Origin of the sequence: Rhodanobacter sp. C05, assembly GCF_002001165.1 — a bacterium.
Classification (GTDB): Bacteria; Pseudomonadota; Gammaproteobacteria; order Xanthomonadales; family Rhodanobacteraceae; genus Rhodanobacter.
Window position 1 is genome coordinate 169072 of the sequence record NZ_MUNQ01000010.1, and the last position, 54440, is coordinate 223511.

57 protein-coding genes and 1 pseudogene (2 of these 58 only partly in view) are annotated in these 54440 nt (G+C 63.1%); 26 read left to right on the top strand and 32 right to left on the bottom strand.

Going from position 1 to position 54440, the window contains the following annotated elements; all coding sequences use genetic code 11:
• From ctaD to B0E51_RS10640, 3 genes are all read left to right on the top strand, one after another.
• A protein-coding gene (gene ctaD / locus B0E51_RS10635; protein WP_077444876.1) for a cytochrome c oxidase subunit I crosses the window boundary here: on the top strand, positions 1–1191 show its 3' portion. It extends 426 nt beyond the left edge of the window; 1191 of the gene's 1617 nt are visible here — the last part of the coding sequence; its start codon lies off the left edge, out of view; it ends in the stop codon at positions 1189–1191.
• 57 nt (positions 1192–1248) lie between these two features.
• Positions 1249–1395 carry a hypothetical protein gene (locus B0E51_RS19500; RefSeq protein ID WP_168172619.1) on the top strand — a complete coding sequence of 49 codons (147 nt, stop codon included), beginning with the start codon at positions 1249–1251 and terminating at the stop codon, positions 1393–1395.
• Between the two features lie 115 nt (positions 1396–1510).
• On the top strand, positions 1511–2398 hold the full coding sequence (locus B0E51_RS10640) for a cytochrome c oxidase subunit 3 (protein WP_077444877.1): 888 nt from the start codon (positions 1511–1513) through the stop codon (positions 2396–2398).
• Between the two features lie 144 nt (positions 2399–2542).
• Here the strand turns inward: B0E51_RS10640 and B0E51_RS10645 are convergent, their stop codons facing one another.
• Entirely contained in the window at positions 2543–2758 is a 216-nt protein-coding gene (locus tag B0E51_RS10645; RefSeq protein ID WP_077445008.1) for a twin transmembrane helix small protein, read from the bottom strand.
• Positions 2759–2817: 59 nt separating this feature from the next.
• On the opposite strand from B0E51_RS10645, the gene B0E51_RS10650 reads away from it, so the two are divergent.
• The 4 genes from B0E51_RS10650 to B0E51_RS10665 are packed head-to-tail and all read left to right on the top strand — an operon-like array spanning position 2818 to position 6233.
• On the top strand, positions 2818–3576 hold the full coding sequence (locus tag B0E51_RS10650) for an SURF1 family protein (protein WP_077444878.1): 759 nt from the start codon (positions 2818–2820) through the stop codon (positions 3574–3576).
• Positions 3573–4142, top strand: a complete 570-nt coding sequence (locus B0E51_RS10655; RefSeq protein ID WP_077444879.1) for an SCO family protein — start codon at positions 3573–3575, stop codon at positions 4140–4142. Before B0E51_RS10650 ends, B0E51_RS10655 begins: the two co-directional genes overlap by 4 nt.
• Entirely contained in the window at positions 4142–5317 is a 1176-nt protein-coding gene (locus tag B0E51_RS10660; RefSeq protein WP_077444880.1) for a COX15/CtaA family protein, read from the top strand. The genes B0E51_RS10655 and B0E51_RS10660 overlap by 1 nt, the downstream gene beginning before the upstream one ends.
• A 1-nt stretch (position 5318) precedes the next feature.
• Complete coding sequence (locus B0E51_RS10665) at positions 5319–6233, top strand: heme o synthase (RefSeq protein ID WP_077444881.1); 915 nt, start codon at positions 5319–5321, stop codon at positions 6231–6233.
• A gap of 10 nt (positions 6234–6243) precedes the next feature.
• Here B0E51_RS10665 and B0E51_RS10670 read toward each other — a convergent pair whose 3' ends face one another.
• Positions 6244–7821 (bottom strand): tetratricopeptide repeat-containing sulfotransferase family protein, encoded by a 1578-nt coding sequence (locus tag B0E51_RS10670; protein ID WP_077445009.1) that lies wholly within the window; start codon positions 7819–7821, stop codon positions 6244–6246.
• Between the two features lie 376 nt (positions 7822–8197).
• On the opposite strand from B0E51_RS10670, the gene B0E51_RS10675 reads away from it, so the two are divergent.
• The 5 genes from B0E51_RS10675 (at position 8198) to B0E51_RS10695 (ending at position 17324) form a co-directional block, all read left to right on the top strand.
• Positions 8198–8437, top strand: a complete 240-nt coding sequence (locus tag B0E51_RS10675) for a hypothetical protein (RefSeq protein ID WP_077444882.1) — start codon at positions 8198–8200, stop codon at positions 8435–8437.
• 156 nt (positions 8438–8593) lie between these two features.
• The gene (gene mgtA, locus B0E51_RS10680; RefSeq protein ID WP_077444883.1) at positions 8594–11239 is read left to right on the top strand and encodes a magnesium-translocating P-type ATPase; all 2646 of its coding nucleotides are present in this window, start codon (positions 8594–8596) and stop codon (positions 11237–11239) included.
• A gap of 367 nt (positions 11240–11606) precedes the next feature.
• Entirely contained in the window at positions 11607–12731 is a 1125-nt protein-coding gene (locus tag B0E51_RS10685; protein ID WP_077444884.1) for an efflux RND transporter periplasmic adaptor subunit, read from the top strand.
• Positions 12724–15819, top strand: coding sequence for a CusA/CzcA family heavy metal efflux RND transporter (locus tag B0E51_RS10690; protein WP_077444885.1), 3096 nt, complete (start codon positions 12724–12726; stop codon positions 15817–15819). Before B0E51_RS10685 ends, B0E51_RS10690 begins: the two co-directional genes overlap by 8 nt.
• Before the next feature lie 2 nt (positions 15820–15821).
• The gene (locus tag B0E51_RS10695; protein ID WP_077444886.1) at positions 15822–17324 is read left to right on the top strand and encodes an efflux transporter outer membrane subunit; all 1503 of its coding nucleotides are present in this window, start codon (positions 15822–15824) and stop codon (positions 17322–17324) included.
• Between the two features lie 21 nt (positions 17325–17345).
• Here B0E51_RS10695 and B0E51_RS10700 read toward each other — a convergent pair whose 3' ends face one another.
• Both B0E51_RS10700 and dnaG read right to left on the bottom strand, forming a co-directional pair.
• On the bottom strand, positions 17346–17963 hold the full coding sequence (locus B0E51_RS10700; protein ID WP_077444887.1) for a DedA family protein: 618 nt from the start codon (positions 17961–17963) through the stop codon (positions 17346–17348).
• A 69-nt stretch (positions 17964–18032) separates the two neighbouring features.
• Complete coding sequence (dnaG, locus tag B0E51_RS10705; RefSeq protein WP_077444888.1) at positions 18033–19766, bottom strand: DNA primase; 1734 nt, start codon at positions 19764–19766, stop codon at positions 18033–18035.
• A gap of 177 nt (positions 19767–19943) precedes the next feature.
• On the opposite strand from dnaG, the gene B0E51_RS10710 reads away from it, so the two are divergent.
• Positions 19944–20564: an N-acetyltransferase gene (locus B0E51_RS10710; RefSeq protein WP_254424498.1), complete on the top strand. Its 621-nt coding sequence runs from the start codon at positions 19944–19946 to the stop codon at positions 20562–20564.
• Positions 20565–20577: 13 nt separating this feature from the next.
• On the opposite strand, the gene B0E51_RS10715 is transcribed toward B0E51_RS10710, so the two are convergent.
• A complete protein-coding gene (locus tag B0E51_RS10715) occupies positions 20578–20748 on the bottom strand; it encodes a DUF1328 domain-containing protein (protein ID WP_077444890.1) in 171 nt (56 codons plus the stop codon).
• Positions 20749–20907: 159 nt separating this feature from the next.
• On the opposite strand from B0E51_RS10715, the gene B0E51_RS10720 reads away from it, so the two are divergent.
• Positions 20908–21210 carry a hypothetical protein gene (locus B0E51_RS10720; protein WP_077444891.1) on the top strand — a complete coding sequence of 101 codons (303 nt, stop codon included), beginning with the start codon at positions 20908–20910 and terminating at the stop codon, positions 21208–21210.
• 4 nt (positions 21211–21214) lie between these two features.
• On the opposite strand, the gene B0E51_RS10725 is transcribed toward B0E51_RS10720, so the two are convergent.
• Positions 21215–21661, bottom strand: a complete 447-nt coding sequence (locus B0E51_RS10725; RefSeq protein ID WP_077444892.1) for a GatB/YqeY domain-containing protein — start codon at positions 21659–21661, stop codon at positions 21215–21217.
• A gap of 212 nt (positions 21662–21873) precedes the next feature.
• Complete coding sequence (rpsU, locus tag B0E51_RS10730) at positions 21874–22089, bottom strand: 30S ribosomal protein S21 (protein ID WP_007081639.1); 216 nt, start codon at positions 22087–22089, stop codon at positions 21874–21876.
• Positions 22090–22157: 68 nt separating this feature from the next.
• Between rpsU and tsaD the strand changes: the two genes are divergently transcribed.
• Complete coding sequence (gene tsaD / locus B0E51_RS10735) at positions 22158–23222, top strand: tRNA (adenosine(37)-N6)-threonylcarbamoyltransferase complex transferase subunit TsaD (protein ID WP_254424499.1); 1065 nt, start codon at positions 22158–22160, stop codon at positions 23220–23222.
• A 236-nt stretch (positions 23223–23458) separates the two neighbouring features.
• Here the strand turns inward: tsaD and B0E51_RS10740 are convergent, their stop codons facing one another.
• The 3 genes from B0E51_RS10740 to B0E51_RS10750 all read right to left on the bottom strand — a co-directional run bounded on the left by B0E51_RS10740 (position 23459) and on the right by B0E51_RS10750 (position 26046).
• Positions 23459–24178, bottom strand: a complete 720-nt coding sequence (locus tag B0E51_RS10740) for a pseudouridine synthase (RefSeq protein ID WP_077444893.1) — start codon at positions 24176–24178, stop codon at positions 23459–23461.
• A 147-nt stretch (positions 24179–24325) separates the two neighbouring features.
• Positions 24326–25105, bottom strand: a complete 780-nt coding sequence (locus B0E51_RS10745; RefSeq protein ID WP_077444894.1) for an ABC transporter permease — start codon at positions 25103–25105, stop codon at positions 24326–24328.
• A complete protein-coding gene (locus B0E51_RS10750) occupies positions 25102–26046 on the bottom strand; it encodes an ABC transporter ATP-binding protein (RefSeq protein ID WP_077444895.1) in 945 nt (314 codons plus the stop codon). Before B0E51_RS10750 ends, B0E51_RS10745 begins: the two co-directional genes overlap by 4 nt.
• 183 nt (positions 26047–26229) lie before the next feature.
• Between B0E51_RS10750 and B0E51_RS10755 the strand changes: the two genes are divergently transcribed.
• Positions 26230–26976, top strand: coding sequence for an FAD-binding oxidoreductase (locus tag B0E51_RS10755; protein WP_077444896.1), 747 nt, complete (start codon positions 26230–26232; stop codon positions 26974–26976).
• A 41-nt stretch (positions 26977–27017) separates the two neighbouring features.
• On the opposite strand, the gene B0E51_RS10760 is transcribed toward B0E51_RS10755, so the two are convergent.
• The 4 genes from B0E51_RS10760 to B0E51_RS10775 all read right to left on the bottom strand — a co-directional run bounded on the left by B0E51_RS10760 (position 27018) and on the right by B0E51_RS10775 (position 31176).
• Complete coding sequence (locus B0E51_RS10760) at positions 27018–27527, bottom strand: spore coat protein U domain-containing protein (RefSeq protein WP_077444897.1); 510 nt, start codon at positions 27525–27527, stop codon at positions 27018–27020.
• Positions 27524–29821: a fimbria/pilus outer membrane usher protein gene (locus B0E51_RS10765; RefSeq protein WP_077444898.1), complete on the bottom strand. Its 2298-nt coding sequence runs from the start codon at positions 29819–29821 to the stop codon at positions 27524–27526. Before B0E51_RS10765 ends, B0E51_RS10760 begins: the two co-directional genes overlap by 4 nt.
• Positions 29797–30579 (bottom strand): fimbria/pilus periplasmic chaperone, encoded by a 783-nt coding sequence (locus B0E51_RS10770; RefSeq protein ID WP_077444899.1) that lies wholly within the window; start codon positions 30577–30579, stop codon positions 29797–29799. Before B0E51_RS10770 ends, B0E51_RS10765 begins: the two co-directional genes overlap by 25 nt.
• A gap of 69 nt (positions 30580–30648) precedes the next feature.
• Positions 30649–31176 carry a spore coat U domain-containing protein gene (locus tag B0E51_RS10775; RefSeq protein WP_077444900.1) on the bottom strand — a complete coding sequence of 176 codons (528 nt, stop codon included), beginning with the start codon at positions 31174–31176 and terminating at the stop codon, positions 30649–30651.
• Between the two features lie 557 nt (positions 31177–31733).
• On the opposite strand from B0E51_RS10775, the pseudogene B0E51_RS19755 reads away from it, so the two are divergent.
• Positions 31734–31856 (top strand): annotated as a pseudogene (locus B0E51_RS19755) (ferredoxin--NADP reductase); the annotation flags it as partial.
• Positions 31857–32100: 244 nt separating this feature from the next.
• Here the strand turns inward: B0E51_RS19755 and B0E51_RS10780 are convergent.
• The 4 genes from B0E51_RS10780 to B0E51_RS10795 form a co-directional block, all read right to left on the bottom strand.
• Positions 32101–33192 carry a fimbrial protein gene (locus B0E51_RS10780; RefSeq protein ID WP_077444901.1) on the bottom strand — a complete coding sequence of 364 codons (1092 nt, stop codon included), beginning with the start codon at positions 33190–33192 and terminating at the stop codon, positions 32101–32103.
• Positions 33189–35963 carry a fimbria/pilus outer membrane usher protein gene (locus B0E51_RS10785; RefSeq protein ID WP_077444902.1) on the bottom strand — a complete coding sequence of 925 codons (2775 nt, stop codon included), beginning with the start codon at positions 35961–35963 and terminating at the stop codon, positions 33189–33191. The genes B0E51_RS10780 and B0E51_RS10785 overlap by 4 nt, the downstream gene beginning before the upstream one ends.
• On the bottom strand, positions 35963–36709 hold the full coding sequence (locus B0E51_RS10790) for a fimbria/pilus periplasmic chaperone (RefSeq protein ID WP_077444903.1): 747 nt from the start codon (positions 36707–36709) through the stop codon (positions 35963–35965). The genes B0E51_RS10785 and B0E51_RS10790 overlap by 1 nt, the downstream gene beginning before the upstream one ends.
• A 77-nt stretch (positions 36710–36786) precedes the next feature.
• Positions 36787–37353, bottom strand: coding sequence for a fimbrial protein (locus B0E51_RS10795; protein WP_077444904.1), 567 nt, complete (start codon positions 37351–37353; stop codon positions 36787–36789).
• 420 nt (positions 37354–37773) lie between these two features.
• Here B0E51_RS10795 and B0E51_RS10800 point away from each other — a divergent pair, with 420 nt between their 5' ends.
• The 6 genes from B0E51_RS10800 to B0E51_RS10825 are packed head-to-tail and all read left to right on the top strand — an operon-like array spanning position 37774 to position 42323.
• Positions 37774–38391: a hypothetical protein gene (locus B0E51_RS10800; protein WP_077444905.1), complete on the top strand. Its 618-nt coding sequence runs from the start codon at positions 37774–37776 to the stop codon at positions 38389–38391.
• A 33-nt stretch (positions 38392–38424) separates the two neighbouring features.
• Positions 38425–38622: a helix-turn-helix transcriptional regulator gene (locus B0E51_RS10805; protein WP_174570641.1), complete on the top strand. Its 198-nt coding sequence runs from the start codon at positions 38425–38427 to the stop codon at positions 38620–38622.
• Positions 38623–38625: 3 nt separating this feature from the next.
• Positions 38626–40206, top strand: a complete 1581-nt coding sequence (locus B0E51_RS10810) for an alpha/beta hydrolase (protein ID WP_077444906.1) — start codon at positions 38626–38628, stop codon at positions 40204–40206.
• Positions 40203–40394, top strand: coding sequence for a hypothetical protein (locus B0E51_RS10815; protein ID WP_077444907.1), 192 nt, complete (start codon positions 40203–40205; stop codon positions 40392–40394). Before B0E51_RS10810 ends, B0E51_RS10815 begins: the two co-directional genes overlap by 4 nt.
• Complete coding sequence (locus tag B0E51_RS10820) at positions 40387–41121, top strand: ATP-binding cassette domain-containing protein (RefSeq protein WP_077444908.1); 735 nt, start codon at positions 40387–40389, stop codon at positions 41119–41121. Before B0E51_RS10815 ends, B0E51_RS10820 begins: the two co-directional genes overlap by 8 nt.
• A complete protein-coding gene (locus B0E51_RS10825; RefSeq protein ID WP_077444909.1) occupies positions 41118–42323 on the top strand; it encodes an ABC transporter permease in 1206 nt (401 codons plus the stop codon). Before B0E51_RS10820 ends, B0E51_RS10825 begins: the two co-directional genes overlap by 4 nt.
• A 48-nt stretch (positions 42324–42371) precedes the next feature.
• On the opposite strand, the gene B0E51_RS10830 is transcribed toward B0E51_RS10825, so the two are convergent.
• The 11 genes from B0E51_RS10830 to B0E51_RS10880 form a co-directional block, all read right to left on the bottom strand.
• Positions 42372–42701 (bottom strand): EF-hand domain-containing protein, encoded by a 330-nt coding sequence (locus B0E51_RS10830; protein ID WP_077444910.1) that lies wholly within the window; start codon positions 42699–42701, stop codon positions 42372–42374.
• Entirely contained in the window at positions 42701–43294 is a 594-nt protein-coding gene (folE, locus tag B0E51_RS10835) for a GTP cyclohydrolase I FolE (protein ID WP_077444911.1), read from the bottom strand. The genes B0E51_RS10830 and folE overlap by 1 nt, the downstream gene beginning before the upstream one ends.
• A 101-nt stretch (positions 43295–43395) precedes the next feature.
• Positions 43396–44250 (bottom strand): hypothetical protein, encoded by an 855-nt coding sequence (locus tag B0E51_RS10840; protein WP_077444912.1) that lies wholly within the window; start codon positions 44248–44250, stop codon positions 43396–43398.
• A gap of 115 nt (positions 44251–44365) precedes the next feature.
• Entirely contained in the window at positions 44366–44944 is a 579-nt protein-coding gene (locus B0E51_RS10845; protein WP_077444913.1) for an FUSC family protein, read from the bottom strand.
• A complete protein-coding gene (gene rmuC / locus B0E51_RS10850) occupies positions 44941–46503 on the bottom strand; it encodes a DNA recombination protein RmuC (RefSeq protein WP_077444914.1) in 1563 nt (520 codons plus the stop codon). The genes B0E51_RS10845 and rmuC overlap by 4 nt, the downstream gene beginning before the upstream one ends.
• A 66-nt stretch (positions 46504–46569) precedes the next feature.
• Positions 46570–47760: a class I SAM-dependent rRNA methyltransferase gene (locus tag B0E51_RS10855; RefSeq protein ID WP_077444915.1), complete on the bottom strand. Its 1191-nt coding sequence runs from the start codon at positions 47758–47760 to the stop codon at positions 46570–46572.
• Between the two features lie 37 nt (positions 47761–47797).
• A complete protein-coding gene (locus tag B0E51_RS10860; protein WP_077444916.1) occupies positions 47798–48133 on the bottom strand; it encodes a VOC family protein in 336 nt (111 codons plus the stop codon).
• A gap of 40 nt (positions 48134–48173) precedes the next feature.
• Entirely contained in the window at positions 48174–48611 is a 438-nt protein-coding gene (locus B0E51_RS10865) for a hypothetical protein (protein ID WP_077444917.1), read from the bottom strand.
• 129 nt (positions 48612–48740) lie between these two features.
• Entirely contained in the window at positions 48741–49235 is a 495-nt protein-coding gene (locus B0E51_RS10870) for a hypothetical protein (RefSeq protein ID WP_077444918.1), read from the bottom strand.
• A gap of 27 nt (positions 49236–49262) precedes the next feature.
• Complete coding sequence (locus B0E51_RS10875; RefSeq protein WP_254424502.1) at positions 49263–50210, bottom strand: serine/threonine protein kinase; 948 nt, start codon at positions 50208–50210, stop codon at positions 49263–49265.
• On the bottom strand, positions 50207–50647 hold the full coding sequence (locus B0E51_RS10880) for a hotdog fold thioesterase (protein WP_077444920.1): 441 nt from the start codon (positions 50645–50647) through the stop codon (positions 50207–50209). The genes B0E51_RS10875 and B0E51_RS10880 overlap by 4 nt, the downstream gene beginning before the upstream one ends.
• Positions 50648–50701: 54 nt before the next feature.
• Between B0E51_RS10880 and B0E51_RS10885 the strand changes: the two genes are divergently transcribed.
• The gene (locus B0E51_RS10885; protein WP_077444921.1) at positions 50702–51769 is read left to right on the top strand and encodes a 2Fe-2S iron-sulfur cluster-binding protein; all 1068 of its coding nucleotides are present in this window, start codon (positions 50702–50704) and stop codon (positions 51767–51769) included.
• A 67-nt stretch (positions 51770–51836) separates the two neighbouring features.
• Here the strand turns inward: B0E51_RS10885 and B0E51_RS10890 are convergent, their stop codons facing one another.
• The 3 genes from B0E51_RS10890 to B0E51_RS10900 all read right to left on the bottom strand — a co-directional run bounded on the left by B0E51_RS10890 (position 51837) and on the right by B0E51_RS10900 (position 53339).
• Positions 51837–52283 (bottom strand): rhodanese-like domain-containing protein, encoded by a 447-nt coding sequence (locus B0E51_RS10890; protein WP_077444922.1) that lies wholly within the window; start codon positions 52281–52283, stop codon positions 51837–51839.
• Positions 52284–52387: 104 nt separating this feature from the next.
• Positions 52388–52801, bottom strand: a complete 414-nt coding sequence (locus tag B0E51_RS10895; RefSeq protein ID WP_077445012.1) for a hypothetical protein — start codon at positions 52799–52801, stop codon at positions 52388–52390.
• A 64-nt stretch (positions 52802–52865) separates the two neighbouring features.
• Complete coding sequence (locus tag B0E51_RS10900; protein WP_077444923.1) at positions 52866–53339, bottom strand: YiiD C-terminal domain-containing protein; 474 nt, start codon at positions 53337–53339, stop codon at positions 52866–52868.
• Between the two features lie 92 nt (positions 53340–53431).
• Between B0E51_RS10900 and B0E51_RS10905 the strand changes: the two genes are divergently transcribed.
• Together B0E51_RS10905 and B0E51_RS10910 are read left to right on the top strand one after the other, a co-directional pair.
• Positions 53432–54202 carry a uroporphyrinogen-III synthase gene (locus B0E51_RS10905; RefSeq protein ID WP_077444924.1) on the top strand — a complete coding sequence of 257 codons (771 nt, stop codon included), beginning with the start codon at positions 53432–53434 and terminating at the stop codon, positions 54200–54202.
• Between the two features lie 54 nt (positions 54203–54256).
• Positions 54257–54440: the 5' portion of a uroporphyrinogen-III C-methyltransferase gene (locus tag B0E51_RS10910; protein WP_077444925.1), read on the top strand. The gene runs 965 nt beyond the window's last position; only the first 184 of its 1149 coding nucleotides appear in the window; it begins with the start codon at positions 54257–54259; the stop codon falls past the right edge of the window.

Here is a 54440-nt window from a genome sequence, read left to right on the forward strand (position 1 = left end):
GGCTGGACGATGTATCCGCCGCTGTCGCTGCAGAGCGATTCGCTGGCTTACGTGGTGTTCGCGGTCCACCTGATGGGTATCAGCTCGATCATGGGCGCGATCAACATCATCGCGACCATCCTCAACATGCGCGCGCCCGGCATGGAGCTGCTGAAGATGCCGGTGTTCGTGTGGAGCTGGCTGATCACGGCGTTCCTGCTGATCGCGGTGATGCCGGTGCTGGCCGGTGCGGTGACGATGCTGCTCACCGACAAGTACTTCGGTACCAACTTCTTCAACCCGGGCGGCGGTGGTGACCCGGTGCTGTACCAGCACATTTTCTGGTTCTTCGGGCATCCCGAGGTGTACATCATGATCCTGCCGGCGTTCGGGATCATCTCGGAGATCATCCCGACCTTCGCGCGCAAGCCGATCTTCGGCTACAAGGCGATGGTGTTCGCGATCGCCTCGATCGCCTTCCTCTCGTTCATCGTGTGGGCGCACCACATGTTCGCGGTCGGCCTGCCGATGGGCGCCGAGATCTTCTTCATGTACGCGACGATGCTGATCGCGGTGCCGACCGGCGTGAAGGTGTTCAACTGGGTCAGCACCATGTGGGGCGGCTCGATGACGTTCGAGACGCCGATGCTGTTCGCGATCGCGTTCGTCATCCTGTTCACCATCGGCGGCTTCTCCGGCCTGATGCTGGCGCTGGTGCCGGCCGACTTCCAGTACCACGACACCTACTTCGTGGTGGCGCACTTCCATTATGTGCTGGTGACCGGTGCGCTGTTCGCGATCATCGCCGCCACCTATTACTGGCTGCCGAAGTGGAGCGGCCGGATGTACAGCGAGTTCTGGGCCAAGATGCACTTCTGGAATTCGGTGATCTGGGTCAACGTGCTGTTCTTCCCGCAGCACTTCCTGGGCCTGGCCGGCATGCCGCGCCGCATCCCGGACTACAACGTGGCCTTCGCCAACTTCAACATGGTCAGCTCGATCGGCGGCTTCCTGTTCGGCGCCTCGCAGCTGATCTTCCTCGGCGTGCTGATCCATGGCGTGTGGTTCTCCAAGAAGAAGGCCACCGACCGTGTGTGGGAAGGTGCCAAGGGTCTGGAATGGACGGTGCCGTCGCCGGCGCCGCACCACACCTTCGAGGTGCCACCGGTGATCCACGACGACGAGCTGGCGCACGGTCACGTCAACGATTGACCATCCATCAGGGCGCCCGTGTCGGAAACGGCGGGGTGCCTGGAGAAACCGATCCACATGACGCAACCGAAAATGCAGCAGCCAGCCATTGATCAGCCCGATGCGGACCGCCGCAAGGGTGTACGGCGTACCGTGACGATCCTGGTGGCGATCGTGGCCGCGTTCTTCCTGGTGTCGTTCGTGCAGATCGTGCTGATGAAATAGCGGTACCGCAGTCGCTACATGTGTTCTTCAACCGGTCGGGTTTGACGACCGGCATGCAGTTCCCCGGTCGGCCTGACGGGGTTAAGTCATCAAGAGAAATCCACGGGGTCTCACCATGGGTCAGCAGCACGACGCTTACTTTGTTCCGGCCAAGAGCTACTGGCCGTTCGTGGCCGCAGTGGTCATGTTCACCACCGTATTCGGTGCCGCGCACTGGCTGAATGCGGAGCCCGGCGACGCCGGCTTCGGCAAGACCGTGTTGCTCATCGGTGTGATCGGCGTGCTGGGCATGTTCTTCGGCTGGTTCCGCTCGGTGATCAACGAATCGCTCTCCGGCAGCTACAACCACCAGGTGGACGTCTCGTTCCGCATGGGCATGATGTGGTTCATCTTCTCCGAGGTGATGTTCTTCGGCGCCTTCTTCGGTGCGCTGTTCTACATCCGCATGTTCTCGGTGCCGTGGCTGGGTGGTGAAGGTCATGGCACGCTGACCCATGAGTTCCTGTGGAACAACTACGCTGCCTCGTGGGGTGCCAATGGCGGCAATGGTCCGGAGCATGCCGGTGGCGCATTCTCGACCGTGCCGGCGTGGGGTCTGCCGTTGCTGAACACGCTGATCCTGCTCAGTTCCAGTGTCACCGTGACGATCGCGCACCATGCGCTGCGTGCCGGTCATCGCGGCAAGATCCTGGTGTTTCTCGGCCTCACCGTGCTGCTGGGCGCGCTGTTCCTGAACTTCCAGGCGCACGAGTACATCGAGGCCTACAAGGAGCTGAACCTGACCCTGCACAGCGGCGTCTACGGTTCGACCTTCTTCCTGCTGACCGGCTTCCACGGCCTGCATGTGACGCTGGGTACGATCATGCTGGCGGTGATCTGGTTCCGCGTGCTGAAGGGTCATTTCAACAAGGATCACCATTTCGGCTTCGAAGCGGTGGCGTGGTACTGGCATTTCGTCGACGTGGTCTGGCTCGGCCTGTTCATGTTCGTTTACATTCTTTGAGCCGCTTACCGACTCAAACAACAAAAAGCCCGCCATTGGCGGGCTTTTTGTTGGAAGATCCGGTCACTGACAACTGCTGTCGATGGGCACCATATCGCGCGATTTGTCGCGGCCAGACCGAACTGTCGATACAGCCGGGTACAATTACCGGCCGACGTCGTGCGGATGCAGCCAACCCATCCAGATACCGAGCGCGACCATGCCGATCAGCACCAGCGACAGGCCGATGCGACGGGTCAGCGCCCACACGGTGCGCTTGTCGTCGTCCTTGTCGGTCATCATGAAGTACAGCGCCTGGCCGAGACTGAAGATCACCACCAGCAGCACCACCACCAGCGCACATTTGTAGACGGTTTCCACGTGATTGATCCGATCCATTTCGACCTCGACAGTATAGCGACCGCCGGCAGGCACGCCGCGTGATCGGATTCCGTCGTCCGCCATGGTGGGCGCTGCTGCTGACTGCGGCTGGCGCGTTGCTGTTCATACGTTTGGGCGTCTGGCAGCTGCATCGTGCCGACTTCAAGGAAGCACTTCTGCGGCGGTATGCCGCATCGGCTTCCGCGCCTCAGCAGGACTTCGCCAGGGTGGCCGAAACACCACCGGCCGATGGCTTCCCGCGGGTGCAGGTGAGTGGCCGTTACCTGGCCGATCGGCTGTATCTGCTGGACAACCCCCAGCATGACGAACGCGGCGGGGTGGAAGTGTTCGCTCCGTTCGCGTTGCGCGACCAGGCGAAGCTGCTGCTGGTGGATATGGGCTTCCTGCCGGGCAACGGCACTGCGCAGGTACCGCAATTGCCGCCCTTGCCGACGGGCGAGATCAGCCTGCAGGGTCTGTACGTGCCGCCGCCGCCGCTCGGATTCGAGATGGGTGGTGATGCGCTGGCGCGGCAAACCCGATGGCCGAAGAGCAGCATCTTCCTGGATCCGCTGGCGGTCGCCCGCGACCTCGGCCGCCCGCTGTATCCGCGCGTGCTGGCGCTGGATACCGATCCGGCTTCGATCTACGTGCGTGTGCACACACTCGACTTTTCCTCGATGCCGCCGGCACGGCACCGCGCCTATGCGTTCCAGTGGTTCTCGTTCGCCATCGCGGCGGTGGTGATCCTGCTGGTGCTCAATCGCAAGCGCAAGCCGCGCAAATCCCACTCCCAGAATGACGATGAAGTCCGATGAAACCAGTTGATTCCGTAGCGTTGCGTCGCAGCCGGATGTTCCTGATCCTGATCGCGCTGGTGTTTGCCGCGCCGATGATCGCGGCCGGTCTGCTCACCTGGAGCGGCTGGCAGCCGGGCGCGAAGGGCAATGGCCAGCCGATCCAGCCACAGCGCAATTTCGTCGACGAGAAACTGCAGGTGCAGCTGAGCGATGGCCAGACTTACGCCTGGCGCGACAGCGAGCCGCGCATGACCCTGGTGGCCCTGGCCGGCCCCGACTGCGCGAAGGAGTGTCTGGTGACGCTGACCAGCATGGCCGCCGCCCGCGTCACGCTCAATCGCAACCAGTCGCGCCTGCGCCTGCTGTATCTGGGCACACCACCGGCGAACGACGATCGCGACGGCATGAAGAACTACTGGCAGATTGGCGAAGATGTCGCGGGCAAGCTGACCAGCTACCGGCCGACCACGCCGGACAGCGTCAGCGCCCTGCTGGTGGAGTCCAACGGCACCGCGCTGTCGTGGTATCCGGCCGGGTTCGATGCGTCTGGCCTGCGCAAGGATCTGCAGAAGGTGATCAAGTGATGGCGTCGCGCTCGTTGAGGGTGCTGCGCGGGCTGTCGCTGCTGGCCGCGGCGTTTGCACTCGGACTGGTGATGTTCGGTGCGTTCGTGCGGCTGTCCAATGCCGGCCTGTCCTGTCCGGACTGGCCGACCTGCTATGGCGAGGCGACCTGGCCGCAACATGCGCAGGCGGTGGCGAAGGCCGATGCGGCCTTCCCCGATCGCCCGTACGAGGCGCACAAGGCCTGGCGCGAACAGGTGCACCGCTTCCTCGCCGGCACGCTCGGTGTGCTGGTGCTGCTGCTGGCGTTGCTGGCGAGCTGGCGTCGATACGGCGCACAGCTGGCGATCATCGTTGCCGCCGTGTTTGCAGCCGTCGGGGTCGGTCTGTACATCAGCGGCGAACATCGGTGGTCGTCGTTGCTGGCCGCGTGCGCGATCGCGCTGCCGCTGCTGGCCGCGGTCACGCTGCGCCGACCGGGCGCGTGGCGGATCAGCGTGCTGGCGCTGGCGGTGATCATCTTCCAGGCGATGCTCGGCATGTGGACGGTGACACTGCTGCTCAAGCCCGTCGTGGTGATGGGGCATCTGCTCGGTGGCATGACCACGTTCGCGCTGCTGGCGTACGCGGCGCTGCGTTTTGCCGGCATCGGTGCGCCGGATGACCGGTTGGCCGACCTGCGTCGGCTGGTGGTGATCGGCGTGATATTGCTGTTCTGCCAGATCGCGCTGGGCGGCTGGACTTCGGCGAACTATGCGGCACTGGCCTGCGGCTACGGCCCGGGCTCGTTTCCGCAGTGCCTGAATCAGTGGGCGCCGCCGACCGACTTTCATCAGGGCTTCGTGCTGTTGCGTGGTATCGGCGTCAATTACGAAGGCGGCGTGCTGGACATGGCGGCGCGCAGTGCGATCCAGCTCGTGCATCGATTCGGCGCACTGGTGGTGTTCTGCTATCTGGGCTGGCTGTCGCACAGGCTGGCCCGGCGCGGCCTGCGCGTCTTTGGTATCGCGATCGCCGTGGCGCTGGTGAGCCAGGTGTTGCTGGGCATCAGCAATGTGTACTTCGGTTTGCCGCTGGCGGTGGCGACCGCGCACAATGGCGTGGCCGCACTCTTGCTGTTCACCTTGCTGGCCACACTGGCGCGTACCCAGCGTCGGCATGACGAGTCGATGTCCCTGTCGCTGGAGCCACATTGAGATGGATCTGAGCAGAAATCTGATCAGCGAATACCTGCAACTGACCAAGCCGCGTGTCGTCGCGCTGCTGGTGTTCTGCGCGGTGATCGGCATGTTCCTCGCCGTGCCGGGCATCCCGCCGTGGCGCGCGCTGGTGTTCGGCACGCTGGGCATCTGGATGGCCTCCGGTTCGGCCGCCGCGTTCAACCACCTGGTCGACGAGCGCATCGACAAGCTGATGGCGCGCACCGCGCGGCGTCCGTTGGCCACCGGCTCGCTCACTCCGCGCCAGGTGCTGGTGTTCGCGGTGCTGCTTGGCATCGCCTCGATGCTGGTGCTGGTGCTGCTGGTCAATCCGCTCACCGCGCTGCTCACCTTCGGCGGGTTGATCGGTTACGCGCTGGTCTATACCGCGTACCTGAAACGCGCGACGCCGCAGAATATCGTTATCGGTGGTCTGGCCGGGGCGATCCCGCCAGTACTGGGTTGGACGGCGGTGACCGATGCCCTGCACCCGTTCGCGTTGCAGCTATGCCTGATCATCTTCGTGTGGACGCCCCCGCATTTCTGGGCGCTGGCGATCTTCCGCCGCGACGACTACGCACGCGCGCAGGTGCCGATGCTGCCGGTCACCCACGGCGTGGTCTACACCCGCTGGCAGGTGTTGTTCTACACCGTGCTGCTGGTGCTGGTGACCCTGCTGCCGGCACTGACCGGGATGAGCGGCCTGATCTATCTGGGCGGCGCGGTCGTGCTGGGCGCGGGCTTCCTGTATTACGCCGTGCGGCTGCTGAATCCACCGGATGAGCTGTTTCCGATGAAAGTATTCAAGTACTCCATCGTGTACCTGATGGCACTGTTTGCGTTCCTGCTCGCCGACCACTGGCTGGTCGAGCCGATAGTGCAGCAGGGGATGGTATTCCAGCGCGCGCTCTGAGTACCGCGTTTTACGGTTTGAGTGCGATGCCGGCACTCTCCAGCAGTTCCTTGAGTTCGGTCAGTTGTGTTTCGTACTGCTTCCAGCGTTGGACCGCGCTGCGGTAGATCGGCTCACGCACCTGCACGGCGCTGGCCGTGGTGGCCGGTGCCTGATTGTTCTCGAAATGCAGGCAGGCGTCATTCCACGGCAAGCCGCAGAACTCCAGCAACTCCCGCGACTTGGCCTCCTGTGTATCCACCAGCGTTTCGTAGTCCATTTCCAGGACGCGCCCAGGAAACGCCTGTTTCCAGTGCGCCATCAGGCGATCGAACAAGATGTAGTACCTGCCGGTGTCGAGCAGGTCGTACGAATAGTCGTGGTACGGTGATGCTGACGCGAAGAGCTGGCGGAAATTGCTGAGACAGGTGTCCATTGGATCGCGCCGCAGGCAGATGATCTTGGCATTGGGCAGCGCGTTCGCGATTGCACCGGCATACAGAAAATTGTGCGGCAACTTGTCGATGAAGCGCGGCTTGTGACCGGTATCGGGGCGGGTGCTGGCCAGATAGGCGTTGCCCAGTTGTTGCCAATCGACTTCACGCGAACGTTCGATGGTGTCCATGTCGAGCAGTTGAGGCGTGCGGCTGCCGGAAGCGCGTTTTAACGCGATCCCGAAGTTCTGCAATTCGCCGGCTGCATGCACGTCCGGGTGACTGGAGAGGATGCGTTCAACCAGGGTGGTGCCCGAGCGCGGCATGCCGATCACGAAGATCGGCTCATCGCTTGAACAGCCAGCGCCGACGGGTTGTGGTTCGGGCGATGCCTGGATCAACTTCTCAAACAGGACTTCATCTTGCCGCGGTGAATAGTGGCGCATGCCGCCGGCGGCCACCTTGCCGGCGACGAGGTACTCGAATGCTCTGGGGTAGTCGCCCAGATCCTCGTACTCCTTGGCCAGCGCCAGCTGCAGGTTCATCTGTGCCGTTGGGTTGTCCGTGCTTTTCGGTAACAACGAGTGCAGGCGCTCCAGATGATTGTTGGTCGCGCTCTGCTTGCGCAGTTGCGACAAAGCCAGGTGCACGCCCCAATGATCTGGCGCCAGTCGGAGGCAGGACTCGAGTTCGCGCTCGGCGTCATCCAGTCGGCCGAGGAATACCAGCGATTTGGCGAAGTTGTAACGGTAGTTGGGATGTTGCGGTGCCAGCGTGACAGCACGCTCATACAGCGCGGTTGCACGTTCGTGGGCATTGGCGCGCGTGAAAATGACACCAAGCGTGTCGAGCGCGTGCGCATCCAGGGGCAGCAAGGTGAGAGCCCGATCCGCGATGGTCATGGCATCGGCTGAAAGATTGACCATGGACAGCGCCTTGGCGAATTGCGTCGCATAGTCGGCACGTAGCGGATACAGCTGAGCAGCTCGCTGCAAGTACTGCAGCGCCTGCGACATCTGCTGCAGTTCCAGTGCCGACAGTCCCGCGAGGTAGTGCAGTTCGGCATGGTTCGGTGCCTGCGGCAATAGTTGCATCGACAGTTCCAGTGCCTGTCGCCAGTTCCTCTGGTTGTAGGCAGAGGTGGCTTGGGCGTAAAGCTTGGCGGGATCAGTCATGGGGTTCCGGATCGATGCAGGCGGATGGTCGATGATCATGCGGCGTGCCGGCATTGTATGTATTACGTGTCATTGCGCGTGCTGCCCGGAATCCGTCGGTCCGGATGCGATTGATGGGTTGACACTTGCGCAGCGCAGCACGACAATGCGCGCGCCTCCCGGCGCACTGCATCGGCTGGCTCCCAGTCCTGACAAACCAAGGCATATGGACGTTTACCCTAGTCGCAACGTCGACATCCGCGAGCATCGGATGCCGGCATTGCATAACAAGCTGATTGTCTGCGGCGACCGCCTGCGGTCGGCTGGCGCTTTCCTCGACTAGGGAAGACCGGCCCACCTCTACGGTGCCGTAGGCGCCGTAACGAGGAGATGGGCTATGAAGCTCCTTCGCGATTTCGTTTTGCTGCGCACGGTGCGCCGGCTGCTGGCTGGTCGTCGTGACTCTGTGCGCGCCGGTTACACCGTCACCGTACCTGCCCCGCTGGCAAAGCCGGCCGGCAGCAATGTGATCGAATTGCACCGCCGGGCTGCTTCGCCCGTCAGCGGGCCTTCAATGCAGGTCCACGGCGATGCGCTGCCATCGTCCGTACATCTCGCTCTGGTATCCAGTCGCTGATGGTCGCCATGACGTCATGCAAGGGATGGCCTCCGCCAGCGGCGGTGCCATTCCGGCCGCGTGGGCGGCCATGCGCACCGACGGTGGCGCAGTTGGCGGATTGATTCCGCAGACTCGCACCGGCGGCAGGCATCAGCGAATTCACGGAAGCGGGTCATGAACAAGCAATCCAATCAGACTGCCGCGGGCAAGGTGGCGGGCAAGACGGCGGCCGTGCATGCGGTGGTGGCGCAGGAAGCCTTCCGCGCGAACGACGAACTGTTGGCGGCGCTGGAAACCACGCCGGCTGGCCTCGATGAGGAACAGATCGAGGCGCGGCTGCATCGCGACGGCATCAACGAGGTATCGCACGAGAAGCCGCCGCACTGGTCGCTGCAGTTGCTGCGTGCGTTCAAGAACCCGTTCATCATCGTGCTGCTGGTGCTGGCGGTTGTACAGATATTCGCCACGCCGGACGACATGTCCGGGCCGATCATCATTGCGGTGATGGTGGCGATCAGCGTGTTGCTGAACTTCACCCAGGAATTCCGTTCGTCGCGCGCGGCCGAGAATCTCAAGGCGATGGTGCGCAATACCGCCACGGTCACGCGCAAGGCGTCCGATGGCCACAGCGAGCAGATCGAGGTGCCGGTGGTCGAGCTGGTCGCCGGTGACATCGTGCACCTCGGCGCCGGCGACATGGTGCCCGGCGACCTGCGCCTGCTCAGCGCGAAGGACCTGTTCATCAGCCAGGCGATCCTTACCGGCGAGTCGCTGCCGGTGGAGAAGTCCGCGCCGGCGCGCATGAGCGGCCCGCAGCATTACGACAACGCGCTGGAGCTGCCCACGGTCTGCTACATGGGCACCAACGTGATCAGCGGTACCGCCACGGCCGTGGTGGTGGCGACCGGTGCGCGCAGCTATCTCGGCTCACTGGCGCACAGCATGTCCGGTCAGCGGGTGCAGACCAGTTTCGACCGCGGCGTGAAAAGTGTCAGCTGGCTGCTGATCCGCTTCATGGCGGTGATGGTGCCGGTGGTGTTCCTGATCAACGGGCTGGACAAGCACAACTGGACCGAGGCTTTCCTGTTCGCGCTGTCTGTCGCGGTCGGCCTGACCCCGGAAATGCTGCCGCTGATCGTCACGGCCAACCTCTCCAAGGGTGCACTGGCGATGTCCCGGCGCAAGGTGGTGGTGAAGCGGCTCAACGCGATCCAGAATTTCGGCGCGATGGATGTGCTGTGCACCGACAAGACCGGCACACTGACGCTGGACAAGATCGTGCTGGAGCGCCATCTCGACCTGGACGGCGAGGAGTCCGACGAGGCGCTGGAATTCGGCTACCTCAACAGCCGCTTCCAGACCGGCCTGAAGAACCTGATGGACAAGGCGGTGCTGGAACATCGGGATCTGGAGGCGGCGGCGATGCGCTACCGGGTGATTGACGAGATCCCGTTCGATTTCCAACGCCGGCGCATGTCGGTGGTGGTGGCGAAGGATGATGGCGAGCACTTGCTGATCTGCAAGGGCGCGGTCGAGGAGATGCTGTCGATCTGCGCGTATGCCAGGGTCGGTGACGTCACCGAACCGATGACCGATGAGCGCCGGCGCGACATCAAGGAGATGACGCACAAGCTCAACGAGGATGGTCTGCGTGTGCTGGTGGTCGCGGTGCAGCGCGAGCCGAGCCACGACCGGCCCTATAGCGTGGCCGATGAAAGCGACCTGATTGCGGTCGGTTGCCTGGCGTTCCTCGATCCGCCGAAGGATTCGGCCGCCACGGCCATTCGCGCGCTGCACCAGCATGGCGTCGAGGTGAAGGTGATCACCGGCGACAACGAGGCGGTGACGCGCAAGATCTGCCGCGAGGTTGGACTGGACGTGGCGCACTCGGCCCAGGGCAAGCAGATCGAGTTGCTCGACGATGCCGCGCTGGATGAGCTGGTGGCGCGCACCACCGTGTTCGCCAAGATGTCGCCCTTGCAGAAGGCACGCGTAGTGCGCTCGCTGCAGCGGCAGGGCCATACCGTGGGTTTCCTCGGCGATGGCATCAACGATGCGCCGGCGTTGCACGATGCCGATGTCGGCATCTCGGTGGATACCGCGACCGACATCGCCAAAGAGTCGGCCGACATCATCCTGCTCGAGAAGAACCTGATGGTGCTGGAGGAGGGCGTGCTGGAAGGGCGCGTCACCTTCGGCAACATCATGAAGTACATCAAGATGACCGCCAGCTCGAACTTCGGCAACGTGCTCAGCATGCTGATCGCGAGTGCGTTCCTGCCGTTCCTGCCGATGCTGCCGCTGCAGATCCTCGTGTTGAACCTGCTGTACGACATCTCGCAGCTGTCGATCCCGTTCGACCGCATGGACGAGGACTACCTGCGCAAGCCGCGCAAGTGGGATGCCGGCGACATCGGTCGCTTCATGGTGTGGGTGGGGCCGGCCAGTTCGGTGTTCGACATGACCACCTTCCTGCTGCTGTGGTACGTGTTCGGTGCCAACTCGGCCGCGCACCAGTCGCTGTTCCAGTCCGGCTGGTTCATCGAGAGCCTGCTGACGCAGACGCTGGTGGTGCACATGATCCGCACGCGCAAGATTCCGTTCCTGCAAAGCAGTGCCGCGGCGCCGGTGCTTGGACTGACCACGGCGATCATCGTGATCGGCATGCTGCTGCCGTACACCGCGATCGGCGCGAAGATCGGCATGATGGAAATGCCGCCGGTGTATTTCGCGTGGCTGGCATTGACCGTGGTGGCGTATTGCGCGCTGACCCAGCTGGTGAAGGTGGTCTACACGCGCCGTTATGGACGCTGGCTCTGACTTTCTGGCCTTCTCCACGAAGGACAAGTGCGCCGGCCTGCTGCAGGAATGGCCGGTGCACGAAGCCGAATATCGGCGTGGCGTAACACTTTTGTCATCGATATCCAGCAAACAGGAGAACCCTGATCTTGCACAGTAGTCGTTCAACCGATCAACCACCCCCAAGCCGGCCGTCTCGACGCCGCACCGCGCGCACTTCGTCGTGAAGTGAGTCCCGGACGCGGGGGCCGTTGACGGCCCAACCGCGGTTCAGGATGCGCCTGCCGTTCGTCTGCGAACGGCCTGCCTTTCCCTCGCCGTATGTACTGCCTGCCGGTCGCATGACCGCCACGGGCTCGTTCGCGCCTTCATGTCGAAGGGGAAGCTCATGTCGTTCCGTTGCATTCAACATCTGTCACGCCTGCCTGCTGCCATCGTGCTGGCATTGTCGCTCGCTGCCTGTTCGCATCAGACAGGCGAGGCACCACCGGCTCCGGCCGTCATCGCCGATCACGGCTTGTTGCGCATACCCGAGAAATCGCCGCTGCGCTTGCAACTGGTGGTGCAGCCCGTCGAGATGCGCGATGTGCCGCATGCGGTGGTGTTCCCCGCGACCGTCGAGGCTGATCCGGCACGCACGGCCAACGTGCTGCCTGCACTGACCGGCAAGGTTGTCCAGCTGAAGGTTGGACTCGGTGATCACGTCACTCGTGGCCAGTTGCTGGCGGTGATCGATTCGGGCGATCTGGCGCAAGCCTATGCCGATGCGGACAAGGCTCGCGATGCACTCGACCTGGCGAAAAAGAGCATGGACCGGGCGCATGGCGTGCAGCAGGCCGGTGGCGTTGCGATGAAGGATCTGGAGGCAGCGCAAAGCAGCTACAACCAGGCGCTGGCCGAGTTCAATCGCGCGCAGACACGCCTCACGGCGGTGGGCGGTGCCTCAAGTGCGCATGCGGCGCGGGCGATGAATGTCTCCGCGCCGGTCAACGGCTACGTGACCGCGCTGTCGGTCTCGCCGGGTGAGTTTGTCAATGATGCCACCGCCGCGATGATGACCATCGCCAACCTGGATTCGGTGTGGATCACCGCGAATGTGCCGGAAAGCGAGGTCGGTCTGGTCGCCAAGGGGCAACCGGTGGATGCCACGCTGTCCGCGTATCCCGATCAGGTATTCCACGGACGGGTCAGTTTCGTCAGCCCGGCGCTGCAGCCGGATACGCGTCGCGACATGGTGCGCGTCGCCATCGCCAATCCCGATGGGCGACTGAAGCCGAACATGTACGCGAATGCCAGCTTCAATATCCCGCAGCCGGCGCAGGTGTTCGTGCCGGAGTCGGCGCTGCTGATGAACAACGACAACACCACGGTGTTCGTCGAAGTGTCGCCGTGGACGTTCGAGCGCCGCACGGTCGAGCTCAGCTACGACGAGACGGTCGGTGCGCGCGTGGTGAAAGGCCTCAAGGCCGGTGATCGCGTGATCGTGAAGGGCGGGGTACTGCTCAATGATTAACACGATCTTCCATTTCTGTTTCCAGAAACGCATCTTGTTCATCGTCGTGACGATCCTCGTCGCGTGCTTCGGCTATTACTCCTGGACCCAGCTGGCGATCGAGGCTTATCCGGAACTGAGCGACGTCACTGCCCAGGTCACCACCCAGGTGCCGGGCCTGGCCGCCGAAGAAATCGAACAGCAGATCACTACGCCACTGGAGCGCGGTCTTGCCGGCACGCCCGGGCTGGTGAGCATGCGTTCGAGCAGCACGTTCGGCCTGTCATTGATCACGCTGGTGTTCAAGGACGGTGCCGAGGATTACTGGGAACGCCAGCGCATCATGGAGCGGATCGCCCAGGTCACGCTGCCGCCCGGGATCGCCCCTGGTCTCGATCCTGTGTCCGGGCCGGCCGGCGAGATTTATCGCTACACGCTGGAATCCGACAGCAAGAATCTGATGCAACTGTCGGAGTTGCAGAACTGGGTGATCGTGCCCGCGCTGGAGCAGGTTCCCGGTGTCGCCAATGTCGATACCTTCGGCGGCTTCACCAAGGAATTCCAGCTGGAGCTCGACCCGGCGCAGCTGTTGCACTATGGCGTCAGCGTGGGTCAGGTCAGCAGCGCGATCTCGGCCAATACCGCGAACGCCGGTGGCGGCCGCATTACCCGTGGCGAGCAGTCGTACATCGTGCGCGGCATCGGCATGGTACATACGCTGAAGGATCTGGGCGACATCGTGGTCACCCAGACCAATGGTGTGCCGGTGTTCGTGCGCGACCTGGGCAAATTGCAGTACGGCCACCAGGTGCGCGAAGGCATTCTCGGCAAGGACAACAACCCCGACACGATCGAAGGCATCGTCGACCTGCTCAAGTACGAGAATCCGTCGCGCGTGCTCGAAAGCATTCACGCCAAGGTTGCCGAACTCAACAAACAGTTCGCCGCGCAGGATGTGCGCATCGTGCCGTACATCGATCGCGACGATCTGGTCAACGCGACCAAGGAAAAAGTCTTCCACACCGTGATGGAAGGCGTTGGCCTGGTCTGCATCGTGCTGATCCTGTTCCTAGGCAGTCCGCGTTCGGCGCTGGTGGCTGCGGTGGCGATTCCGATGTCGCTGGTCACGGTGTTCATCCTGATGCAGTTCACCAGGATGCCGGCGAACCTGTTCTCGCTGGGCGCGATCGATTTCGGCGTGATCGTCGACGGCACCATCGTGGTGATGGAAGCGATCCTGCGCCGGCGCGAGGAGAAACCCGACGAAGTGCTCACCGAAGACGATGTGATGACGGTGACCAGGCATGTCGGCCGCTCGATCTTCTTCGCCACGCTGATCATCATCACGGCCTACCTGCCGTTGTTCGCATTCGAGCACGCCGAAGGCAAGCTGTTCCGCCCGATGGCGTTCACCGTGGGCTATGCCTTGCTGGCCGCGTTGCTGTGCACGGTCACGCTGACGCCCGGGCTGGCCTACATCGCGTTGCGCAAGCCGCGCAAGCTGTTCCACAACAAGCCACTGGAGCGGCTGCAGGCGGCTTACCGCATCAGCCTGGGCCGGCTGCTGCACAGGTTGCCGGTGGTCTATGTGGTAGCGGGTGTGGCGCTGGTCAGTGTGCTGGTGCTTGGCGTGACGATCGGACGTGAGTTCCTGCCCGATCTGGATGAAGGTTCGCTGTGGGTGCAAGTGCAGTTGCCGACCGGCCTGTCGCTGGACAAGGCGAGTGAGATGGCCAGTGAATACCGTCGCGTGGTGGGTGTGTTCCCCGAGGTGTCCTATGTGGTTACCCAGCTCGGTCGCAACGACACCGGCAGTGATCCGTGGACACCGTCGCACATCGAATCCGGCGTCGGCCTGAAGTCCTACGGCAACTGGCCGGCAGGCGAGGACAAGGCGGCGTTCGTACGCAAGCTCAACGCGCGACTGCAGCAGATTCCGGGCATCAGCGCGGGTATCAGTCAGCCGATCGTCGATGGCGAGAACGACATGGTCGGCGGTGCGCACAGCCCGCTCGTACTGCGCATCTACGGCGATGACTTCAAGGAACTGCGCCGCGTCGGCGGGCAGATCGTCGACGTGCTGCGGGATGTGCGCGGCACGGCGGATGCGTCGATCTTCCAGGAGCCGCCGATCCCGCAGCTGGCAATCGTGGCGGACCGGGATGCTGCGGCACGCTATGGCATCAACATCGCCGATATCAGCAGCCTGATCCAGACCGCGATCGGCGGTGCACCGATCACCCAAATCTATGTGGGCTATCGCGTCTACAACGTGACGACGCGTGTGTCGAATGAAGTCGCCAACAACATCGAAGCCATCGGCGATCTGCCGCTGACCGCGGCCAATGGTGCGCAGATTCCGCTCAAGCAGGTCGCGCATATCAGCCGCAGGACTGGCGAGAGCACGATCGCGCACGAGCAGGGTCATCGCCAACTGACGATCCGCATCGACAACCGTGATCGTGCGCTATCGGAATACCTGGCCGACGCGCAACAGCAGATCGACGCCAAGGTGCACTTCGACAAGCAGGGCTATCGGCTGGAATGGGCCGGTACTTTCGAGAACCAGCAGCGCGCGCAGGCGCGCCTGATCGTGGTGCTCGGCATGGTGCTGGCGATCATGGCCGTGCTGCTGTTCGCCGAGTTCGGCAAGCTGCATCAGGCGCTGCTGGTGCTGGCCGTAGTGCCGCTGGCTGCCGTGGGTGGCCTGATTTCGCTGCATCTGCGCGGTGAGACACTGAACATCGCCACCGCGGTGGGCTTCATTGCCCTGTTCGGCGTGGCGGTGCAGAACGGCATCATCATGGTGTCGAACATCAATCGTGTGCGAAAGGAAGGCCTGACGCTGGCGGAAGCGGTACTGGCCGGTGCCACCGAACGCTTCCGCCCGGTACTGATGACAGCCACCGTGGCCAGCGTGGGCATGCTGCCGGCTGCACTGGCCACCGGCATCGGCACGGACGTGCAGCGTGGCCTGGCCACCGTGGTGGTGGGCGGCCTGCCGATTGCCACCCTGCTTACGCTGTACATCCTGCCCAGCTTCTATTTCGCGATCGAACGCTTCATCGAGAGGCACCGCGGCCATGCGCCGTCGGCGAAGGACATCTGACCATGCATGCTTTCCACAAAAACACACTATGGCGCGCTGGCAACACACTGCTCACCCTTGGCATCGGCCTGCTGCTCAGCGCATGTGCCGTCGGGCCGGATTACCAGCGGCCGCCGGCACCCGCGACGCATGACTACGCGCCGACAGCCCCGCCGCGCACCGCTGCCGCATCCGGACCGGGCGACAACGCACAGCAGTTTGTGCAGGACATGGATATCCCGGGTCAGTGGTGGACGCTGTTCCATTCCGCGCCCTTGAACGCACTGATCGACGATGCGCTGAAGCACAACGCCGACGCCGACGCGGCACAGGCGGCGCTGCAGGCGGCATGTGAAAACGTGCGTGCGCAGCGCGGCGCGTATTTCCCCAGCGTCGATGCCAGCGTCAATCCAACCCGGCAAAAGACCGGCAGCGTGCTGTCCAGCAACGTCGCCTCGAACAGCACGCTGTACAACCTCACCACGGCGCAACTCAGTATTTCGTACTCGCCGGACCTGTGGGGCGGCAACCGCCGGCAGGTGGAGTCGCTGGTTGCGCAGGCGAATGCGCAGCGCTTCCAACTGGAGGCGACCTATCTCACGTTGACCACCAACCTGGTCAACGCGGCGATCCAGGAAGCCTCGCTGCGCGCGCAGATCGATGCCACCCGCAGCATCGTTGCGGACCAGGAAAAGATCATGACGACGCTGCAGCGCCAGCAAACACTCGGCGATGCTCCCGAGGCTGCGGTGGCTGCGCAGCAGGCTGCGCTGGAACAGAGTCGGGCCACTCTGCCACCGCTGGAGAAGCAGCTGGCTCAGCAACGCGATCTGCTTGCTGCGCTTAGCGGACGCATGCCGAGCGACACCATCGATGCACGCTTCACGCTGGATGCGCTGCAACTGCCGACCGAGTTGCCACTAAGCCTGTCGGCACGCCTGGTCGAGCAGCGTCCCGACGTGCGCATGGTTGATGAGCAGTTGCATGCTGCCAGCGCACAGGTCGGTGTGGCGATCGCGAACCGGTTGCCGAACGTGCAGATCACCGCGAACATCGGCAGCGCGGCGGACAGTGCGAGTTCCCTGCTGAGCACCGGCACCGGCTTCTGGAATATCGGCGCTGCGATCACCGCGCCGCTGTTCGACGGCGGCACGCTGAAGCACAAGCAGCGCGCCGCCGAGGCCACTTACCGGCAGAGCGCGGCGCAATACCGCAGCACGGTGATCGATGCAGTGCAGAACGTGGCCGATGTGTTGCACGCGGTGCAGTCCGATGCCGCGGCAGTGGCTTCGGCCGAACTCGCCGATCGGGCTGCGGCACGCAGTCTCGCGATTGCGCAGCGGCAACTCGCATTGGGCGATATCAGCGAAATGGCCATGCTCAATGCCGAGCAGACCTGGCGGCAAGCCGAGATCACCCTCGCGCAGGCGCGTGCGAACCGTTATGTCGATACGGTGGCGCTGTTCCAGGCACTCGGCGGTGGCTGGTGGAATCGGCATGACGTGGCGGCGGCCGCATCGCCATGATTCGTGATGCTTCCGCCCCGTTCAGTCCTGCGCGCGTGCGTGGCGCCGGTGTCGCCACCACAGCACCAGCGCGGTCAATACGACCAGGCCGACCAGCGCCCACAGGCTGCCTTGGCCGCGGCGCACCCACTTCATCAGCCACTCGTGGTTGTCGGCACCGAAATAGCCAAGGTAGACCCAGAACGGCACGCTGATCAGCGCGGCCAATCCATCCATCAGCAGGAAACGCGTAAATGACACGCGATGGCTGATGCCGGCGGTGATATAGACGGTCGTGCGCATGCCGGGCAGGAAGCGCGCGATGAACAGCATGCGGTTGCCGTAGCGCACGAATTTTTCCTGCACCATCGCATAGCGCTTGGGCGTGAGTATGCGTGCCACCAACCGCCACTTCAGCATACGCGCGCCGTAATGATGGCCGAGCAGGAAGATCGCGGAATCACCCAACAGCACGCCAAACATCGCCAGCGCGAACATGCCGTGCACGTTGACGTAGCCAAGTCCGGCGATGACGCCGCCGGCGACCAGGGTGATGTCCTCAGGCAACGGCAGGCCAGCGCCGCAGATCATCAGCGCGATGAACACCGCGAGGTAACCGTTCTCTGCGAAGATCGTGATCAGTCGTTCAAGCAGGTCCATTGCTGTCCTTTTGGCGGAAATATTCAGCACGCTTCACCGTGCTTCCAGCCCCGATTAATCGTGACAGCTTCATGAGACGCTCGATAGCGGAGTGATACGAATGGAAAGTAGATCACGCAGCTCGGATTTTTCAGCCTCGCTCAGGCTGTTTCGTTCCTTGGCCATCAAGATCGCCTTGCGCTGAATAACTGCCTCTCTCTCCATTTTAGCCAGCGCGTCAAAAAACTCGGTGCGCTGAGCTTCCGGTTCACCGACTGACAGCGATGCCATCAACTTCTGCAGCGATGGGTACTCCGGCCGTTCGGCAAAGTGCTCCACCAACATGGCCGGATTGATGCCTGGACGTGAGCGGGAAATATCGAGCAGCTCGGCGAGCAACTCCACGCCGGGCTTGTCCAGGCGCACAAAGCGGTATGGCCTTTCCACCTGATCGGCCAGCCCAGGCTGCGCCAGCAGCAACGAGATCGCGCTGCGCACCAGACTGCGTTGCACGGCGACCGGTCGTTGTACGGCACGATGTGTGGCGGGATCGACCTGCAGCACCGCGCGTGCGCCGCTGCGCTTTTCCAGCTCCTGTGCCATCAGGTCGCGGAATGCGCCATCCGGCAGTTTCGCGATCAGCGGACGCGCACGCTCGGCCAGCCGCGCGCGGCCATCGAGACTGCCCATCTCCACGTCGTGCGACAGCCCGTTGAAGAAGTAGTCCGACAGCGGCATCGCCTGCTTGATGCGTTGCTCGAAACCGTCCTTGCCCTCCTTGCGCACCAGCGAGTCGGGATCCTCGCCATCGGGCAGGAACAGGAAGTACGCCTGTCGACCATCGCGCAATCGCGGCAGCGCGGATTCCAGCGCCTTCCAGGCGGCGGCACGGCCGGCCCGGTCACCGTCGAAACAGAACACCACGTCCGGCGCGGCGCGGAACAGCACCTCGGTGTGCTCCGGTGTGGTCGCCGTGCCCAGCGTGGCCACCGCGATCGGCAGGCCGGCCTGGTGCAGCGCAATCACGTCCATGTAGCCCTCGACCACCATGATCCGTGTCAGATTCGCGTTGGCCTGCTTCACCTGCCACAGCGCAAACAGTTCGCGACCCTTGTGGAACAGCGGCGTCTCGGGCGAATTCAGGTATTTCGGTGACTGCTCCGAACTTAAAACTCTTCCGCCGAATGCGATCACCCGGCCGCGGCGGTCGAGGATCGGGAACATCAGCCGTTCCCGAAATCGATCGTACTTGCTGCCACGTTCGCTGCTGGCGACCATGCCGGCTTCGTTGAGCAGCTGCATGCGCCGCTCGTTGCTGCCGAGTGCCTTGATCACGCCGTCGTAGCCGGCCGGTGCCCAGCCAAGCCGGAACTGCTTGATGGTTTCCGCATCCAGTCCGCGTTTCTTGCAGTAGGCCTGCGCTTCGCTGCTGCGCGGCAGCTCGCCCTCGTACCAGCCGGCGGCGGCGTCCAGCAGCGCGTACAGGTCCGTCTTGTCCTCACGTGGTGCGGCCTCGCGGCCGCCTTCGCGCGGTACCTTCAGGCCGACCGTCTGCGCCAGTTCCTCGACCGCGTCGGGAAACTCCAGCCGCTCGTAGTCCATCAGAAACTTCACCGCGCTGCCGTGGGCACCGCAACCGAAGCAATGGAAGAACTGCTTGGCCGGGCTGACATAAAACGACGGCGAGCGCTCGTTGTGGAACGGGCAGCAGGCGGTCCACTCGCGCCCGGCCTTTTTCAATGGCACGCGCCGCTCGATCACGTCGACGATGTCGACGCGGGCAAGCAGTTCATCGATGAAGCTGTCGGGAATCAGGCCGCGCATAAGCGCCCTAGTTTAGGGCTTGCACTGCGGCGGCGGGGGCGAGTCGGCCAATGCAGTGGGCAACCCGGCCAATCTGCTGGCGGGGGACCACACTCGCGTGGTCGTCAAGCTAGCATCCTGGACAACCCCCGGTTGCTCATTTTGAGGCCCCTGATGCATCAGGCTGGACATAAAGCGGTGCAGTTTCGACAGGCAGCACCGGAGGATGCGCAGCAGGCGGTGCCGCTGATGTACAGCTCCGGCCCGGCGGCGTTCGACTACGTCTTCGCCGTACCGGGATATAGCGATGCGCAGGCGTTCCTGCGCCAGGCCTTTGTCGACGGCGCCGGCGAGTTCGGCTGGCGCAATCATGTGGTGGGCGAACTGGATGGCGCCGTGGTGGCGGTCGGTGCTGGTTTCGGTGGCGCCACGAAATGGCCGTTCACACTGGCGGCAGCGCGGCAGATCCTTGGCCACTACGGCTGGCGCCATGCGGCCGGGGTGATCACACGCGGCCTGAGGGTGGAGTCGGTGATCCCACCGCCGACGGGCGCCATGCATTATCTGGCGCATCTGGCGGTGAGCCCGTCATGGCGCGGCCATGGCTTCGGCTCGGCCCTGGTCGGTTACCTGCTCGACACTGTGCGGGATACCGGCCAAGGTCCGGTGATACTGGATGTGGCGACGACCAATCCGGATGCCCAGCGGCTCTACCAGCGACTGGGCTTCGAGGTCACACGCGAGCGCCGCTCGACGCTCGCCAATGGGCAGGGGCGGGTGCCGGATCACCGGCGCATGCAGTGGCGCGCGCCGGCCTGATGGCGTCAGGTCATCAGAAAAGGTGGATCACGCCGATCACCGCCAGCACGGCCAGCAGGAACAGGATCACGAAGCAGGTAAACAACACCTTGGCGATGGTTGCCGTGGCGCCGGAGACTCCGCCGAAACCGAGCCAGCCGCTGACCAGCGAGACGATGGCGAAAATGATGGCCCACTTGAGCATGTGTCTCTCCTGCAGCGATGAGTGGCTGCATGAGGGAGTTCCCGGCGAGCCATATGCAGCTTTTATAGCGGGCCGGACGTGAACGTGATGCATCGCCGGCTTGCTGCACATGGCGACGACCGGCAAGCTGCGTGGTCAGGTTGTGACAGGAGATGCAGGATGGTGATCACCGCGGTGATGGCGCATAAGCAGCGGGTGATCGTGCGCGCGTTCGAGCAGGCGGCCGCAACGACGGCAGCGACGGCACGTACGGCGGAGCAGTTGGGGTTGACGCCGGGCATGGCCTGGCATCAGCTGGTGGGCCATGCGGTGCTGCGTTGCCCGGGCGAAGCGCGCTATTTCGTGGATCTGGCGAATTGGCAGCGACTGCGCCAGCGCCGACGGCGTATCGCGCTGGTGGTTGCCGCCGTCGGGATGCTGGTGGTGCTGGCCGTGATCGTGCTGACAGCAAGAACCGGCTGAGACCTCAGCCGGCCAGCTTTGCCTTGATCTTGCCTGATACCACGGCCATGTCGGCGCGGCCGGCGGCTTTTTCCTTCACCGCGGCCACCACCTTGCCCATGTCGCGGGCCGAGCTGGCGCCGGTGTCGCTGATCGCGGCGGCAATCAGTGCGTCGATCTCTGCCTCGTTCAGCTTGCTCGGCAGGTAGGTTTCGATCACCACCATCTCGGCGCGCTCGATCGCGGACAGATCCTCGCGATGGGCGGCATCGAACTGGCTGACCGAGTCGCGTCGCTGTTTGAGCATCTTTTCCAGTGTGGCAAGGACCTGCACGTCATCCAGCTCGATCCGCTCGTCCACTTCGCGCTGCTTGATCGCCGCCAGCATCAGCCGGATCACGCCCAGCCGGTGCTTGTCGCCGCCGCGCATGGCGTTCTTCATGTCTTCGGTGAGCTGGTGCTTGAGTGTCATGGCGAAAGCCTCGGCGGGTCTGGGGCGGATGGCAATGGAAAACCGATTCTACGGAAACGACGAAGCCGGCGTTGCCCTTGGGGACAACACCGGCCAGATCGAATCTGCTGTGCTTGCGGCGGCTGCGAGAGCCCGCGCCGACCGCGTTTCCTGTGCGCGCAGCGCCGGGGCGCTGCAGGATCCACCGACGGAGCGGCGGATCAGGGGGAAACTCAGTACAGGCGGACCTTGCGCGAAACGTCACGCGACAGGCGACGCAGGTGACGCTTCACCGCGGCAGCGCGCTTGCGCTTGCGCTCCTGGGTCGGCTTTTCGTAGAACTCGCGCTTGCGCGTTTCAGCGAGCACACCGGCCTTTTCGCAGGTACGCTTGAAACGACGCAGAGCAATCTCGAACGGCTCGTTCTCGCGAACTTTTACGTTGGGCATGGAAACTCCGAGTGGTAGTCTTCCCGCGGATACGGGACTGTTGAATAGGGCGAGCCGCGAAGTATACCGTGCATACCACTGAATTTTCAAAGCCGACGTTTGGCAAACCCATTCTGGGCATCGAAACCTCCTGCGACGAGACCGGTGTGGCCCTGCTGCGCTGGGAGCCGGATGCGCCGGGCCGTGGCCTGCTCGCGCATACCCTGTACAGCCAGATCAAGCTGCATGCCGACTACGGCGGCGTAGTGCCGGAACTGGCCAGCCGCGACCACGTGCGCAAGCTGCTGCCGCTGATCCGCGAGGCGCTGGCCGAGGCCGGGCTGACCGTGCAGGACCTGGGCGGGGTGGCTTATACCGCCGGTCCCGGCCTGGTCGGGGCCTTGCTGGTGGGCGCTTCGGCCGGGCGTGCACTGGCCTGGGCGCTGGGCGTGCCGGCGATCGGGGTGCACCACATGGAGGGCCACCTGCTGGCGCCGCTGCTGGAGGAGAACCCGCCGGAACCGCCGTTCGTGGCGCTGCTGGTATCCGGCGGCCATTCCATGCTGGTCGAGGTCAAGGCGATCGGCCAGTACACGATCCTCGGCGATACGCTGGACGATGCTGCCGGTGAGGCGTTCGACAAGACCGCCAAGCTGATGGGTCTGCCGTACCCGGGCGGCCCGGCATTGGCGAAACTGGCCGAGCAGGGGCGTGCCGGGGCGTTCCGCTTCTCCCGCCCGATGACCGACCGGCCGGGACTGGATTTCAGCTTCTCCGGTCTGAAAACCCAGGTGCTGCTGGCCTGGCAGAAGTCGGATCAGAGCGAACAGACCCGTGCCGACATCGCCCGCGCATTCGAGGAGGCAATCGTCGATACGCTGATCATCAAGTGCAGACGCGCCTTGCAGGCCAGCGGCGCGCATCGATTGGTGATCGCGGGCGGCGTCGGGGCGAACCGGAGATTGCGTAGCGAACTGGCCGCAGCCGCCGCGAAGGACGGCTTCCAGGTGTACTTCCCGCGGATGGACTTCTGCACCGACAACGGCGCGATGATCGCGCTGGCCGGCGCGATCCGGCTGGCCAGTGGCCAGCACCAGGACGCCTCGGTGCAGGTTTATCCGCGCTGGGACCTGCAGAGCCTGCCGGCGGCGTAAACGGACAGCTCTACGCGCGACGGCCCTTGCTGCTTTGCTGCCCATTGCCTGGCTGTTGTCCATTGCTTGGTTCTTGCCTCTAGCCTTCATTCCCGCTTTCGCGGGAATGAAGGCTAGAGCAGGGCGGGAATGACGGCTTTGGGCTGGGATGACTGATTCAGGTCAGTCGGGCCGGGCAAGAGGAGCATAGTTGATGGCCCTGACACATGATGCATGGATAAGACCATCGCCATGGCTCACCACTGCGTACGCTCCGGCAGCAGCCCTTTCAGCTCCGCCTCGGTGAGATTGCGCCACTGGCCGACCTTCAGGTGGGCGAGCTTCACGTTGACGATGCGCACGCGGCGCAGTTGCGTCACGCGATAGCCGAACGCGGCGGCCATCAGCCGGATCTGCCGGTTCAGGCCCTGGGTCAGCACGATCGAGAAACCGAACTTGGCGATGCGGCGCACGCGGCAGGGCTGGGTCATCTGGCCGTGGATGCGCACGCCCTTGGCCATGCCGGCGAGGAATTCGTCGGTGACCGACTTGTTCACCGCAACCAGATATTCCTTCTCGTGGTGGTTCTCCGAACGCAGGATCTCGTTGACGATATCGCCATTGCTGGTCAGCAGGATCAGCCCTTCCGAATCCTTGTCCAGCCGCCCGATCGGGAAGATCCGCTGCGGATGGTCGACGAAGTCCACGATATTGCCGTCGACGCCGTGGTCGGTGGTGCAGGTGATGCCGACCGGTTTGTTCAGCGCGATATACACCGCCTTCTTCGCCGCCGGTGTGGCGGCGAGGATGCGCGCACGCACGATCTCGCCATCGACGCGTACTTCATCGCCTTCGAGTGCCTTGGCGCCGGTCGAGACCGCCTCGCCGTTGATGGTGACGCGGCCGGCGAGCAATAGATCATCCGCCTCACGGCGCGAGCACAGGCCGGCTTCGCTGATGTATTTGTTGACGCGCATGAGGCAACCGACGGTGGACGATGAAATGTGGGTTCGTCATTCCGGCGAGGTGCTTCTCAACAGCGAAGCTGGTCAAGCCGGAACCCAGCGCCTTTAGGCAGAAAAAGTCACTGGACCCCGGCTTTCGCCGGGATGACGAGCAAAAAATCAGGAGCGCAGCCCGACGCCGCGCTTCAGCAACTGCAGCGCCACGATCGACAGCCCGGCCACGAAGCCCAGCATCACCACGAACGCGACGCCGACATCCACATCGCTGATGCCGAGTACGCCGAAGCGGAACGCGTTGACCATGTACAGGATCGGATTGGCGTGCGAGATCGCCTGCCACGGCTCACTGAGCATCTTCACCGAGTAGAACACGCCACCCAGATAGGTCAGCGGGGTCAGGATGAAGGTCGGTACCAGCGCGATGTCGTCGAACTTCTTCGCATACACCGCATTGACGAAGCCGGCCAGCGAGAAAATCGTGGCGCCGAGCAGCACCGACAGGAAGGTGATGAAAGGATGCGCCACATGCAGCGAAGTGAAGAGCAAGGCGATACCCAGCACCATCGCACCGACCACCAGCCCGCGCGCCACTGCGCCGGTGACATAGCCGAGCAGGATCACCCAGTTCGGCATTGGCGACACCAGCATCTCCTCCACCGCGCGACTGAACTTGGCGCCGAAGAACGAGCTGGAGATGTTCGCGTAGCAGTTGTTGATCACGCTCATCATCACCAGGCCTGGCACGATGTACTGCATGTAGCTGAAGCCGCCCTGGATCGTGCCGATGCGGCTGCCGATCAGCTTGCCGAAGATCACGAAGTACAGCGTCATGGTGATCGCCGGGGGAATCAGCGTCTGCGTCCAGATCCGCACGATGCGCACGATCTCGCGGCGCACGATGGTGTTGAGGGCGACCAGGTTGGCGGCGGTATTGCTCATGTTGCCTGCTCCTTGCCGTTGCGGCCGCCTTCGACCAGCCGCACGAACAGCTCCTCCAGCCGGTTGGTCTTGTTGCGCATCGAGGTCACCGTGATGCCGTTCGTGGACAATGCCGCGAACAGCGAGTTGAGGTCATGCGAGCGGGCCATCTCGGCCTCCAGCATGTGTTCGTCGCGGCGGCGCAGGATGACGCCGGGCAGGCTGGGCAGTTCGTCGGGCATGGCAGTGACGTCCAGCACGAACGTCTCCACATCCAGCGTCGCCAGCAGACGCTTCATCGTGGTGTTCTCGATGATCGTGCCGTGGTCGATGATCGCGATATTGCGGCACAGCGACTCGGCTTCCTCCAGGTAGTGCGTGGTGAGGATCACCGTGGTGCCGGCCGCATTGATGCCGCTGACGAACTGCCACATCGAGCGGCGGATTTCGATATCCACGCCGGCGGTCGGCTCGTCGAGGATCAGCAGCTTCGGCTCGTTCATCATCGCGCGGGCGATCATCAGGCGTCGCTTCATGCCACCTGACAGCGTGCGCGCCTGCATCTGCGCCTTGTCCCACAGGCGCAGTTCCTTCAGGTACTTCTCTGCGCGCTCGGCGGCGATCTTGCGCGGGATGCCATAGAAGCCGGCCTCGTTCACGCAGATGTCGAATGGCTTCTCGAACTGGTTGAAGTTGATCTCCTGCGGCACCAGGCCGATCAGCCGCATCGCCTCACTGCGCTGCTTGTTCACCGACACGCCAAACACTTGCGCGTCGCCGCCGCTGGAGTTCACCAGCGAGGACAGGATGCCGATCAGGGTGGATTTGCCGGCGCCGTTGGGGCCTAGCAGGGCAAAGAAATCGCCGGGCTGTACCGTCAGCGAGATGCCCTTGAGGGCCTCCACACCGTTGCTGTAGGTCTTGCGCAGGTTGTCGACAACGAGTGCGGGTGTGGAGGTCATGGATGACGCCGAATGAGGGAAAGCCGAGGGAAACCAGCTGCATGGGCATGTCTGGCACCGGCAAAACGGGTAGCCGAGCGTGCCATGCAGCTTGGTCGGTGGCTCGCAGCGACCTATTATAGCGGGCTTGATGCCACTGCCCGGCTCCCGCTGGTGCACTCACTGTTTCCCGGAATCCGTTACATGGCCGACCACTTCCAGCTCCGCCTCGTCGACAGCCGCATGCTTGTCCCCACGGTGCGCCACCTCGTGTTCGAGCGTGCCGACGGTCAGCCGCTGGCGTTCGTGCCGGGCCAGTTCCTGCAGGTGCATTTCCACTACGACGACGGCATCGCGACCAAGCGCAGCTACTCGGTGGCCACCGTGGGCGATGGCAGTTCACCGGTGCAGCGCATCGAGATCGCGGTGAGCTATGTCGAGGGTGGCGCGGCGACCAAGTTGCTGGGTGAACTCGAAAGCGGCGGCGTCATCGACGCCAGCGGCCCGTATGGCCGCTTCTGCCTGCAGGACGCCGACACCCATCCGCGCTACCTGCTGCTCGCCACCGGCACCGGCGTCACGCCGTACCGCGCGATGTTGCCGCAGATCGAGAAACTGCTGGCGAAAGGCGATCGCGAAGTGGTGCTGCTGTACGGCGCCCGCACCGAAGCCGAACTGCTCTACGGTGAAGAGTTCGAGGCGTTCGCGCAGTCACACCCCGGCTTCATCTTCCATGGCTGCCTCAGCCGTCAGCCGCGCGCCACACCACGCAGCACCGACCGCAGCGGCCATGTGCAGAACGTGCTCGCCGAGCTAGGTCCCAGCGCCGAACGCGACATCGCCTATCTGTGCGGCAATCCGAACATGGTCGATGCCGCGTTTACCGTGCTGAAGGAGTTTGGTTTGCCGGTGCCGCAGATACGGCGCGAGAAATATATTTCGTCGCGCTGAAGTACACCTCATGGCTCACTTGTGACACGCGTACGGGAAACTCAGAACGTCACGGTTGCGATGAGAGCGTCGGAGTAGTTGCCCGCGCTGACGTCTTGGCCTGCCGTTATTCGCCCGTAGACTGGCACGGAGTATGCCTGTCCGCTTTGGCCCGTGTTGCCGGAGCATGGTGCAAGAAGCCCGGGGTAGCAGATTGCATAGGTGCCGGTGCCGGCGGTACCGTCGCCGAAGATTGTCCCGGTGGCTGTTGCGTTCAGATAGAGGTTGTAGCCAAGGCTTTTGGCGCCTTGCTTGAGGGTGCGCGTGGTGAAGGTGCCGCTGCTGCCTTGTGACAAGCTGATGCTGACACTGAATCCAAAAAGAATATCCACTCCAGTGTCCGAGCAGTTGACTGTCGCGCTGCCAGTTCCGGTGACATCCGCCGAGGAAGTCGGGTCGTAGTTGCTGAAGCTGAGGCCGAGTGCGCTGATGGTGCAGGTGCCGGCCCACAGGGGTGAGCTAAAGCTTCCTGCGCCAAACAAAAGCATGCAGCAAAGTAGTCGCGATCTCATGGTGTCGCTCCAGCGCTACCACTGCAGGCGATCTTGCCAAGATCGGTCAACGGGCGAACGTCGGTCGGCATGCTGAGATGGCAACTCATGTCGCCACTGCCCGTCTGGGCTCGCAGGGTGTAGGTGCCAGCTGGCAGGTCGGAGAAGTAGAAGCTGCCATCCAGGCCGATCAAGGTCTTCAAGGTGTTGCCTCTTGCGGTAAGCGTGGCAGTGCCATATTGCACGACCTTGTCATCAAGCATCAGCACGCCACGCGCTGCATGCAGGGCATGCACGCCGAAACGTACGACGGCTCCACCCAGGCGTGGCACGCTGATGACCTGATCCGTGGCGTCGATCTGGTCCTGCAGTGGCACGCTGTTCTGGTCGATGCCGACCTTGTTGGCCTGATACGGCAGCAGATTGTTGATCAGCAGATTGCCGTTGGCATCGGTGTGACCAACGGGTTGGTTTTCGTGAGTTACCTCGACATCCGATATCCCCGGCGTCTCGACCAATGCATAGCCGTTTTGCAGAGCCCGGCCGGCGTAGACATGGTCGTCTATCGCGACGAGGCTGCCGGAAACCAGCATGCTGGCATCGTTCTGGTTGCCAAAGCGCTGATCGGTCAACTGCACCAGCCCGTATTGCCCCTGGTAATCCAGCTGGCCAAGTCCGGTAGTACCGGTGTATCCGTTCTGTGCATTGAGGTTGTAACCCGAGCCGCTGTCGGAGGGCACCGAATGCTGTGCCGAGATGCCATAGCTGTTGCCATTGATGCCAGCGTGGGTGATGTTGAAACCAAGGCTGGTCCTGCCGAACGGAATCACCAGATTGAGCATCACCTGATTGTCGTTGGTGCCGGGATGATTGAGCGCCCGATTGAAGCTCAGTATCGCCATCATGCCGGCACTCAGGTTGAGCGTGCTGTTCAGACCGATATTGCGCTGTTGCGTACCATCGTCGTAGACCGTGTTCCCGGCACTGATCTGCAGGCTCAGCCGTGATAAGGGAGTCCAGCTCGCGTTGACATAGCTCACGCGGCGCGTCAGGAAGGACGTCGGCAACAGCTCGTCGCCGATTCGGCGGTAGGCACTGGAGTAGACCTGTATCCCCGATCCAAAACTGAAATAGCGATCGTTGAACTGATAGGTAAGCGAACTGCCATGACCACGGTTTCCGCCGGCATCGCTGGCGGCAACGCCGAGGCTGAGAAGGCCTATCGGCAAGCGCAAGCTTGCGGACGAACCTGCATTGACCAGGCTATTCTCGGCCTCGATTCGGTAGCCAGCTGTCACATCATTGGTGAAACCGTAGTTCGCGCGAGCCAGCAGCACGGGGTGACCGGCCTCGTAACCATTGGCCAGAGTAGAAGTCCGCTCGATGCCAATTTCGTAGGCGTAATCGCTGAGGCCCTTTGCCAGCGTCTGGGTGGAACTGAAGAAGTTCTGCTGCAGTACGGTGGTGCCGCCAAACGGATCCTGCACCACGACACGCACGTTATTGGTGCCGGCACCCAGTCCGAGACTGGCCAGATTGAAGGGACCCGCGGGAACCTGGCGTTGGGACACCAGGACACCGTTTTCGTAGACATCAATTGTGCCAGGCGCCTGCAACAGTCCGCTGATGGTCGGCTGGGGGTAGGTGATCAGATAGGGATCGAGATCGAAGGCGCGCACTACACCGAAGCCGCCCATCAACACCGTGCCACCCAGACCATCGGTGGAATAGGCGTACTGATCGCCGATGGTCCAGCGCTGATCATGATCGGTGTCGTCGTATTCGTAGCGGGTAAGGCCTCGCGAGAATCCCTCGGCTTCATTCCAGGAAGGGTTGTCGCGCAACAAACCTCGTCCGTAAGCAAAACCCGCATCGAGGTAAACGGAGGAGTCGCTGCGCTCTGTACCTGCATTGAACGCGTAGTTGACGTATGCGCTGGGCACAGCAGTTGGCATGAGCCTTTGGGAGCTCGGATTCAGGGCAACGTCATGATTTTCGAACGCACCGGCAGGCAAGGTCAGCGACAGTCGGCCAGCATCGGGATCCAGTTGCACCTTGCTGCCACGATCATAGACGCTCATGTCGATGAAGCGCCTGGAACCGATGGTTTGTTCCTGCGTGTTCTGCAAGGGCAGATGGGCACCCTTGAGTGCATCTTCGTCCACCAGGATGTGCTGATTGCGCACGATGACGAAGGCGGTCCCATAGCAGCTGCCATTGACGCACAGCTCCAGCAGCATTCGGTCGGGCTGCGCCATGATCGGACTGGACGCAAGCAATGCGAGGGCTATCAGGGTGAGCTTTTGCCCTCGCATGCCTCAGCGCCTGTGGTGATGGTATGAGTGGGCGATGCGTTTGCGATGCCTGACCAGGTTATCGACACGGACGCTACATGCGGACAAACGTTGGCTGGCAATTTCATGTGCAGGAACCAGACGCTGCCGGGCAATACATAATTGGCTACCTGGTCGTGCTGTTCCAGTACATGGCCTGCAGGATCGGTCACGGTCACCTTGACGCTCTGTGGATCCATCCGCTGGGTACCGTTGTTGCCGATGCCAACCGTCAGTTCGCCATGTTCGACGCTTGCCGAATTCAACACAGGGGCACGCATGACCTGCGCGGGCTCGACAAAGACCGGCAGGCTCACCTGGGTCAGTACCTTGATCTCCGGCTTCTGCGCTGATTTGTCTTCGGTAAGATTGGGCAGCTCGTCGATCAGCAGGCGATAGCTTATTTCGCTGGCACCTGCATCGAGCAGGCTGCCGACGCGCAGTTGTACGCTATGGCCTGGAGCCACCTCGAGCAGCTCGGGGGTAACGACCAGGTCGTCACTGGGAGTCAGCTGCCATTGACCATCGGCCGCCGTGCTCCAGTGCATGGGACGAACCTGCATGCGCAATGGTTGGTCGCCGCTATTGCTGAAGGTGAGAATGGCGGCACGGTGGCCAGCATCCAGCTCCACCCGGGTCGGGCTTACCGAAAAGGTGGCAGCACTCGCCACCGGCAACGACAGGGCAAACAGCAGCCCGATCAGCGCTCGAATACGGGCGGCGGCGCGGCGATGTGGCATGGCGAACTCTCCCAAGGGTGGATGGCTAGAGCCAATGGCGATGATGTCATGCCACCCTCGGGGACGGTTTCAGTACGTTACGGTGGCGATGACACTGTCGGTGTAGCCGGTACCTGCCACTACATCCGTGCCGGCCGGCAGCGAACCGTAGGTCGTGAAGGTCAGTGTGCCGGGAACGCCGCCGCTGGTCGAGGTCTGCGAAGCGGGCTCCTGCGCAGCCGTATTGCCCCATTCCGTGGTGCCGCCGCTGGTCGTATAGATGTGATACGGCAGCAGGTTGGTCGAAACGGGGTCTTTCATCTGACGGGCAGGGATAGCCGCGGTTGAGCCGCCTGCTGCGTTCAGACCTTGGCCGAGCGCTACCGTGACGACATCGCCCTTGGTGCAACGAGCGGTGACCGAGCCCTGCGCCGTGACGGCAGTGGCCGAAGTCGGATCGTAGTTGCCGAACGCAATGTTGGTGGAGTTGACGATGCAGTTGTTGATAACAGTCGCGGTGACGTTGAAGGTCGTGGGACTTGAAGCGGCGCCGGCCGTCATGGCGAAACCGCCAAAGGCGATCAGAGCAGTGGCCAGCAGGGTCTTCTTGAACAACATGGTGATTTCTCCGGTAGCGGGTAGGTTTAAGGCTTTGCATGGAACCTAACGCAAGTGGCGTGCCAAGTCCCATGCAGAGCGGTTTTGCCAATCCCTCGGCCGGTTGCAACGATATTGAGTAAGGCGCTCTGGGCACCGTGAAGACGAGCTATCTAAGCCTGTCCTTGACAAACTATGTCACACAGAAGTGCGAACTGCGTCACCATTTAACAGTTCCAACATGAGCCTACGCCCCGGCCGTGATGATTGTTGTCGCACGAAGTACGGGATGTTAGGCGCCAGACATGGCAACGGGTTCAATACGCCGCAGATATCGTGGTCGTCGGGTATTCGTCGCCCGAACTCGCCCGGTTAAGACGGTTTCATTTATGAGGGGATCGGTGTGAGTTCTGGTGGGCGCGGACATCACGCCCGTGCCTTGCCATGCTGCACATCGAGAAGTTGCTGGCGAAAGGTGGTCGCTAAGTGGTGTTGCTTCATGATGCGCTCTACCTGCGCAGAGCTGGTCAAAGCAGCCACGAGAAGAGCGTACTCGCTGAACGCGGCATCACCGCGTCGAACGCGACATCACTTATCTGTGCGGCAATCCGAACATGGTCGATGCGGCGTTTGCCGTGTTGAAGGAATTCGGTTTACCGGTGCCGCAGATCTGGCGAGAGAAATACATTTTGTCGCGGTAGCTTGCGATGGTCGAATCGGGCGCAGTGCGTCTGGTGAATTTCAGGTTGCTCCCTGCTTGCCGATGATCGCAGGGTGGCGCGAATGGCTTTCAGCGTGCCCACCTGTATCCAGTGCGGGCACGAAGCAAGCCAATGTTAGTCGTCGACCATTCTGAATCGCTTCGCCGGCACGGTTGGCAGCAATGTCGGAACCGGGGCAGCAAGCCGGGTCGTTCCGTCCGCTGCGCAGTAGTTCTGCTTCTAGTTAGTTATAGGTCAGCGTGTAGGTGGCCGTGGCACTGACCTGACCGACTGCTACTGTGCCGTTGGAGGTCTGATAGTACTGCGCGAAAAAGGGCAGGTTCATGGTGCCGTTCTGAGTGGCGCCCTCGGAGATTGCCGTGTCGAAGGTAACGGGGGTGATACCGTCCTGTTTGAGGATCTGTATGCCTACGCGCGTCGCGTAGCCTGTGCCGGTGGTGTTGCTGATCACGCCGAGCGTCTTGGCGCCGAAACCGCTGGTTGTGCTCAAGGTGATACTGAGATTCGCGCCGGAGATGCAGTTCAATTGCACCTGGAACGGTTGTTGGCCGGCAGTCTTGCCTGCGCCGGTAAAAACCGTGGCGCTTACTGCAGAGAGCGTCACCACGGTGGGATCGACAGCTGCCGTGCAAGTGGGAATGACAAACTTGATGTTGGATATCTTGAAAATTTCAACAGGATTGGTGCCGCTCGTCATGTCGACATTCCACTGCGCGAGCTGCCCAGCCGGGATGGTCATTTGCTGCGTAGTGCCTTGTTGACCTTGGGGGATGATGCCAGTCACCACCAGCTGCAAAGCAGAAGCTACGCTGAAGGCAACACTTCCTGTCGGTACGGACGCATTGTTCGGATAGGCTGACAAGGGAGAGGTTGTATCCGGATGCAGAATCCGGAAGGACAGCCACGTAAGATTGGTTGGAAAGAGGGTATCGTCGCTGCCAACGGGCGCCCCGTAGCTGCTGACTACGCCATTGTTGGTGGTGCCCGTGCAGGTGAGGGTGGGATAACTTGCAGGGGTGGCTTGTGTCGACGTCCACAGGATGGTGCCTATGGCAGTGCCGGTGCTTGAGAGTGTGATTTGGCCACCAGGTGGCGTGAACGTCACCGTGCCGGGGCTGTTGGTGTTGGTGCAATTGGCGTGGGCACGGCCAGACAGGGCTAGCGAAAGCATAGCCAGCAGAAGTACCGCCCACTGCCCATAACCGGTGCGATGCCGTGGATGCGTCTGCGCGGCAGCGGTTGCGGTTTGTTGCCCAACTGCACGGCAGGATGTGCGTTGCAGGGGCGACGTGCTGACGGTTGCACGGTCGGTCATGCTCCACCCTCCTTCTGCGGCTGTGCTGCGGCATTGTCCGCGACGCACGTGGTCTGGATCTGCTGATACGCTGTCACGACCTTGCCAGGCTTGGGCAGCGTATATGGGAATGCGCAAGCATGCGCCACGCCCTGCTCATCATTCCACTGGACGTTGAGCCTGCCGCTCGGGCCGACACCGCGCAGCAGCGTCAGGCCGGCCTGTCCGACCACGCCCAACGCTTCGTTCGTGGCATCGAACACCTGTGCCCCGAACGGCGCCGGTTTGCCATCCGACATGCGGATGCGTGCGATCAGCGCGCGGCCGGTCTTGCTCTTGAAGTCCGCCATCACTACCGCGCCGGCATATGGCACCACCTGTGCGCTGGTGGCGTCCATTTGTACGCCCAGCGGCAAGCCTTGCGGATCGATCTGGATGGTGTCGAGCTGATAGGGCGTGAGATAAGGCACCAGCGCATAGCCGGCGTGGTCCACGGTGATGCCCGGGGCGCTGAGGACGTGCGCTCCGGCAGCGCCGGGCGCGTACACGATGGCGATGGTGTCGCCGGTCGGTTGGCCGAAGGTGATGCCGCCTGCGTGCGCGACCACCGCGCCGCTGGCACCAAAGGATGCCTGCGAGTAGCCGCTGCCGCTGCCGATGCTGGCGTTGAGCGTGGCGTAGGGGCTGTTGTAGCCGGCATTTGCATTGTAGGCACTGCCGGTATCGTTGCTGCTGTGCGAGGCGGTGGCGCCGTAGTTGAACTGGTTCCACTGGCCCAGCGTGCCGTTGACGGTGGCCTGCTCCTGTGCGCCGCTGTTGGTGGCGTGGTTGAGGTTGAACGAGATGCTGGGCGCATGCGGGGTGTCGCCCAGCGGCAGGCTGGCGTTGAGGGAAACCTGGTTGTCGTAGCCGCCCAGTTCCGTGCGCCCGCGACTCACGGAGACGCTGTAAGTAAGACGCCCGAAATGGTTGTTGTAGCCCATCTGGAACTGCGTGTCGTTGCCGTTGCGGTTCCAGTAGTCGTTTACCGAGGCGTTGGCGTATAGCGAGCCGCCACTGCTCCCCAGCTGCTGGTTGAGCGTCAGGGTGAAGCGGTTGCGCTGCTGCAGCAGACCATGCGCGATGTAGAGATTGTTGACGTTGTAGACAGTGCCGTTCAGTGCCGCGAGCTGGGCTGGTGTGAGCAGACTCTGCACGGGTAGCCCGTCGATCATCTGCTGGTTGGTCGGCTGGTACTGCAGTGCATTCATGCCGTGGCTGGCGTAATCGCGTGCGGCTTCGGCGTCGCTCAGGCTCAGGAAGCCGCTGGTGGAATAGCGGTCGGCGGCCACACTCAGCGAGGTGTTGGTTTCCGGGATGATCTTGCTGTAGCTGACGCGGAAGCTCTGGCCGTCATAGGTGCCGTAGCCGGGAATGCTCGCGTGGGCATGGGTGATATCCAGCGCCAATGCACCGAAGGGGGTGTTGAGCGCACCGCCGACCAGTACAGCGGCGTAGCCGTCCGAGCCCTGTACGCCGGCGTAGCCGGTGAGTCGGTTGCTGAAGCCGTGCTGCACCGCGGCCTGGATCACGTCGGGCCGGTTCTGCAGGGTGGTGTTGCGCAGTTGGCCGGCAGCGATGTCGAAGCGGGTGACGCCGGGGCGCATCAGTTGCGCCACCGAAGCGTAGGGCACGGTGAAGCTATGCTGGCGGCCGTCGGCCTCCGTCACGTTCACGACCAGGTCGCCGCCGTAGCCGGTGGGGTAGAGGTCATCGAGCACGAACGGGCCGGGCGCGACGGTGGTCTGGTAGATCTGCGTGCCGTTCTGGGTCACCGTGACTTTGGCGTTGGTGTAGGCCACGCCACGTACCACCGGCGCGTAACCGCGCAGCGACTGCGGCAGCATGCGGTCGTCGGTGGCCAGTTGCACGCCGCGCAGGCCGTAGCTGTCGAACACGGCGCCGTCGGTGTAGCTGTCGCCCAGGCTCAGCACGGCGCCCAGACTGGGCAGCGCACGCTGCACGTAGGAATCGATGTTGTGCCAGTGACGCTGGCTCGGCTGATTGGTGCCTGATTGCAGCGTGCCGGTGCTGTCCTGCCGGAACTGCCAGAGGCCGATATTGAAGCCGGAACGCAAGCCCAGGTAGGTGCTGGTCTGGTTTTGCCCGCCGCTGGTGGTGCGGTAGCTGTCGAAATTGTAGTTGAGCAGGAACGCTGGTACGCCCGCGTCCCACGACGCCGGGTTGACCCAGCCGCGCGGCCGCTGGTTCATGTAGACCTGTGGCACGCTGCCGTCCATGCGCAGGTCGGACATGTCGAGGGACAGCGTGGCGCCAGGAATCAGGTCACCCAAGTTCACGCAATCGGACGGCGATGACAGTTTCGCAGCCGCCGCGGCATCGGCCTTGACGGGCACCAGACTCATGCGATCGAGCAGCGCGGTGCTGACGCAGGCCGCGGCGTTGGCGCCGGGAGATGGCGCGGCGAAGCGCACGTCCATGCGGCCCACCCAGTTCTTGTTGAGATAGACGTCGAGGTTGTAGACGCCAGGCAGCACGGGGTTGCCGTGCTCGAAACGCGAGAGGTCGGCGGTGTCGTGCCCGGCGCCGGGCAGCATGCTGCGGTCGAAATCGGCGAAGCCACCGCTGGCACTGGCATCAGCGGTCGCGCCCCCCTCAGCAGCAGCTGCGGCTGCTGCCGCCCAAGCCGGATGAGGGCAGCCCATGGCCACGGCAAGCGCCACGCCACAGGCCACCGCCAGCGCAGCGCGGCGCAGTGGCGAGTGACCGGAGGATGCGCGCCGTGATTCCATTACGGTGTCACGGTGCCTTTGTGGCTATCTGCCGCACCGTAGTCATTGACGGTAACGAAGACTACCGGCGTACCAGCGGAGGGCGCTTGCGCGAGGCCTTTCAGGGACAGGCGCAGGTCGCCAAAGGGCGCGACCATGCCGTTGGTTTCAGGGCTCGGTTTGCTGTCGGTGCCGAACGACAGGTTGCTGATCGTGACGTAATACGGCGTGGGGTTGTGCACTTCCACCGCCGCGCCTTGGCCGGCAGTAGCCTTGAAAGTCAGTTTGTCGGGCGCCTTAAGCGCATCGTCTGGCAGGTCGGCCGGGCGGTAGAACAGTTTCAGCCGCGAGCGTATCGCGAACTGCAGATAGTTGCGGCCTGCGTATTGAGGGCCGGTGGGCTTGGGCGGGATTTCCAGCACGTTCAGCCAGAACAGCGACTCGCGGTCGCTCGGCAGCGGCTGGGAACCCTGCGTATAAAGGATCCGCAGGTTCTGGTCCTTGTCCTGCTCCATGCGGAACAGTGGCGGTGTGATCAGGAATGGCGTACTGACGCTGTCCGGCGTCGAGTTGGGGTTCCCGGTGTCGATCCACGCCTCGACCAGCGCAGGATGATCGCTCTTGTTGGACAGGCGCACGGTGACCTCGCCCTGCTGGGCGGGAAACACCACACGGGTGCCGCCGATGACGACGCTGGCGCGGGCTGGCGGTATCGCCAGACACAAAGCGAGCACCGCCGCGCCAAGTGCGCGGATCAGGATGTTCATGGGCACCTCTTACGCTGGAGTCGGGTTGCAGCAAGCTGCCGCATTCGCAGGAATGCGGCAGCCGGAGAGCGTTCGCCTTAGTTGTAGGTCAGCGTATAGCTCACTACTGCGGTCACCGTGCCAGCGGTGACGGCCGTAGCCGTTGGCTGGTAATACTGGGCTTCATAGCTCAGTGTCGCCGTGCCAGCGGGGATGATGGTTGCGGTGACCGGACCAAAAGCCGGTTGGCTATTCAGGTTGAGGGCGGTACCCGTCGAGTTGGTCAACTGGACTTCCGCGTTGGAAAAGCTCGCGCCGGTCGTGTTCTGAATGGCACCGGTTGTCCCGTCGATGGCACCGGAGAACGTTGCGCCTACCACGACACCCGCGGGCGTCGTCGGGCAGCCGGTCAGGTTCAGCGCAAATGGTGTCAGGCCTGCAACGGAGCCTGCCGCGGTGAAGGCCGTGGTCTGCACATCGGGCAACGTGACCGCCACATTGTTGCTGGACACGGTTCCGCCAGTTACGGTGCCTACGGAGCAGGTCGACGACAAGACCTTGCCGTTGAAGGTGATGGTGCCGGTAGCTGCACTGGCAGCCTGCGGAGCGAATGCTGCGATGCCGAAACCGGCGATCAATGCAGCGGAGAGGAGAGTCTTGTTCATGCGTATTTCCTTTCAGGATGTTGGGTAACTAACTGGTTCGACGCGCTGGTGGACAAATGTGGTCGCACTACTGCACCACCCCGACTGCAGCCTTGCGCGTGGCTGGTCGTCGGAGAAAAAGCAAGCTGTATGCCAACCTGTGGTTGTTTGCGAAATACCGGCTGCCCCCTGCTACCGGTAGGGATGAGCATGAAGCTCAGCGGGCGTTTGATCTGCGTCGTAGGTCATCCCTGACAAATTATGGCAGCTAAATGTGCGAACCACGTCACTTAATCTGAACGATGGCTTCACGTAACTAACACGCAAAAGATCACGAACCGGGCAGAAAGGACGCACATGTAAAGCGTACTTGACATTCGCGGAGCCGCTCCGTACGCTGCGCTTGTCAAGGTTGCTTGACACACGCCGCCGGAGTTTTCCTTGAGCAAGCCCCGTTCGATCCACCAGCGCTATCAGCGCGAGTTCTGGCCCGCCATGGCGGCCTATATCGCGATCATGTTTCTGCTGTGGCCGCTGCTGCCGAAGGTGCACAACGATCTGTTGAAGATTGCGCTGGCACTGCTGCCGGTGCTGCCGGTGCTGTTCGTGGTGCGTGCGATGGTGCGGCTGGTGCTGGGTAGCGACGAACTGGAGCAGCGCACGCACCTGATCGGTCTGGCGATATCCACCACGGTGGTCAGCATGCTTAGCCTGGTCGGCGGTTTTCTCGCTGCGGCCGGCATCGTCCCGTTGGATGGTTCGGTTCTGCTTTTTGTGTGGCCGGTTCTGGTGGTGGTGTATGCCGCCGGGCGTGTCTGGGCCAGCCGTCGCTTCGGCGGCGACGGCGATGTGATGTGCAACAGCGGCATCGCCTGGCATTGGCGCCTGTTGTTGGTGGCACTGGTGCTGGTCGCCATTGCATGGTTCGGGCGCAAGCAACTGCCCGACTACCAACTCGGCATGCTGTGCGGCATGAGTGCAGTGTTTGCGGCGTGGCAGCTAATGCTGTTGATCGTGGGCTGGCGCCGGCGCCGGCTCGGTGATCACGAGGCATCGTGATGGAGCATCCGTGCAGGCCCCCGGTACGCGTCCATGAATAATCACGTGCGCGAATTACGTGGCGGGCAAGCCTGGTCACAGGCCGACCTGGCCGAACGACTCGACGTGTCGCGGCAGACGGTCAACGCGATCGAGACCGGCAAGTACGATCCCAGCCTGCCGCTGGCATTCAAGATCGCGAATCTGTTTGGCCGTCCAATCGAATCAATTTTTGTACCCGGTGAGGAGTAGGGCATGGCATTGAAGGGACGTACGGTGATGCGCATCGGCGTGATGGTCGTGGTACTGGGCGTGCTGGCATGGAAGCAGTTCCAGCATCCGCAGCAGACTGAAGCGCCGCTTGCATCGGATACACAGAAAGCGACGATTGCGGCCAGCACGGTGCCTCCAGCCAAGCCACAGACGTGGACGCTCGGCACGGTGACGCTGACTGCATGCCAGCTGGGACAGCCGAACAGCGGGCTCAGTACGGCGGCGTGGTGCAGCGACTTCCCGGTGCCGGAGAATCGCGACGATCCGCACAGCCGCACGATCAAGCTGAAGCTGGCGCTGCTGCGTTCCAGCGCACAGGTGGCGAGCAAGGACATGCTGGTGTTTCTTGCCGGCGGTCCGGGACAGGCGGCAACCGATTCGGCCGGTGCGATTGCCATGATGCTGGACCCGCTGCGTGCGCACCGCGACGTGCTGCTGCTCGACCAGCGCGGCACCGGCGGCTCCAATGCGCTGAGCTGCAAGGAGTCCGATGACGCGGTGGCGCCGGGGGACGACGACAGTTTCGATGCCGACAAGATGCGCGCCGCCGCCGCCGATTGCCTGAAGCAACTGGCCAGCCATGCCGATCCGCGCTACTACACCACCACGGTCGCCGCGCAGGATCTGGAGGATGTGCGCAAGGCGCTCGGCGCTCCGCAGTTCGACCTGATCGGCGTGTCCTACGGCACGCGTATGGCGCAGCAGTACCTGATGCGCTATCCGGATGCAGTGCGCAGCGTGGTGCTGGACAGCGTGGTACCGAATTCGCTGGCACTGGGCGAGGACTTTGCGCGCAACCTGGATGATGCCCTGAAGGCGCAGTTCGCCCGCTGCACCGCCGAGCCGGCATGCAGGAAGCAATTCGGTGATCCGGACCAGACGCTGTATCAGCTGCGCGATGCCTTGCGTGCGAATCCGCACGAGGTCAGCTTCCGCGATCCGCAGAACTACCAGACGGTCAAGCGGGTGCTGAACGAGTACTCGCTGGCCAGCGTGGTGCGCATGTTTGCGTATACGCCGGCTACGGCGGCGCTGTTGCCGTTGTCAATCGACGCGGCCGCGCATGGCGATGTCGGCCCGTTGCTCGGTCAGGCAAAGATCCTTTCGGGTGAGCTGTCCGAGCTGATGGGCAGCGGCATGCAGTACTCGGTGATCTGCAGCGAGGACGCCGACCTGCTCACGCCGCGACCGCAGGATGCCAACACCATGCTGGGCACGCATATGGTCGATGCGCTGAAGGCGGTCTGCTCGGTATGGCCGAAGGGCACGCGCCCGGCGGATTTCCACCAGCCGCTGAAGACCGACAAGCCGGTGCTGCTGCTGGCCGGCCAGTACGACCCGGTGACACCACCGCGCTACGCCGACGAGGTGGCGAAGGGGCTGCCGAATGCGCGTGTGCTGATGCTCAAGGGCCAGGCGCATAGCGTGATGTCGACAGGCTGCATGCCGGAGCTGGTCCAGCATTTCGTCGAGAAGCTCGATCCGAAGACGCTGGATGCCAGTTGCCTGGATCGGCTGCAGCCCACGCCGATCTTCATAGATTTCAACGGAGCCACTCCATGAAATATCGCCACGCGAATAATTCGTACGTTTTGGCCAACGCCATGCTGTGGGCTGCAGCCATCATCGCCGCCGCGGTGCTCGGCGCGCCGAAATTCCTTTTCCTGATACTGCTTCCGTTGCTGGCCACGTTGTCCGTGGTGACCTTCGGCCGGCGCGCTGCTTCAAACGGAGTGACTTGTCGTGATTGAAGTCAGAAACCTGCATAAAGCATTCGGCCCGGTGAAAGCCGTCGACGGCGTCAGCTTCGTCGCCCGCGATGGCGAGATCACCGGCCTGCTTGGCCCCAACGGCGCCGGCAAGACCACCACGTTGCGTATGCTCTACACGTTGATGACGCCGGACAGTGGCCAAGTGCTGGTCGATGGCATCGACGCGGCGACGAACCCGCTGGCGGTACGACGCGAACTCGGCGTGCTCCCGGATGCGCGCGGGCTCTACAAGCGGCTGACCGCGCGCGAGAACATCGAATACTTCGGACGCCTGCACGGACTGCCGGAAGATTTGCTGGCCAGCCGTCGCGATGCGCTGATCAAGGCGCTTGAAATGGACGACATCGCCGAGCGCCGCACCGAAGGTTTCTCGCAGGGCCAGCGGGTGAAGACCGCGATCGCACGCGCGCTGGTGCATGACCCGCGCAATGTGATCCTCGACGAGCCGACCAACGGCCTCGACGTGATGGCCACGCGCGCGTTGCGCCAGTTCATGGCGAAGCTGAAAGCCGAGGGACGTTGCGTGCTGTTTTCCAGCCACATCATGCAGGAGGTCGCTGCGCTGTGTGACCGCATCGTGGTGATCGCGCATGGTCGCGTAGTGGCCGACGAATCGCCCGATGCCCTCAGGGCACAGACCGGCGAGAGCAATCTGGAGGATGCGTTCGTGAAGATCATTGGCAGCGACGAGGGTCTGGCCGCATGAATACTGTTCCCACGAAGCTGCCACGCAGCCGCGCCTTCATGACGGTATTCCTGAAGGAGGTAAAGGAAAATCTGCGTGACCGCCGCACCCTGATCAGCGCCTTCCTCACCGGCCCGCTGCTGGGGCCGCTGATTTTCGTGATGCTGCTCAACGTCACCCTCAACCGTGAACTGGACAAGGCGGAGAAGCCGCTGCCGGTGCCGGTGATCGGCGCCGAGTACGCGCCCAACCTGCTTGATGCGCTGAAGGTCGGTGGCGTGGTGCCGGGAGCGCCCGTCGCTGATCCTGCGCAGGCTGTGCGCAAGCAGGATGCCGATGTAGTGCTGCGCATCGCACCGGACTACGGCAAGGCCTGGCGCAAGGGCGAGCCGGTGCAGGTGGAGTTGTTCTACGACTCGTCGCAACGCGAGGCGAATACCTCGGTCGAACGTGTGAGCAAGCTGGTCGAAAGCTATGGACGCCAGCAGGGTGCGCTGCGGCTCGTCGCACGCGGGATGTCGCCGAGTACGGCGTGGCCACTGCAGGTTGCCCGACGCGACCAGGCCACGCCGCAGTCGAGGGCGGTGCTGATGTTCGCGATGCTGCCGTACTTCTTCGTGATTACCGTCTTCATGGGCGGCATGTACCTGGCGATCGACCTCACTGCCGGCGAGCGCGAGCGCCAATCGCTGGAGCCGCTGTTCGCCAATCCGGTGGCGCGCTGGAAGATCCTGTGTGGCAAGCTGGCGGCGATCTGTGCATTCTCCAGCGCCAGCCTGCTGATCACCCTGCTGGCGTTCGCCGTGGTGGGGCAGTTCATCCCTGCCGAGAAGATCGGCATGGAGCTGGACCTGGGCGTGCACTTCGCGGCCAACGTGCTGTTGCTGATGCTGCCCCTGGTGCTGTTGCTGTCTGCGCTGCAGTCGATGGTGGCGGCGTTCGCGAAGAGCTATCGCGAAGCGCAGACCTACATCTCGCTGCTGATGCTGGTGCCGCTGATTCCTAGCGCACTGCTGTCGTTCATGCCGATCAAGGCGCAGGCATGGATGTACGCGATCCCGCTGCTCGGCCAGAACCTCGGCATCATGCAGCTGTTGCGCGGCGACGGTGTCAGCGCAGAGCAGATCGGGTTGTGCCTGGCCGGCAGCCTGGCGGCGGCGCTGATTGCGCTGTTGGCCACCGTCCAGCTATATCGCTCGGAGCGGTTGGCGATTTCAGCTTGAGGTTTTGTTCCCTCCCCTGCATGCAGGGGAGGGAGTGCATCAGAGGCTTTACCCCTGCGGTGGCGCGGTCAGTTCCTGCGCGTTGAGGTAGCCGTGGTGGTGGCGGTCGAGCTTGTGGAACTGGTGGCGCAGGTTGTCCTGGTATTCCTTCAGCGTGATCGGCATGCCGCGGCCACCTGGTAGCTCATTGGTTTCCAGCACGCCATCGTGGTTGGTGTCCATGCGCTCGAAACCCTGGCTCATATAGGCCACGTATTCGGCCTCGCTCACCTTGCCGTCGCCATTCGTGTCGAACTGCTTGAGGTAGTCCGCGCGCGAATCTTGCGCGAATGCGGCCAGCGGCATGAGCAGTGCCATGGCGATGACCAGGCGGCGCATCAGCGGCTGCCGCCGTGGATGCCGATGAACTGCAGGAACTCCGCGCGCGTGCGCGCGTCATCGCGGAACGTGCCGAGCATCTGGCTGGTCACCATCGACACGCCGCGCTTGTGCACGCCGCGGGTGGTCATGCATTGATGGCTGGCATCGATCACCACCGCCACGCCGGCGGGCTGCAGGGTTTCCTGGATGCACTGGGCGATCTGCGCGGTGAGCTTTTCCTGCACCTGGAAGCGGCGTGCGAAACCCTCGACCACGCGGGCCAGCTTGCTGATGCCGACGACGCGATTGGTCGGCAGATAGCCCACATGGGCGCGGCCGATGATCGGCGCCATGTGATGCTCGCAATGGCTCTCGAACTCGATATCGCGCAGCACCACCATTTCGTCGTAGCCGTTCACTTCCTTGAAGGTGCGGCGCAGGTAGTCGCCCGGATCGCTTTCGTAGCCGGAGAACCAGTCGCGGTACGCCTTGACCACGCGCTTGGGCGTATCGAGCAGGCCTTCGCGGGCCGGGTCCTCGCCGGCCCAGCGCAGCAGGATGCGCACCGCCTCTTCGGCTTGTTCGCGGGTGACGTCGTGCTGGTCGCTCATGGAGATTCCTTTGGTTCAGCGGATTTCCTCCAGTTTAGCGAATGCGTCAAGGGATGCCCTGATCCGTGTGGATGAGGGCAATCTGGATCGAATGCCGCCACTCAGGGATCGGGCACGAAATGACCCGGGAACGGCTCCGGCATACCCGGGCGCGGTGCTGGCACAACGCCACGTGCGAGCAGGTGGTTCCAGGTGTCGTAGTACAGCGTGATCACTTCGTCTGGCGTACTCGACGCACGCTCGAAATCGACATAGTGGGTTGAGGACTCTTCGCGCTGGCCGTGGCCGGTGCCGAGCGGCCCGTCATTCTGGGCCTTGGCCATTGGTGCCTGACTCACGGAAGCCTGGGTTGGTGGTGCGGCCATGGGAGGAGCGGAATTCACGGCAGAGCGGGCTGTTGATTCCATGATCGGAGCTGGAGCAGGTGGCGCCGGTGCGGGCATGGGTGCGTAGGTTTCCCGCGAAGCCACGTCGGCCATGGGCGCTTGCATCACCTGTTGAGGATAGGCACGCTGGCGACGGAACACTGCCACGCCGATCACGCCGACATTGTCGGGACGCCCGGTGCGTACCGCGTAACTCTGCGCGTAATCTGCGAATACGAAGTCGGCGACCTGGGCCATGTTCTTGCGCCAGCCGAGCACGTCGGTGTTGGCATACCGATCCAGCACGTAGCCGGCCTGCGACCAGTCTGCGTTATCGCCGGAGATTGCATTCACGGCATCGACTGAAAGCACCGCCATCATGTCGCTACCGGAACGGTTGCGCAGGCTGATCTGGTAGCGATGACCCGGCTCACCGGCGATGTAGTAGCGGCCATCGTGTCGGTACACCGGCAGCGCGCGCTGGCCGTCGCGGTCATACACGCTCAGGTCGACCAGCCGACCCACTGCAGCGACGGACGTGGCGTGGACCAGGCCCGCCGCAAAGGCGAGCCCGAGCAACAGGATTTTCATGGGGCGACTCCGGCATGCATCGCGGATCGATGCATGGGATGTAACGCTGCGCCGCTGCTTATGGGGTTAACCCGTGATCAGGTTTCGGCGGTGCCGGTCGAGAAAATGCTGTCGTCTACGATGGCGATCGACCGGCGAACAGGCGTCGCTCCAGCATGTCGAACGCGAGGGTTACCAGCAGGGCTGCCGCTGCGCCGAGGGTGACTTCGCCCAACCGGAACAGGGCGAACTGCCAGAATGCACCGGTGTGCGGCACCAGCATGATGATCGTGGTGGTGGTGCCGCTGATGCGGCCGGCGGCACCCAGGTTGAAGACCGAGCACAGCAGCATGCCGGCGATCACGGCCAGTACATAGGCCAGATAGTGATCATGCCCGAGCATCGCGGCACCCAGTCCGATCAGGCCGCCGATCATCGCGCCGACGAACTGGTCACGCGACGAGTTGCGCACTTCGGCATAGCTGCTCTGGCTTACCGAGATCGCAGTGATCGCGGCCCAGAAACCTTGCCCGAGACCCAGTTCGAGGGCGATGAAGTAGCTGATGCTCGCGGCCAGCACGGCACGCAGTGCATGGACCAGACCGACGATCAGGCGGTCGCGTGGTGGTAAAGCGTGCCGCAGCTGCAGCACTTCATCAGCCAACAGACCGAGCTGGCGGTGGTGCTCAATCAGCGGTCGTTGCGATTCGCTCATGCGTCCTCGCCCACCCCGGTGCCAGTAGTGTTGCCACTAGCATCGTTGTCGATCCCATTCTCCGGGGAACCATCGGCGGCCTCTGTGTCATCGTTATCCGAAGAAAGTCGCTTCGGCATGGATTTCTTTGTTTTGATGCCGAATTCGCGTAGTTGTTCTGCTTGGCGTACCAAACCACGACTAGGATCGGTTAATGCTTTTTCGGCTAATTGCACAGCGGCGGTGGCTTTGCCAAGCGCGTCGCCGATGGATACGACATGCTCAGTGAATTGCCTGGCGGCTTCGTACATCAACCTTCCGCGGTCGACTATCTTTTCCATGTTTCGCGTCGTCTTCTCTACGCGCCAGATGTACTCGATGGTACGCAGAACGGTAAACAACGTATTGGGCGACACGAGGGCGACGTGACGTTCGAGAGCGTATTGAGCAAGATTGGGATCGGCTTCGCTAGCAGCCGTCAAGGCGCTTTCAATAGGTACAAAAAGAAGTGTGAAGTCCACACTTTTTAGGTTGTAAAGCGAAGGGTAGTTTTTCTTCGACAGATCTTGGATATGCCTTTTGATGGATGTCGAATGATCGTCTAGGGCCGCCATGCGTACTTGTTCATCGCCGTTCGAAGAGACAAAGCGTTCATAGGCGACCAAGGAGACTTTCGCATCAATCACGATGGAGCGATCTTGCGGAAGATCCAGCACGACGTCAGGAATGAGTCGCCCATCGGTGCCTTCGACTTTGTGGCTCACCTGGGTTCGGAACTCCATACCTTCGCGTAGCCCGGCCAGTTCCAGAATACGTTGGAGTACTGCTTCCCCCCATATGCCGCGCGTCTTACTTTCACCGCGCAAGGCATTCGTGAGGGACTGCGCTTTGGCGCCAATATCCTGATTCAATTTCGTAAGTTCGAGGATCTGCGCAATTAGACCTGCTCGCGCAGCGACATCCGCCTCGCGCGCGGACTCAACCTTGCCTTTGAAATCCTTGAGTGTCTCATTGAAGGGATCAAGCAACGTGGAAAGAGTTGATCTCTGCTGCTCGGTTAGCTTTGCGCCCTTCTCCTCGAGCAAGGTGCTGGCCATGAGCTTGAACTCTTTTGCCATCTCCTCTTTTGCGCCCGCAAGTAGCGTGGTTGTCTCAATTTCCCGCTGTTTCGCGGATTTCACTTCCTGCTGAAGTCGTGCATTGGACTCGAGAAGTGCGCTTTTGGTCTCGACGATGCTCTTATTGGTTTCGGTTAGCTCGATGAGCTGAGCATTCGCCACCGCAAGGGCTTTTTCGACCGCGTCTAGCTGGCTCGATTTTCCGGCCAGATCTTCGCGCTTGATGGCAATTTCTTCGGTTGCAGCACGCATTTCCAACTCGAGAGCCTGAGCGCGCTCTGCTTGCGTTTGTGCTCGTGCGAGTTCTGATGAAACTTCGCGCAAGCTCGCATTGGCATCAGCCAGTGCTTTCTGCGAATCGTCGTAACTCCGACGTCCGCGCAGCAGCATGATCACTTGCAGCACACCGGCCACAAGTGCAGCGACGACGAGGACGATCAACAGCATTTCAGTGGCAGGCATAAGGGAATCCAGTGATGCAGGCTGCGAGTTTACGCAAGACTGTCTCGCCCGCTGCGATCAGGCTGATCAATCCACGCGGCAGAACACGGCCTTGAGGTAACGCCCCTCGGGTACATCGGTACGGAACGGATGGTCGGTACCGGCACCACGCACTTCGAGGATCTGGATCTCGCGACCGGCATTCAGCGCCACGCGGCGCAGCATTTCGAGGAATTCGCTTTCGCCGACCAGGCCGGTGCACGAGCAGGTCAGCAGCAGGCCGCCGGGCGGGATGATGTCGAGTGCCATGCGATTCATCGCGAAGTATTTCTTCAGCGCGTCCATCACCTTGCTGCGGTCGCGGGTGAGCTTGGCCGGATCGAGGATCACCGCGTCGTACTGCTCGCCACGCGCCACGGCGGCGCGCACCCAGTCGAAGATGTCCGACTGTTCGAACGTTACCGCGACGTTGTTTGCCGCGGCATTTGCGCGGGCGATCTCGAGGATGCCCGCATCGAGATCCACGCCGACCGCTTCACGCGCGCCGGCCGCCATCGCATGCACCGCGAAACCGCCGGCGTTGCAGCACAGGTCAAGCACGCGGCGGCCCTTGGCCAGTTCGGCGAAGCGCTTGCGGTTGTCGCGCTGGTCGGCGAAGAAGCCGGTCTTGTGGCCGGAACCGGGTGCGGCGTGGAAGTGCAGGCCGTGCTCATGCACTTCGACAGCCTCCGGTGCATCCGGGCTACGGACGTCGAACGATTCCTGCTTCTGCACATGCGATTCGGCAAACCAGTACAGCCGCGCGTCGGGGAAGTGGCGCAGCAAGGCGGCATGGATGGCCTCGCGGAACTTCCACATGCCCGCGGCGAAATATTCGATCACGAGGATATCGGCATAGCGGTCGACGATCAGCCCGGACAGGCCGTCACCTTCGCTGTGCACCACGCGCCACGCATCGCTGACGCTGTCGAGCTGCAGCCACTCGCGCCGCAGCTGCACCGCACGGGCGATGCGTGCGCCGATCCAGTCCGCATCAATCGCCTGATCCGGGTGACTGTCGAGCAGGCGCAAGGCAATCCGCGCGTGCCCGTTCCAGAACGCGCGGCCGACGAAACGACCCTTGGCATCCTGCACCTCGACCACGCTGCCCGGCGGCAGCTTCGATTCCGGCTTGTAGATCTGCGCCGACCACACCCATGGATGACCGGGGTTGCGATCGGATTTCAGGCGAATGACGGGCAGGGTCGGTGCCGGCGGTAGCTGGTCAGGAGCGTTCATCCGCCCATGATAGCGTGCGCGCTCCGTCGGGCATGCCTCAGTCGGGCTGCATCACCGCCAGTTCATTGCCGTGCGGATCGAGAAACTGGAAGCGTCGACCCCCGGGAAACGCGAAGATCGGCCGCACGATGCTGGCGCCGGCCGCAGTGACTGCGCTCAGCGCTGCCTCCAGATCGTCCACCGCAATCACCGGAAGCGGCGCACGGGTGGCTTCGGCCGGGTCTCCTTGCAGGCCGATATCGACGTCGCCGGTCATGGTGCAGGCGTAGGTCGGGCCGAAACCGGTCAGTTCCCAGCCGAACGCCTGGGTGTAGAAGGCTCGGGCCGCGGCGATATCGCTGGCCGGCAGCTCGATGTAATTGGGACGCGCCATGGTCGGCTCCGTTGCGTGGTCGATGGAAGCAGGTGATGGTTCAGCGCAGCCTGAGTACCAGCCATGACAGCAGCGCCAGCAGGTTGATGCCGAGTCGCGAGACGCCTGGGCCGGCCAAGGCCAGCACAAAGCCCTGGCTGCCGAAGTGCCAGTCGATGCCGAGCCGCGGCGCGGCTTGCAGCGTGGCGAACACATTCACGAAGGCGCCGCAGTGCAGCGCATAGCTGAAGATCGGCAGCGCGATCAGCGGCAGCTGCAGCAGCTGCGCCCAGCTGGACATGCGCACGCCACGATCGCCTCCGTCGAGCAACTGCACGCCGGCAGCCAGCACAAATCCGTACAGCGCCAGACTGATCAGCGCGAGCACGCTTTCGTGGGCTGAGCCGAACGGCAGCAGCCGATGCAGCGCCGCCGCCACGCCATACAGGCCACCGGCAATTTCAAGGATGCCGATCAGGCGGAACAGGATGGTGCGCATGCATAGCCTCGCTAAAAAGACACAAGCTTAGCCTAGCCGCCAGTCGATCAGCACGACACGCGCTTCCTCGATGATCGAGTGCGGCACGAAGCACGCGAGTGGAGGAAAGTTCCTACGGCAACGGTGCTGCTATTCGTATGCCCGCGGTAGTGGCGGAGGCAGCAGAGAGGGCATCAGATCGACGCGGAAGAGTACGACCAGCATGGCGATTGCCAGCACATTGGCGCCGGCAATGAAACGGACGTCTGACGTGGCACCGGGATGTATGGCCAGCGTAAACGACGAACCGAGCAGGCCGCGCAGGCCGAATTCGCTGCCGCCATAAAGCAGCCCGGTCGCGCCGGTGTAGAACACGTAGGTGAAGCCGGTCGATTGGATCACGGGAATCTGCACGAACAGCAGCAGGCGCGTCCACTGCAGCCCGAGGTCTTCGCCGAACCAGAGTCCTACGGCCGCCGCGCCAATGGCCAGATACATCAGGACGGCCATTGCGCAGATCAGTCGCGTCCCGAATTGGGGTGCGCCCATGGCCACGACGCCGAGCATGATGCCAATCACCGCGCCCGCGCCCAGGATCACGCAGATGGAACGCACCAGCCAGTGGGTTTCGCGGATCGTTGTCATCGGTTATTTCCCCCTGCGCCTATTCCATCATGTGGCGAGTTCGTCGGCCAGTTCATGCAGGTCGGCGATGTGCTGCTCCCACCAGCGCGATTCGGCAGCGAACGGAAAAGCGGCGGGGAACGCCGGATCATGCCAGCGTGCGGCAATCCAGCCGGCGTAGTGCAGCTGGCGCATCGCACGCAGGGCGGGGACCAGCATCAACTCGCTGTCGTCGAAATCGCGGAACTGCCGATAGCCGTCGAGCACAGCATTCATCGCGCGTTCGTCGCTGGCGAGCATCCACAGGTCCTGCACCGCCGGGCCGGTGCGCGCGTCGTCGAGATCGACGAAGTGCGGTCCCTCATCGGTCCACAGCACGTTGCCGGGATGGCAGTCGCCGTGCAGGCGCAGTTGTCGCAACGGGCCGACTGCTTCAAGGCGCGAGGCAATCGCGGCATCGAGACGTGTCGCCGCCGAACGGTAATTCGTCTGCAGCGATGCCGGCAACAGCGACGACTCAAGCACCGCCTGCATCGGCTGCCGCACCATCGTCTCGCGATCGAGCCGGCCGCGATGGGCGAACGGCTGGCGCGCACTGACCACGTGCATGCGCGCGATCAGCCGGCCCAGCCATTGCAGTTGACCGAGCGCTTCCAGTTCCGGCGCACGGCCGCCGCGACGCGGGGTCAGTGCATAGCGGAAGCCGTCGTGGAACAGCAGGGTGCGACCACCGAACACGAGCGGCGCGACCACCGGCAACTCGGCCGCAACGAGTTCCTGTGCAAACGTGTGCTCCTCGATGATCGCCGCATCGCTCCAGCGGCCGGGTCGGTAGAACTTCGCGATGACCGGTGCCTGGTCTTCCAACCCGACCTGCCACACCCGGTTCTCGTAACTGTTGAGTGCGAGCAAGCGGCCATCCGGCCACAGGCCGCAGGCCGTGACGGCATCGAGCACCAGGTCGGGGCTGAGGCTGGCGTACGGCGTGTCGTTCAACGCGGGCCCACGACGCGTGCGGGCACCACCGCCATGGTGATGCGCGAGATGCATACCAGCGCGCCTTCCTCGCTTTCGATGCGGATTTCCCAGACCTGGGTGGTGCGGCCGATATGCAGCATCCTCGCGGTACCGGTGACGGTACCGCTGCGCACGCCGCGAATATGGTTGGCGTTGATGTCGAGGCCGACCGCGAGCTCCTTCTCCGGATCGAGCGTGAGCATCGCCGCGGTGCTGCCCAACGTCTCGGCCAACACCACCGAGGCGCCGCCGTGCAGCAGCCCGTATGGCTGATGGGTACGGTGGTCGACCGGCATGGTGCCCTGCAGCCAGTCATCACCGATCGCGCTGATGCGGATGCCCAGCGTCTCCATCATGGTGTTGGCGCTCCAGGCGTTGATCCGCGCCAGGTCGGTCGGCTGTTTCCAGAGGCTCATCGTTGATTCCTGTGTGTCGAACCCGCATTGTTGTCCGCTGCGACTGCAACGACAATGGATCCGGTGTTCAACGTCACTCTCAAATCTTCAGGCCGCCAGTTTTCGGTGGCGGCTGGTGAAACCGTGCTGGAAGCGGCGCAGCGGGCAGGCGTGGCATTGCCGTATTCCTGCCGGGCCGGTGTCTGCGGAAGCTGCAAGGCGACCTTGCTGCAGGGACTTTGCGAGTACCCGCGCAATCCGCCGCTGGCGCTGAGCGCCAGCGCGCTGGCGCATCATGCGGTGCTGTTGTGCCAGGCGGTGCCGACCAGTGACCTGTTGCTGGAGGCGCGCGAAGTGACCTCGGTGGAAGACATCGCGCGGCGTCAGCTCGGCATGGTCGTGACCGACAAGTGGCAGCTGGCACCGGACGTGATCGGCCTGCGTCTGCTGCCGGCGCACGGCGAGCGCCGGCTCAACCGGTTGCCGGGCCAGTACGTGGATGTATTGCTGGAGGACGGCAAGCGGAGACCGTTCTCGATCGCCAACGGCCCGCAGGCGGACGGCATGATCGAGCTGCATGTGCGGCACGTGACAGGCGGCGGCTTCACCTCGTGGGTCAACGATGCGCTGAAAGTGGGTGATCACCTGCGCATCGAGGGACCGCTGGGCACCTTCGTGCCGCGTGAGGATTCCGAACGGCCGATGGTGTTCATGGCCGGCGGCACGGGCTTCGCGCCGATCAAGGCAATCGTCGAGCACTTCATCGCGCTGGGCACGCGCCGGCCGATGCAGGTGTACTGGGGCGCGCGCTGTGCGGCGGATCTGTACCTGCGCCCGCTGGCCGAGCACTGGGCGCGTGAGGTGCCAAACCTGCAGTTCCACGCCGTGGTGTCCGATCCGGAACAGACCACGGGTCTGCGCACGGGGCTGGTGCACGAGGCGGTGCTACAGGATCAGTCCGACCTGTCCGGCCACGATCTGTACATGAGCGGGCCGCCGGCAATGATCGATGCCGGGCATCCATTGTTTCTCGATGCCGGCTTGCCGGAAGACCGGCTTTATTACGACTCGTTCGACTACGCGCCGGACGTGCTGGCGCAGATCATTGCCGCTCGCGCAGGGATCCACGATCTGCCGGGCTGAGGTTTAGCTGCTGCGTGCATGTTGGATAAGCCGCAGGCTTCGCCCGGCAAAGACCACGAACGCTTGCCTACTTGTTGCCTTTGGCAACGGGCAATTGCGCCGCTTGCCAGGCCAGCACGCCGCCGCCGAGCGTATGCACCTTGACGAAGCCGGCCTTGACCAGCCGCTGCGCGGCCTTGACCGAGTTGCCGCGGCCGTCCTTGTCCATCACCACGACCGGCAGTTCCTTCGCCTTGGCCAGATCCTTGTTCTCCGGATCGAACTGGCTCATCGCCACGTGCCTGGCTCCGGGCACGTGCATCTTTTCGAATTCGGTGATCGAAGAGAGGTCGATCAACAGCGGATTTTCACGGTTGATCAGCAAGGTCAGGCCAGCCGGGGTCAACTCCCTGGTTTTGCTGAACAGCTCGGCGATCTGCATGGCGATCAATGCCAGCAGCAGGATCGCGAACAGGGCCACCAGGGCCGCATGGTTGCCGATAAATTCGGGCAGCTTGTGCAGGATGTCGTTCATCGTCAGTCCACAGGTGCGTCGATCGCACCGACTCAGGTAAACCGGCGATTATACGGGCAGGCCGTGATCGACAGGCGATCACGGCCAAGGATGGCGAGTCTGGCTCACTCCTGCGTGATATCCGGCAGACCGCTGGTCAGCCACCAATGCTTGCTTTTGTCGTCGTAGTGCCAGGTCTGGTGATCAATGATGGTGCGCTCGGTCTGGGTGTGGACGTTGACCAGACTGATATGCACGGTCTGCTTCACCTGACCCTCGCCTGCTGGTACCGGGCCGGCGCCTTCGTCGTATCCGCTGACTTTCACCTGCTGGTAGCGCTCCATGTCCAGCTTGCTCAGCGGATGGTCGGCGCGGATCTTCGGATCGATGAACTGCACGGCGCTCTGGAAATCGCCCCAACGCAGCGTGCTGCTATAAGCGGTGAGGGTGGTGGTCAGCGTATCGCTGCGCGACTGGGTGGCGCAGCCAGCCAGCAGTGAGACGCACAGGATAATCAGAAGACTCAGGATGCGGCGCATGGGTGCTTCCCCGACGAATGGCGCGCCCATTCTGCCGCAAGCGACGGCCTGCGTCTGTGCCGGCTCAACCGCGCCGTTTGGCGACAAAGCGCGCGTTCAGCGTGGCGGCGGGTTTGCCGCCCTCGCCGGGGATCACGCAATCGACCTCGATACGTGCCTTGCCGCGTGCGTTCAGCGTGCCGAAGAACGTGGCCCAGTCGGCCTCGGCGGCCAGCCGCGATTCGCTGCGGAAGTCCTGCCACAGCGGTGCCAGGTAGCGCACGGTGGATTCGGCCACGAACACGTCACAGTCGTGACCCTGCCGGCGCAGTGCCAGTTCCACCAGCGCCCAGCCGCTCAAGGTCATCAGGCTGACCAGGCTGCCGCCGAACGCGCAGCCCTTGTCGTTGACGTTCGGCGCCAGTGGCGCCAGCAGGCTCAGCATGTCATCGCTGCACTCGCCCAGATGCAAATCCATCGTGTGGGCCAGCGGAATCTCGTCACGGATGAACTGGATCAGCTGTTGCGCTGCTGTGGTTGCGTCGTCGATGGTGGTCACGTTGATCGGAGGCTGTGCTGTGGGGATAAGGATTCACCAGTGTAGGGCGGCCGGTACACTGGAGTCATGGCCATGATGGATGCGATGAGCGGATGCAGCGGCAATCCCGGGTGAACAACGAGGGTCTGCGCGGCCGCACCGTGGTGATTACCCGTCCGGCGGGTACCGCGGCTGCATTGGCACGTCGGATCCGCATGCTCGGTGGCGTGCCCTTGCTGCTGCCTGGACTGGCACTGCGCGGTGTGGTTGATGAAGTTACGGCGCGCAACGATCTGCAGACGGCCCTGCGAGACGAAGTGCTGGTCTTTACCAGTCCGGCAGCGGTGCGCTTCGCCGCTTCGCTGCTGCCACTGCGGACCAGGGCGATGGTACTGGCCGTAGGTCAAGGCACCGCGCGAGCCTTGCAGCGGCAGGGTGTCCGCATGCCGCTGGCACCGCCACGACAGGATAGCGAGGGCCTGCTGGATCACCCGGCCCTGCATGATCTGCATCATCGTCGCGTGGCCTTGATCGGTGCGCCCGGTGGTCGCGGCCTGCTGCGTGAACAGATCGTCGCGCGCGGCGCACGGCTGCATGATCTGCATGTGTATCGGCGGGTGGCGCCGCGGCTGGATCGTCGGCATGTCGATGCACTGCTGCAACTGCCGGTGTCTGCCCAGGTGCTGCTGTCCAGCGCGGAAGCACTGCAGAACCTGCAGCAGCTTTTGCCGTCGCCGGCGTGGTCACGGCTGTGTGCGGCAACCGCCGTGGTCAGCAGTGAGCGGCTGGCCATGGTCGCCCGCGATGCCGGTTTCTCGCGTATCGCACTGGCCGCTTCGGCACTCTCGGCCGATCTGCTCGACGCGGCCATGCGCGTGGGCTGAGCCTTCACATCAAGCTGCTACGAACGCGGGCGTATGGCCTGTTAGCATTGGTGCATGAGCAACGTAGACAAGCCCAACGAGTCCGCAGCGCCCATCGGCGCCCGTCCCGATGTGTCGCCGGCACGCAGCACGCCGGCCACACGCGAACCGCGTCCGCGTGGCGGCGGCAGCTTGGCGCTGGCTTTGCTGCTCTCGCTGATCGCGGTGGGGGCTTCCGGCTACGTCGGCTGGCACCAGT

What these genes read in the sequence shown, in the direction of transcription:
- B0E51_RS10785 (WP_077444902.1), bottom strand. Translation starts at nt 35,963, where the DNA reads ATGGAATCACGGCGCGCATCCTCCGGTCACTCGCCACTGCGCCGCGCT.
- B0E51_RS10880 (WP_077444920.1), bottom strand. Translation starts at nt 50,647, where the DNA reads ATGAGCCTCTGGAAACAGCCGACCGACCTGGCGCGGATCAACGCCTGG.
- rmuC (WP_077444914.1), bottom strand. Translation starts at nt 46,503, where the DNA reads ATGCCTGCCACTGAAATGCTGTTGATCGTCCTCGTCGTCGCTGCACTT.
- B0E51_RS10865 (WP_077444917.1), bottom strand. Translation starts at nt 48,611, where the DNA reads ATGCGCACCATCCTGTTCCGCCTGATCGGCATCCTTGAAATTGCCGGT.
- B0E51_RS10715 (WP_077444890.1), bottom strand. Translation starts at nt 20,748, where the DNA reads ATGCTCAAGTGGGCCATCATTTTCGCCATCGTCTCGCTGGTCAGCGGC.
- B0E51_RS10890 (WP_077444922.1), bottom strand. Translation starts at nt 52,283, where the DNA reads ATGAACGACATCCTGCACAAGCTGCCCGAATTTATCGGCAACCATGCG.
- B0E51_RS10675 (WP_077444882.1), top strand. Translation starts at nt 8,198, where the DNA reads ATGAAGCTCCTTCGCGATTTCGTTTTGCTGCGCACGGTGCGCCGGCTG.
- B0E51_RS10660 (WP_077444880.1), top strand. Translation starts at nt 4,142, where the DNA reads ATGGCGTCGCGCTCGTTGAGGGTGCTGCGCGGGCTGTCGCTGCTGGCC.
- B0E51_RS10670 (WP_077445009.1), bottom strand. Translation starts at nt 7,821, where the DNA reads ATGACTGATCCCGCCAAGCTTTACGCCCAAGCCACCTCTGCCTACAAC.
- B0E51_RS10690 (WP_077444885.1), top strand. Translation starts at nt 12,724, where the DNA reads ATGATTAACACGATCTTCCATTTCTGTTTCCAGAAACGCATCTTGTTC.
- B0E51_RS10720 (WP_077444891.1), top strand. Translation starts at nt 20,908, where the DNA reads ATGGTGATCACCGCGGTGATGGCGCATAAGCAGCGGGTGATCGTGCGC.
- B0E51_RS10905 (WP_077444924.1), top strand. Translation starts at nt 53,432, where the DNA reads ATGCAGCGGCAATCCCGGGTGAACAACGAGGGTCTGCGCGGCCGCACC.
- B0E51_RS10755 (WP_077444896.1), top strand. Translation starts at nt 26,230, where the DNA reads ATGGCCGACCACTTCCAGCTCCGCCTCGTCGACAGCCGCATGCTTGTC.
- B0E51_RS10765 (WP_077444898.1), bottom strand. Translation starts at nt 29,821, where the DNA reads ATGCGAGGGCAAAAGCTCACCCTGATAGCCCTCGCATTGCTTGCGTCC.
- B0E51_RS10790 (WP_077444903.1), bottom strand. Translation starts at nt 36,709, where the DNA reads ATGAACATCCTGATCCGCGCACTTGGCGCGGCGGTGCTCGCTTTGTGT.
- B0E51_RS10860 (WP_077444916.1), bottom strand. Translation starts at nt 48,133, where the DNA reads ATGGCGCGTCCCAATTACATCGAGCTGCCGGCCAGCGATATCGCCGCG.
- B0E51_RS10740 (WP_077444893.1), bottom strand. Translation starts at nt 24,178, where the DNA reads ATGCGCGTCAACAAATACATCAGCGAAGCCGGCCTGTGCTCGCGCCGT.
- B0E51_RS10795 (WP_077444904.1), bottom strand. Translation starts at nt 37,353, where the DNA reads ATGAACAAGACTCTCCTCTCCGCTGCATTGATCGCCGGTTTCGGCATC.
- folE (WP_077444911.1), bottom strand. Translation starts at nt 43,294, where the DNA reads ATGAGCGACCAGCACGACGTCACCCGCGAACAAGCCGAAGAGGCGGTG.
- B0E51_RS19500 (WP_168172619.1), top strand. Translation starts at nt 1,249, where the DNA reads ATGACGCAACCGAAAATGCAGCAGCCAGCCATTGATCAGCCCGATGCG.
- B0E51_RS10830 (WP_077444910.1), bottom strand. Translation starts at nt 42,701, where the DNA reads ATGCGCCGCCTGGTCATCGCCATGGCACTGCTCATGCCGCTGGCCGCA.
- B0E51_RS10780 (WP_077444901.1), bottom strand. Translation starts at nt 33,192, where the DNA reads ATGACCGACCGTGCAACCGTCAGCACGTCGCCCCTGCAACGCACATCC.
- B0E51_RS10855 (WP_077444915.1), bottom strand. Translation starts at nt 47,760, where the DNA reads ATGAACGCTCCTGACCAGCTACCGCCGGCACCGACCCTGCCCGTCATT.
- B0E51_RS10770 (WP_077444899.1), bottom strand. Translation starts at nt 30,579, where the DNA reads ATGCCACATCGCCGCGCCGCCGCCCGTATTCGAGCGCTGATCGGGCTG.
- B0E51_RS10870 (WP_077444918.1), bottom strand. Translation starts at nt 49,235, where the DNA reads ATGACAACGATCCGCGAAACCCACTGGCTGGTGCGTTCCATCTGCGTG.
- B0E51_RS10895 (WP_077445012.1), bottom strand. Translation starts at nt 52,801, where the DNA reads ATGCGCCGCATCCTGAGTCTTCTGATTATCCTGTGCGTCTCACTGCTG.
- B0E51_RS10725 (WP_077444892.1), bottom strand. Translation starts at nt 21,661, where the DNA reads ATGACACTCAAGCACCAGCTCACCGAAGACATGAAGAACGCCATGCGC.
- B0E51_RS10775 (WP_077444900.1), bottom strand. Translation starts at nt 31,176, where the DNA reads ATGTTGTTCAAGAAGACCCTGCTGGCCACTGCTCTGATCGCCTTTGGC.
- B0E51_RS10640 (WP_077444877.1), top strand. Translation starts at nt 1,511, where the DNA reads ATGGGTCAGCAGCACGACGCTTACTTTGTTCCGGCCAAGAGCTACTGG.
- B0E51_RS10655 (WP_077444879.1), top strand. Translation starts at nt 3,573, where the DNA reads ATGAAACCAGTTGATTCCGTAGCGTTGCGTCGCAGCCGGATGTTCCTG.
- B0E51_RS10695 (WP_077444886.1), top strand. Translation starts at nt 15,822, where the DNA reads ATGCATGCTTTCCACAAAAACACACTATGGCGCGCTGGCAACACACTG.
- mgtA (WP_077444883.1), top strand. Translation starts at nt 8,594, where the DNA reads ATGAACAAGCAATCCAATCAGACTGCCGCGGGCAAGGTGGCGGGCAAG.
- B0E51_RS10810 (WP_077444906.1), top strand. Translation starts at nt 38,626, where the DNA reads ATGGCATTGAAGGGACGTACGGTGATGCGCATCGGCGTGATGGTCGTG.
- B0E51_RS10685 (WP_077444884.1), top strand. Translation starts at nt 11,607, where the DNA reads ATGTCGTTCCGTTGCATTCAACATCTGTCACGCCTGCCTGCTGCCATC.
- B0E51_RS10885 (WP_077444921.1), top strand. Translation starts at nt 50,702, where the DNA reads ATGGATCCGGTGTTCAACGTCACTCTCAAATCTTCAGGCCGCCAGTTT.
- B0E51_RS10845 (WP_077444913.1), bottom strand. Translation starts at nt 44,944, where the DNA reads ATGAGCGAATCGCAACGACCGCTGATTGAGCACCACCGCCAGCTCGGT.
- B0E51_RS10805 (WP_174570641.1), top strand. Translation starts at nt 38,425, where the DNA reads ATGAATAATCACGTGCGCGAATTACGTGGCGGGCAAGCCTGGTCACAG.
- B0E51_RS10840 (WP_077444912.1), bottom strand. Translation starts at nt 44,250, where the DNA reads ATGAAAATCCTGTTGCTCGGGCTCGCCTTTGCGGCGGGCCTGGTCCAC.
- B0E51_RS10750 (WP_077444895.1), bottom strand. Translation starts at nt 26,046, where the DNA reads ATGACCTCCACACCCGCACTCGTTGTCGACAACCTGCGCAAGACCTAC.
- rpsU (WP_007081639.1), bottom strand. Translation starts at nt 22,089, where the DNA reads ATGCCCAACGTAAAAGTTCGCGAGAACGAGCCGTTCGAGATTGCTCTG.
- B0E51_RS10700 (WP_077444887.1), bottom strand. Translation starts at nt 17,963, where the DNA reads ATGGACCTGCTTGAACGACTGATCACGATCTTCGCAGAGAACGGTTAC.
- dnaG (WP_077444888.1), bottom strand. Translation starts at nt 19,766, where the DNA reads ATGCGCGGCCTGATTCCCGACAGCTTCATCGATGAACTGCTTGCCCGC.
- B0E51_RS10815 (WP_077444907.1), top strand. Translation starts at nt 40,203, where the DNA reads ATGAAATATCGCCACGCGAATAATTCGTACGTTTTGGCCAACGCCATG.
- B0E51_RS10760 (WP_077444897.1), bottom strand. Translation starts at nt 27,527, where the DNA reads ATGAGATCGCGACTACTTTGCTGCATGCTTTTGTTTGGCGCAGGAAGC.
- B0E51_RS10745 (WP_077444894.1), bottom strand. Translation starts at nt 25,105, where the DNA reads ATGAGCAATACCGCCGCCAACCTGGTCGCCCTCAACACCATCGTGCGC.
- B0E51_RS10665 (WP_077444881.1), top strand. Translation starts at nt 5,319, where the DNA reads ATGGATCTGAGCAGAAATCTGATCAGCGAATACCTGCAACTGACCAAG.
- B0E51_RS10825 (WP_077444909.1), top strand. Translation starts at nt 41,118, where the DNA reads ATGAATACTGTTCCCACGAAGCTGCCACGCAGCCGCGCCTTCATGACG.